This window comes from Jeotgalicoccus psychrophilus DSM 19085 (assembly GCF_000425845.1).
GTDB classification, from domain to species: Bacteria; Bacillota; Bacilli; order Staphylococcales; family Salinicoccaceae; genus Jeotgalicoccus; species Jeotgalicoccus psychrophilus.
In genome coordinates, this window is record NZ_AUEF01000001.1 from 346,029 (window position 1) to 403,699 (window position 57,671).

Annotated in this window: 44 protein-coding genes and 1 riboswitch (1 of these 45 only partly in view); of the genes, 3 read left to right on the forward strand and 41 right to left on the reverse strand. The window is 36.9% G+C overall.

Annotated features, from left to right (window positions below):
- Positions 1 to 17: 17 nt before the first annotated feature.
- From H625_RS0101700 to H625_RS0101715, 4 genes are all read right to left on the reverse strand, one after another.
- The gene (locus H625_RS0101700) at positions 18 to 2,000 is read right to left on the reverse strand and encodes a hypothetical protein (RefSeq protein WP_026858340.1); all 1,983 of its coding nucleotides are present in this window, start codon (positions 1,998 to 2,000) and stop codon (positions 18 to 20) included.
- Between the two features lie 168 nt (positions 2,001 to 2,168).
- The gene (locus tag H625_RS0101705) at positions 2,169 to 3,836 is read right to left on the reverse strand and encodes a heparinase II/III family protein (protein WP_026858341.1); all 1,668 of its coding nucleotides are present in this window, start codon (positions 3,834 to 3,836) and stop codon (positions 2,169 to 2,171) included.
- Between the two features lie 21 nt (positions 3,837 to 3,857).
- Positions 3,858 to 5,456: a heparinase II/III domain-containing protein gene (locus tag H625_RS0101710; protein ID WP_026858342.1), complete on the reverse strand. Its 1,599-nt coding sequence runs from the start codon at positions 5,454 to 5,456 to the stop codon at positions 3,858 to 3,860.
- Between the two features lie 45 nt (positions 5,457 to 5,501).
- A complete protein-coding gene (locus H625_RS0101715) occupies positions 5,502 to 7,727 on the reverse strand; it encodes a hypothetical protein (protein WP_026858343.1) in 2,226 nt (741 codons plus the stop codon).
- Between the two features lie 184 nt (positions 7,728 to 7,911).
- Here H625_RS0101715 and H625_RS0101720 point away from each other — a divergent pair, with 184 nt between their 5' ends.
- A complete protein-coding gene (locus tag H625_RS0101720) occupies positions 7,912 to 8,883 on the forward strand; it encodes an accessory Sec system protein Asp2 (RefSeq protein WP_026858344.1) in 972 nt (323 codons plus the stop codon).
- A 163-nt stretch (positions 8,884 to 9,046) separates the two neighbouring features.
- Here the strand turns inward: H625_RS0101720 and H625_RS13175 are convergent, their stop codons facing one another.
- From H625_RS13175 to H625_RS0101770, 10 genes are all read right to left on the reverse strand, one after another.
- Entirely contained in the window at positions 9,047 to 11,239 is a 2,193-nt protein-coding gene (locus tag H625_RS13175) for a glycosyltransferase family 2 protein (protein ID WP_026858345.1), read from the reverse strand.
- The gene (locus H625_RS0101730) at positions 11,229 to 12,110 is read right to left on the reverse strand and encodes a hypothetical protein (protein WP_026858346.1); all 882 of its coding nucleotides are present in this window, start codon (positions 12,108 to 12,110) and stop codon (positions 11,229 to 11,231) included. The genes H625_RS13175 and H625_RS0101730 overlap by 11 nt, the downstream gene beginning before the upstream one ends.
- Positions 12,111 to 12,117: 7 nt before the next feature.
- Positions 12,118 to 12,591 carry a hypothetical protein gene (locus H625_RS0101735; protein ID WP_156897168.1) on the reverse strand — a complete coding sequence of 158 codons (474 nt, stop codon included), beginning with the start codon at positions 12,589 to 12,591 and terminating at the stop codon, positions 12,118 to 12,120.
- Positions 12,592 to 12,634: 43 nt separating this feature from the next.
- Complete coding sequence (locus H625_RS0101740; protein ID WP_026858348.1) at positions 12,635 to 13,441, reverse strand: hypothetical protein; 807 nt, start codon at positions 13,439 to 13,441, stop codon at positions 12,635 to 12,637.
- 109 nt (positions 13,442 to 13,550) lie between these two features.
- Positions 13,551 to 15,374 carry a hypothetical protein gene (locus H625_RS0101745; protein WP_026858349.1) on the reverse strand — a complete coding sequence of 608 codons (1,824 nt, stop codon included), beginning with the start codon at positions 15,372 to 15,374 and terminating at the stop codon, positions 13,551 to 13,553.
- A 53-nt stretch (positions 15,375 to 15,427) separates the two neighbouring features.
- Complete coding sequence (locus tag H625_RS12400; protein WP_156897169.1) at positions 15,428 to 17,971, reverse strand: glycosyltransferase; 2,544 nt, start codon at positions 17,969 to 17,971, stop codon at positions 15,428 to 15,430.
- 85 nt (positions 17,972 to 18,056) lie between these two features.
- Complete coding sequence (locus H625_RS0101755; protein ID WP_026858350.1) at positions 18,057 to 19,061, reverse strand: SH3-like domain-containing protein; 1,005 nt, start codon at positions 19,059 to 19,061, stop codon at positions 18,057 to 18,059.
- Positions 19,062 to 19,160: 99 nt separating this feature from the next.
- Positions 19,161 to 20,414, reverse strand: coding sequence for a nucleotide sugar dehydrogenase (locus tag H625_RS0101760; protein ID WP_026858351.1), 1,254 nt, complete (start codon positions 20,412 to 20,414; stop codon positions 19,161 to 19,163).
- A gap of 31 nt (positions 20,415 to 20,445) precedes the next feature.
- Entirely contained in the window at positions 20,446 to 21,075 is a 630-nt protein-coding gene (locus tag H625_RS0101765; RefSeq protein ID WP_035784928.1) for a ParA family protein, read from the reverse strand.
- Positions 21,076 to 21,085: 10 nt separating this feature from the next.
- A complete protein-coding gene (locus H625_RS0101770) occupies positions 21,086 to 21,607 on the reverse strand; it encodes a YveK family protein (protein WP_026858353.1) in 522 nt (173 codons plus the stop codon).
- Between the two features lie 93 nt (positions 21,608 to 21,700).
- Here H625_RS0101770 and H625_RS0101775 point away from each other — a divergent pair, with 93 nt between their 5' ends.
- Positions 21,701 to 22,900, forward strand: coding sequence for a hypothetical protein (locus H625_RS0101775; protein ID WP_026858354.1), 1,200 nt, complete (start codon positions 21,701 to 21,703; stop codon positions 22,898 to 22,900).
- Between the two features lie 31 nt (positions 22,901 to 22,931).
- Here the strand turns inward: H625_RS0101775 and H625_RS0101780 are convergent, their stop codons facing one another.
- The 5 genes from H625_RS0101780 to hflX form a co-directional block, all read right to left on the reverse strand.
- Positions 22,932 to 25,751, reverse strand: a complete 2,820-nt coding sequence (locus tag H625_RS0101780) for a glycosyltransferase family 4 protein (protein ID WP_026858355.1) — start codon at positions 25,749 to 25,751, stop codon at positions 22,932 to 22,934.
- 77 nt (positions 25,752 to 25,828) lie between these two features.
- Positions 25,829 to 26,737 carry an ABC transporter ATP-binding protein gene (locus H625_RS0101785; protein ID WP_026858356.1) on the reverse strand — a complete coding sequence of 303 codons (909 nt, stop codon included), beginning with the start codon at positions 26,735 to 26,737 and terminating at the stop codon, positions 25,829 to 25,831.
- A 9-nt stretch (positions 26,738 to 26,746) separates the two neighbouring features.
- Positions 26,747 to 27,556 (reverse strand): ABC transporter permease, encoded by an 810-nt coding sequence (locus tag H625_RS0101790; RefSeq protein WP_026858357.1) that lies wholly within the window; start codon positions 27,554 to 27,556, stop codon positions 26,747 to 26,749.
- 94 nt (positions 27,557 to 27,650) lie between these two features.
- Positions 27,651 to 28,913, reverse strand: a complete 1,263-nt coding sequence (locus H625_RS0101795) for a methionine gamma-lyase family protein (protein ID WP_051238928.1) — start codon at positions 28,911 to 28,913, stop codon at positions 27,651 to 27,653.
- Positions 28,897 to 30,126 (reverse strand): GTPase HflX, encoded by a 1,230-nt coding sequence (gene hflX, locus H625_RS12405; RefSeq protein ID WP_035784931.1) that lies wholly within the window; start codon positions 30,124 to 30,126, stop codon positions 28,897 to 28,899. Before hflX ends, H625_RS0101795 begins: the two co-directional genes overlap by 17 nt.
- A gap of 116 nt (positions 30,127 to 30,242) precedes the next feature.
- Between hflX and H625_RS0101805 the strand changes: the two genes are divergently transcribed.
- Entirely contained in the window at positions 30,243 to 30,728 is a 486-nt protein-coding gene (locus H625_RS0101805) for a glutathione peroxidase (protein ID WP_026858359.1), read from the forward strand.
- A gap of 37 nt (positions 30,729 to 30,765) precedes the next feature.
- Here H625_RS0101805 and hfq read toward each other — a convergent pair whose 3' ends face one another.
- The 22 genes from hfq to pnp all read right to left on the reverse strand — a co-directional run.
- Positions 30,766 to 30,954 carry an RNA chaperone Hfq gene (hfq, locus tag H625_RS0101810; RefSeq protein WP_026858360.1) on the reverse strand — a complete coding sequence of 63 codons (189 nt, stop codon included), beginning with the start codon at positions 30,952 to 30,954 and terminating at the stop codon, positions 30,766 to 30,768.
- Complete coding sequence (gene miaA / locus H625_RS0101815) at positions 30,955 to 31,863, reverse strand: tRNA (adenosine(37)-N6)-dimethylallyltransferase MiaA (RefSeq protein ID WP_026858361.1); 909 nt, start codon at positions 31,861 to 31,863, stop codon at positions 30,955 to 30,957. It lies immediately after the preceding gene.
- Positions 31,850 to 32,734 (reverse strand): alpha/beta fold hydrolase, encoded by an 885-nt coding sequence (locus tag H625_RS0101820; RefSeq protein WP_026858362.1) that lies wholly within the window; start codon positions 32,732 to 32,734, stop codon positions 31,850 to 31,852. Before H625_RS0101820 ends, miaA begins: the two co-directional genes overlap by 14 nt.
- Positions 32,735 to 32,745: 11 nt before the next feature.
- The gene (mutL, locus tag H625_RS0101825) at positions 32,746 to 34,590 is read right to left on the reverse strand and encodes a DNA mismatch repair endonuclease MutL (RefSeq protein WP_026858363.1); all 1,845 of its coding nucleotides are present in this window, start codon (positions 34,588 to 34,590) and stop codon (positions 32,746 to 32,748) included.
- A 3-nt stretch (positions 34,591 to 34,593) separates the two neighbouring features.
- Positions 34,594 to 37,134, reverse strand: coding sequence for a DNA mismatch repair protein MutS (gene mutS, locus H625_RS0101830; RefSeq protein WP_026858364.1), 2,541 nt, complete (start codon positions 37,132 to 37,134; stop codon positions 34,594 to 34,596).
- Positions 37,135 to 37,186: 52 nt separating this feature from the next.
- A complete protein-coding gene (gene thiW, locus H625_RS0101835; RefSeq protein ID WP_035784934.1) occupies positions 37,187 to 37,654 on the reverse strand; it encodes an energy coupling factor transporter S component ThiW in 468 nt (155 codons plus the stop codon).
- A gap of 329 nt (positions 37,655 to 37,983) precedes the next feature.
- The gene (locus H625_RS0101840; RefSeq protein ID WP_026858366.1) at positions 37,984 to 38,418 is read right to left on the reverse strand and encodes a YlbF/YmcA family competence regulator; all 435 of its coding nucleotides are present in this window, start codon (positions 38,416 to 38,418) and stop codon (positions 37,984 to 37,986) included.
- A gap of 128 nt (positions 38,419 to 38,546) precedes the next feature.
- A riboswitch (TPP riboswitch) is annotated at positions 38,547 to 38,638 on the reverse strand.
- A gap of 52 nt (positions 38,639 to 38,690) precedes the next feature.
- Positions 38,691 to 40,508: an ABC transporter ATP-binding protein gene (locus tag H625_RS0101845; RefSeq protein WP_026858367.1), complete on the reverse strand. Its 1,818-nt coding sequence runs from the start codon at positions 40,506 to 40,508 to the stop codon at positions 38,691 to 38,693.
- Positions 40,501 to 42,222 carry an ABC transporter ATP-binding protein gene (locus H625_RS0101850; protein WP_026858368.1) on the reverse strand — a complete coding sequence of 574 codons (1,722 nt, stop codon included), beginning with the start codon at positions 42,220 to 42,222 and terminating at the stop codon, positions 40,501 to 40,503. The genes H625_RS0101845 and H625_RS0101850 overlap by 8 nt, the downstream gene beginning before the upstream one ends.
- A 176-nt stretch (positions 42,223 to 42,398) precedes the next feature.
- Positions 42,399 to 43,157, reverse strand: a complete 759-nt coding sequence (locus H625_RS0101855; RefSeq protein WP_026858369.1) for a TIGR00282 family metallophosphoesterase — start codon at positions 43,155 to 43,157, stop codon at positions 42,399 to 42,401.
- Positions 43,158 to 43,439: 282 nt separating this feature from the next.
- Entirely contained in the window at positions 43,440 to 44,420 is a 981-nt protein-coding gene (locus H625_RS0101860) for a nuclease-related domain-containing protein (RefSeq protein WP_026858370.1), read from the reverse strand.
- 449 nt (positions 44,421 to 44,869) lie between these two features.
- The gene (gene rny / locus H625_RS0101865) at positions 44,870 to 46,429 is read right to left on the reverse strand and encodes a ribonuclease Y (RefSeq protein ID WP_026858371.1); all 1,560 of its coding nucleotides are present in this window, start codon (positions 46,427 to 46,429) and stop codon (positions 44,870 to 44,872) included.
- 166 nt (positions 46,430 to 46,595) lie between these two features.
- On the reverse strand, positions 46,596 to 47,651 hold the full coding sequence (gene recA, locus H625_RS0101870) for a recombinase RecA (protein WP_026858372.1): 1,056 nt from the start codon (positions 47,649 to 47,651) through the stop codon (positions 46,596 to 46,598).
- Between the two features lie 170 nt (positions 47,652 to 47,821).
- The gene (gene pgsA, locus H625_RS0101875) at positions 47,822 to 48,406 is read right to left on the reverse strand and encodes a CDP-diacylglycerol--glycerol-3-phosphate 3-phosphatidyltransferase (protein WP_026858373.1); all 585 of its coding nucleotides are present in this window, start codon (positions 48,404 to 48,406) and stop codon (positions 47,822 to 47,824) included.
- Between the two features lie 6 nt (positions 48,407 to 48,412).
- Entirely contained in the window at positions 48,413 to 49,255 is an 843-nt protein-coding gene (locus H625_RS0101880; protein WP_026858374.1) for a helix-turn-helix domain-containing protein, read from the reverse strand.
- A gap of 16 nt (positions 49,256 to 49,271) precedes the next feature.
- Positions 49,272 to 50,102, reverse strand: coding sequence for a DUF3388 domain-containing protein (locus tag H625_RS0101885; protein ID WP_051238929.1), 831 nt, complete (start codon positions 50,100 to 50,102; stop codon positions 49,272 to 49,274).
- Positions 50,090 to 50,776 (reverse strand): SDR family oxidoreductase, encoded by a 687-nt coding sequence (locus H625_RS0101890; RefSeq protein WP_026858376.1) that lies wholly within the window; start codon positions 50,774 to 50,776, stop codon positions 50,090 to 50,092. The genes H625_RS0101885 and H625_RS0101890 overlap by 13 nt, the downstream gene beginning before the upstream one ends.
- The gene (gene yfmH, locus H625_RS0101895) at positions 50,769 to 52,064 is read right to left on the reverse strand and encodes an EF-P 5-aminopentanol modification-associated protein YfmH (protein WP_026858377.1); all 1,296 of its coding nucleotides are present in this window, start codon (positions 52,062 to 52,064) and stop codon (positions 50,769 to 50,771) included. The genes H625_RS0101890 and yfmH overlap by 8 nt, the downstream gene beginning before the upstream one ends.
- Positions 52,054 to 53,328, reverse strand: a complete 1,275-nt coding sequence (gene yfmF, locus H625_RS0101900; protein WP_026858378.1) for an EF-P 5-aminopentanol modification-associated protein YfmF — start codon at positions 53,326 to 53,328, stop codon at positions 52,054 to 52,056. The genes yfmH and yfmF overlap by 11 nt, the downstream gene beginning before the upstream one ends.
- Before the next feature lie 16 nt (positions 53,329 to 53,344).
- Positions 53,345 to 55,792 carry an FtsK/SpoIIIE family DNA translocase gene (locus H625_RS0101905; protein ID WP_026858379.1) on the reverse strand — a complete coding sequence of 816 codons (2,448 nt, stop codon included), beginning with the start codon at positions 55,790 to 55,792 and terminating at the stop codon, positions 53,345 to 53,347.
- A gap of 82 nt (positions 55,793 to 55,874) precedes the next feature.
- Positions 55,875 to 57,554: a ribonuclease J gene (locus H625_RS0101910; RefSeq protein WP_026858380.1), complete on the reverse strand. Its 1,680-nt coding sequence runs from the start codon at positions 57,552 to 57,554 to the stop codon at positions 55,875 to 55,877.
- Between the two features lie 30 nt (positions 57,555 to 57,584).
- Positions 57,585 to 57,671 carry the final stretch of a polyribonucleotide nucleotidyltransferase gene (gene pnp, locus H625_RS0101915; RefSeq protein WP_026858381.1) on the reverse strand. 2,034 nt of this gene lie beyond the right edge of the window, so the window shows 87 of its 2,121 coding nt (coding positions 2,035-2,121); the start codon falls outside the window, past its right edge; its stop codon occupies positions 57,585 to 57,587.

Sequence of the window (57,671 nt, forward strand, 5' to 3'; positions counted from 1 at the left end):
ATTCGTTTAAGAAAAATTTAATTATTATATATATTCCTTTGATTAAATTTTTCTATAATTTTTTTCATTTCATAAATAATTGTAAATGGATTAGTTGATACTGCTGTTATTGGAGATATTTTATTTGTTGAGATTTCTTCTACATTAGTAATGAATAAAGTTGAAGCACTCTCCCAAGATTTTTTTGTAATGTCTTTTAATGGCTTAAGTGCAAATGTTACTATATCATCCTTATTTAAATTGAATAACTTTATATTCGATTCTAAATTCCATTGAGTTATATCATCACTAATAATTAAATTATTATTTATATATATTTCAAAATTAATATAACCTTTAGCTTTGCTATTAAAATATTTATTAAGATAATAGATATCTAATATTCCTCTTTGATTTGTGAATACTATACTAGTTTGTACACTATAATTTTTTTTCAAATATTTCAATGGAATAAATAGTTTGTTCTCACTCGTTTGAATTTCTTTAACAAATTTATCTTTTTTATAAATAGAGAATCTACTAAAAAAAACATAATTCGCTCTATCTTTATGCTTTTCATATAAATTTTCCTTCTCATTTTTTCCGTAAAAATTTAAGATAGGAAAGTTTCTATTAATTAATTCTTCAAACATATAACCCGACCTGCGTTGGCGTCGAGAGTATGACAAAGATATATCAATCATTGCTCTCATATTAAATGGCATTACTGTTTCAAAACAAACATCATTTTCATTTAATATTTCAGAATGCCATCTCCCCATTCTATTTTCCCAATAATATAAATCTAATACGTGATAGTCAAATAGATTTTTATCATATCCAAAGTTTTTTATTCCATTTTCAAAAATTGAATCGATGTCTTTCTCAGTAATTTCTTTTTCATATTTTTTCATATTATGTTTGAAAGTTGATTTAATTTCATCTATTGTATTCTCTCTATCTCTTGCTAAAAAATATGCTTGTCCTATTTCCAGTGGGGTCCCTCTCATATGCATTACTTTAAACTGTGGGAATGACTCTAAATAGAAATTTATTAGGAATCTACCATGTGGTTTAAATGCATTTTTATTAAGTATTTCTTTTTGTTCTGATGTTAACAAAAATTTATTTTTATCAAAATAAAAGAATTCATGGTTCAATCTCACGTCTTTCAAAATTTGCTTAACAATATATTGATCATTACTTAATACAGAAGTATATTTACTACTATGAGACTCTCCTTCTGTAGTTGAATAGGTGAAAAACTTCATTTTATCTAAATGTTCTCTCGCCATAGCTAAACTCACTCTACTGTCAGCGCCACCGGTGATAGAAAAGATTATATTTTCATACTTTTCACAATAGTATTCGACTTGTTTCTTCCACAATTTTTCCATTAATTCTAATTTTGATTTATGTGAAAAACTATTATATTTATTTATTGCTCTAGGGAAAAACCTTTCTCTTTTCTTAGAAATTAAATCGATTTTAAAATTTGGACTAATACTTTTAATACCTTCATAAGGAGTCGTATTCCAATGATAAGTTAACAAAGAGGCTTGTTCTCCAAATTTATACAATTCATGCTCTTCAATATCGTTTAATAAGTTAGCATGTGACGAAGCTAATATACTCTCCTCAGAGTAGTATGTCGTTCGAGAACTGGTTGCATCAGGATAAACTTCAACTTTTAATTCATTACCGATTACAACAACATATCGTCCTCCAATATAATCAAGTGTATCTAAAAAAGAATCATAGTTATTTTGAAACTGTTTTAGTAATGTCTCTAACAGATTATTTTCTTTATCTTGATAATGATTAATATACGTATAATGACCATGAATAATAATAAAATGATTATTTTCTTCAAAATATGATACTTCTGCATTTTGATCGTAGGAAAAATTAAATCGATCTAGTATATTTTTACTAATATAATATGAAGGTACATTTTTTATTAATCGATCAGAAAATACAAAACCGTTCGGATATAAACGAAATTTATTAATATTAATCACCCCTACTCTAAATTTATAGTATATAATGCTTGAAAATAATATGTTAAATTTTCACTTAATGAAATAAAAGAATGTCTAACTTACTAGTATAAGTTAAACGCTCCGAATTAAAACTCATCAACACTAATTGTATTGTATAGTTTAAGTAATAATCCCTAAAGGATAACTTTATATTCTTTGCAGATTTATTATCGTTAGATTATTATTTATAATGAATTCTAAAGTATTTTTATCAACTTTTACATCTTTTAACTCTACTTTACTGTCATCAAATAACGACGTTATAAACGATGTTTCTACACTATTTTTTCTAAATTCAATTTGGTGAGTACTCAGTAAGACATTAAACTTTTCGGAGTAAAAACCTCTATTTTCATCTTCTTTTGAGTAATACTTACTTAACGTGCGTTCAGTATGTTCTTGTAATCTTAAGAATTTACCTTCATTAGTTTTTATTAAAAACTCATTATTACCTTCCTGGTTTATTTCGACATCAGGATGCAAATTGAAGTTTTGACCCATAAATTGTCTTTCACTTGATTTATATCTATCTATAACTATAAATCCGTATTGCTCAAAATATATAATATCTCTAAAGATTTCAATATTAACAAATAAATGATTTATACCAGCAAGGTGCACATACGTATCATTTTCATAAACAAAATTAATCCTCATTTTTTCTATGTCATAAACTACATCGCCCAAGTTATATTTACTATTCATTTTATAAATAGTAGAATGCCCCTGAGGTGAGCTTATAAATGTTCTTTTAGGATTCCTTCTATCATAAGTATACTTCCCGGAATCTATTAATATATCTTCACCTTCATAGAAGTAATTAATTGATAAATCATCATGATGTTTATGAGACGTGAGTAAGTAGCCTGATTTAAAAGAAAACCAATTTGATTTACTTAAATCTTTCGGATTTTTAGTATTAATAATTGCTAATCCTGCTTGATAATCTACAAAGTTTTCATAGTTCTTTTCAAAACTAGCTACATTCAAACCTGTGTCACCTATTAAAGGATATGTTAAATCAGGCTTAACTATTTTACGGTTATTTAAAAAACTTTTTTCAATAATCTTTCTGCATGTAGAATCGAATTTCAGGTCCATCATATCGACTAATCTTATAAATCTACTAGATAGATTTTGTGTTAATCTATGATACTCTGGTGAGTTTTCTAAGTTATAACTTCTACTCGAAAATAATTTATATATTATTCTTTCCATACGTAGAATTGCTTTTTCCTGAAATAACTCTGCTGTATCTTTATCAGTAATAAAATTACTTAAAAATAATAGTGCTTCATCACTCATCATGCCGTGGTTATTTTCAGAATAATGTTCTTTCATCGCTAAAAATTTACAGTGTTTTTTGGTTATATCTTCAAAAACACTTTTTTCTAATTTAAACTGTTCAGGTACGTTTGTTTGAAAATAAACGATGTTTTTCATTCTACTCGCAGCGCTGTGATCTTTCCAGGCTGAGTTTTTAGTTTCAAAGGATTTATTTTCTTTGCTGTTTAACCATTCTTCAATAACTTCTTTAGCCTTAACTAAATATTTCTCTTCATTTTTTGCTAAATAACTATTGGTCAAATATCTAACCATATGTAAGCAATGTAAATAGACTTGGTAAGTAGCTCTTGCATGGTCGTGCTTATAATTCCAATTAATTTTATTATCAAATTTTACTGCATCAAACTTACCAAAAAATACATACTCATTTTCTAGAGCTTTCTCTGATTTTTTACTATGAGTTATCTTTTTATTGAACCCATTATGTTGATTTAATTTATTTAACTGCTTTTCAGTTAACGAAAACATCTAATCACCTAATTATTTATTTTATAAATCTATACTGTATCTTTGTCCATTGCATGTGAAATTTAATAATTTGTTTTCAAATTTCATATTTTCTACTTTTATATTTTCTTCTGTAACGTAAGTTAGAAAAGTCGTGGATTTACCTGACTGTTCAAATACGATTCGTTTATTCTCTTGATATTTAGCAAATTTATAAGAAACAAAACCTTTCTCTACATTACTCGATAATTCTTTGTTATGAAGTTTTAAAGATTCTATATTATAAATTCTCTCATTCAGTTTAACTTTATATCTTTCCTCAGAGATCTTTTCAATCTCTGCCTCAGGATTTAAATTGAAATTTTGGTGAATTGTTTCCATATCTTTCGAAATCACTCGATCAATGATTATAAGCGCTGGATCATTAGTAATAATCACCGTTCTATTTATATTTAGATTCTCATATAATTTGTTTACTCCTGTGATTATCCTATAATCCTTAGTTGAATAATACTTGGTAATTTTTAAATCATTCGAGTCTGCAAATGGATTACTTAATTTGTATGTTTTATTTTTAATAGAAACAGTAGTATGAGCTTTCGGCGAAAGTAAGTATTTTCTAATAGGTTCATTGGCATCATATGAATATTTACCTGGATCTATAAATAAATCATGTCCGTTTAAATAATAAGTTAATGAGAGATCATCTAAGTGTTTGTGTGTTTTACTTTGATAACCACATCTAAAGGTTAAATAAGTGCTGTTTTTTAATTCCACTTTCGATTTTCTTTGTAATACAGCTAAACCTGCATCATAATCAACTAAATTAGAAAATCTTTTTACTATGTTTTTTTCCATAATTTGTCCTGTGTCCCCAAGCATTGGGTATTCCAGGTTTGGTTTTATCATATAAGATTTAAAATCCTCAGCTAATGTATATAAATTTTTAAACTGAGCATCTAACTTTATACCTTTTTCTTTTAAAGTATTCATTATTTTTCTGTAAATAATAATTACCATTCGATGATATTCTGGTGAGTTTTCAAGATGTAATCCTTTTCTTGAGAAATCCCTATACAAGGATAATCGTATTCGATATAAAGCTTTTTCTTCATATACTTTTCTTAGTTGTGCATCTCCAATATAATCCGATGCTCTCAATAAGGCATTATCCATCATTAACCCATGATTATTCATTTTGTAATTTTTTTCATTATTTAAAAATTCGCAATGGTCGATTATTATTTGATTAAATATTTTCTTATTCAATTTATAAGAGCGAGTATGTTCCTGGAAATATATTATATTAATTATTCTGCTTGCCACTGGGTGCTCTGCCCAAGCGTAATTCTTCTCATCATTTGATCTATTTTTTTTATTCCAATCCAATATTATATTTCTTATTTCCTTCATTAAATTTTCATCTTCATTGTGAACTGCTAATTCTGTGAATACAGTTATAAAATTTAATGAATGTAAATATGTTTGATAAGTATTCTGATTATCTGGATGTTTATAGTTCCAATCAATTCCATTAATAACATCAATAGGCTTAAAACTGCTTTTAATTATTAAAGAACCTTTCCTATAACTATCCACTTGCCTTGTTAATACTTTTAGTTTCGCTTCATTTATTTTCATTAATTAACCCTCATAATATACTATAATTTTTAACAACTGGTTATATTATTCAGTTTTTGCAAAAAAGTATTTAATTTCAAAAGCTTCATCTATTTCATTGGGTACTTTAATTGCTACTTTGTAATTATTAGCGTCCAATGGTACTGATACAGTGCCTTTAAGATTAGACTTAACATCGTTTATAGCAGACTTAAACCATTTAGTTTCGATTTTATTATTATCTTTAAAGAAAATTACACAATATCTGAAATTGATAGTTTTTCTACTTTCAATAAACATATTAAAAGAGATTTTCTTTCTATCTTTAATATTTGCTTTTTCATTTTCAGTACCTTTACTTATATTTTTACTAAATGTAGTTAAGTATCTGTTTTTATTTACTTCATTATTAACTGACACGGTGTATTTATTATTATAGTTTGATAATGTTAAACCATTATTAATAGTATTAATTTCTGGCATTAAATCTGAAGTTGTTGGTACAATGTTTACTTCATTAATCACTGTTTGAGGTATTTTAATATTTATATTTTCCGCTGATATTTTTTGACCTTCTATGTAATTAATATATGAAAATAGTGATAAAGCAGCCCACATAAATTTTAGATACTTATTCGAAAGCCCTTTTTCAAATGTGTTTTTAAGCTCTTCATAATTGATAACTTGATAAATTACGTGGTTAGGATCTGACAGCAATATCTCTTTAAATTTATTACGAACAATATCATTTTCTTTAAGTGTTAAGTTTCTCCAATTGTAATTAGCCATTTTGGTCATCGGGTATAATGGAGCTCTGCTTAACCAGCTGGAATAATTTTCAGGTCTCATCGGCTGTTCTTTCTCGAATCCCCATCTGCTGCCAACAATTGGTAATTTAGAAATCTCCTCGTTAAGTTTATTAGTTAATGTATATTGAGTGAATCCATTATCTAAATAATCTTTTTTCACCTTCATAATACTTTTTGAGAAGTGATTATCATAATATGGTGAATAAATATCACTTGAATAAGCCTTTGCTAATCTAGTGCCGCTGGTCCATCTCCCATTTCGGTAAAACAAAGCATGTTTATACTGTGCATTTTGGAAGTCGCTCGTCACTAAGCTTTCTAAAAAATGCTTATATTCTTTAGATACACCTTCTACTAATAAGTTATCGAGAGGTAAGAACCTTTTAACCATTTCTGCTTTGGGATTATCCGGTTTGAGATTATTTAAATTACTGTAACCACCCTTCATGGATAATGCAGCAACTCCGGTCACACCTATATTCCCTTTAAAGGATGGCTGATAGCTTATATTTTCATAACCATATACTTGTCCGGAAGTAGCTACCATAGCACCTAAGGCTTTCTTTTCTAAATTCACTGTTAATCCTTTAGCATCCATGATTTTTGGTTCTGTAATTTTGTGTTTTAATCTCAGTTTACTTGCTATCATTTCTGCAACTTTCACATCAGGATTATCAAGAAAACCTCTTGTATTTGTATTGACTTTGTAACCTGCTTCTAAAAGACCAAGTAAAGCAAGGCGGCTGTCTTTACCTCCAGTAATTCCAATATTTATTTTATTATTTTTGGGGACTGCTTTAAAAGCATCTATATAGTTTTGTTTTAATAAATTATTAAATTCACTACTTGGTTTAATAGTAGAAATCTCTTCTATAGAATTATCTACGTTATGTAGTGCTACACCATTGTTATTTATGGTCATTTCACTATTCGGTGGAACAACTTTTATTCCTTTAAATAATGTGTTTTCATCTGCAAAGTAACCATTCATTAGAAATGAAACACTATTTTTAATTTCTATTTCGGGCTCGTACCTTTCAGCATTTGAAAGGGCACTGACAATGAGAGGATCAGTACCTATTACGATTTGATCTGGAGTCTCTCTATAAAAAATATTATCAATTCTAAAGATATGAGTGAAAAACTTCATCTCATTCTTTGAAAAATCTGCAAGTGCTAGTGCAAATGCACCTTTTAATTCGCTTACATATTTTCTTAACTTTTCTTCTTCAAGGTTAAATAATTTATTAGTTATTTTATCGATATCATCTACAAATTGCCCAATGAGAGAGATATTCTTCGAACTTTTGGTACTCTCTTTTGACAACTCACTTTCATTAGTATATAAATAACATTTTAGTTTTGCATTCTCATTATAATTGAAATGATGTTCTGTTTGTTTAAGATTATTAATATATTTTATTATATTTTTAGAATCATGATTAATATTTTTTTTTTGAAATATATACAGGAATCCTTTCATAAGTACAATACCTCACATTTTTTTATTACTTATATTTTACCACAACTTGATTACATAATTAACGCTTCTATAAATAGAACGAATAATTATGATTTTCAATTTTATTATTTATAATTAAAAGATGACATAGTTTTAATTTTTATATATAGTTATATAATATACGAATAAAGGATGAAATATATTGATGAAAGTTTTATTTAACCCATTTGATGAATACATTATTGATGAAAAATCTAGATTGATAATTAGAGATAAAATAAATAATATATACGTATTAAAAAAAGTGATAGATAAAAGAGAAAAATACAATCTTGATATATCTAAATACAAGCCTTATTGGAATTTCAAATATAAATATCAAGTCCGTGGTCTCGATAAGAGAACTGGAGAAGAAAGATGGATTGATAAAACTAATTACAAAGTTCTTTATCCTGAAAAAGTAAATGAAGACGGAATGAAATATCTACTGTTTGAAGAGCAGAGAAGTGACAAATTATTAGTTGTTTTTCAAGCAATAAATAAAAACCCTTCTTATAACTACGTAAGAACATTATCAGAATTTTCAGTTAATAAATTATTTATTAAAGATGATTATGGTAAAGATAAAGCAACAAGAAGCTCATATTATATAGGTAGTAATAAGAATACTTCCATTTCTCAGGCAACTCAAAAATTAATAGAAGAAATAACTGATGATTTATCAATAGATAAAACTAATACTATTTTCGTTGGATCTAGTAAAGGTGGCTTCGGAGCGTTATACCATGGTTTCCTTTTTGGTGCTGGACATATAATTGTTGGCGGCCCTACAGTCTTGTTAGGACAACAGCTGAGTCGATTCAAAGAAAGGAACTCAATCCCTACAAGTATTTTCAAAAGTCTTATAGGTGAAATAACAAGTGAAAACATAGCTTGGGCAGATAACTTAATGAAAAATGCCATCATAAATTCTGAATCTCCTCATCCTTCTGTAAAAATACATGTTGGCCTTTGGGACACATTCTATCAGAATCATGTTATCCCTTTCATGGAGTTAACGAATAAATGTGATATTAAAGATGTCGAATTAAATATTAAACCTTATAGTAATCACTCAGAATTAGCTACACATTTCCCTCCCTTTTTAAAAAACAATATATATAATATTATAAATTAAAGTTTCTCTTTACTTATATTTAAATTAGTTCCACAATTCTAATCTTATCAGTTTAATATATAATTTTTTATATTATAAAAACTCCCTCTAAATGTAGCTTATTTTTGTAAGCATATATTCTAGAGGGAGTCTATTATACAGTTAATTTATAAAAATTTTATTATCATTTTGACATTTTATTCTTTATATAATTAGTTTCATCATTAAAATAACTATTATATTCAATGTATATGCTAAATATTTTCAAAATAATTTCTTCAGCTAATTTTTTTTCTTCATTCGAGTTGATTTGATTTAATTTATTAAAATACCAATTCTTAATATAACTATTAAATCTATTCTCCATATAAAAATCGATTAAATTCTCTTTCTCTAAGAATCTTTTGCGTTCCATTTCAACCATGTAAAATTTTTCGAAGAATTTATGAGTAACAGTATTAGTAACAGATCCTTCAACATACGCATAATAAGAATGAACATTTTTATCAATTACTTTTAACATATTGCATTTTAGGAGCAATTCTTGAAAAAATAGAGTGTCCTGCCCTGCTGCCCCTTCAATCATTGATATTTTATTAGTAGTTATAATATCTTTTTTTACAATCAATGCCTGAATACTTTGCACTGATAGATTTGTGTCTAATAATAATTTTTTCATATTCTTAATATAAGGGTTTTCTCTGACTTTCATAATCTTATTGTAATAACTAATATCATTTCTTTTCACATTATCTTCTCTAACAATATTACCTACCACTATATCAAGCTCTTCATCTGCTTTAAGTTCATTTAAAAGAACTGTGTATCCGTCTTCAATCGCCTCATTATCTGGATCCAGAAAGCTAATATACTTACCTCTAGCCATTTCCATACCAACATTCCTAGGTCTAGAAGCACTACCTGATCCATTTTCAAATCTTTTATATACTATACCAGGGTAGTCATTACGTAAATCTTTTATAATACGAATTGTATCATTATCCGTACTACCGTCATCAATGAATATTATTTCTATCTCTTCTAAACAAGTCAACTTTAATATACTATTAAAACACTTATATTTTAAATATCGGCCATTATTATGTATAGGAACAATCAGACTTAGTATTTGTTTATTATTTGATTCTAAATTTTTATTTTCAATATAAAAGGGAATTTTTATATTTTTTAAATTATCATTATAAAATACAGAGTTATTCCCATACTCTACGGAACTATTACCTAAAAATATTATTGGTAATATCATAGTTTTTTCTAAATCATATTTAAACGTTTCAATATTGATGTCAATCTTGTTTAATGTACTATCGACCTTCATATACATATCTTCATTAAACCCTGGCAAAGTATTCGAAAGTGAGTAAGGCTCGATGTATTGCTTGCTTAAAAATATATTACTTAGATCATTTAATATATTTATAGATGTATTATTAAATAACACGGTATTTCTATTCTCATTTATAATATCCCATGCTTCTTTTTCAGGTAATAATTCTATATTATACCCACTTTTGCTTACATTCATAATAACTGATGGTAAAAGATTATTTATATAATAATTATAATTTGTATATAGAACTTTAGAGTTCAGGGCATAAAATAATACATTTTTAACATCTTGCATACTGTAAGGATTGTTTGAGTGATAATAGATATATGTAATATTTTTAAAATTATTCCAGTTGTATTCCCTCTCTTTATATATATTAATTTTCTCATCGATAATTTCAGGTATAAAAGATTTATTATTAATTAAAATATCTATAGAAGAAAATTTACTGACTTTCTTTAGTAATTCTTTTAAATTTAATTTATAATGATAATCCTTTTCGTGAGCCATAGTAAGATCAAGAAGTATTTTTTCATTAATATCATTCGAATAGTTGATTAAAGAATTCAAATCAATAAATTCCTTAATACTTATAAAAGAAGATTTAGGCAACATTAATTTTTCTTGAATTGACTCAGATACATATAATTTAATATTATTGTTTTTTATAATTTCTTCAAAATATGCATACCATTTTATATTTGAAATTATGTGAACGATAGGTATATTTCTTTTTATTGATTCTTCCATACAAATTTCATATTCATTCTTGAATTTAATAATATCTGTATAGTCCTGCTCGTCATTCATAGGTTCCGAAAGTATAATTAATTCACAATTTTCTAAAGAGTTTTGACCTGATACTTTCTGTAAACTACATATTTCTTGTGCAAACAAAGTATTTGCTAGTGCATATATATTTGTATTAAGCGTTATATTCTTATTATTAAATAACGTATCGAGCTCAGAAATTTTAGAAATCACATTAGAACTTCTATCAAAATTTGTAAGATAATTAATCGTCATAACTATCACCTAAATATTTTTTAATATAGAGTTTTTCATTTTCATTTTCATAAGTTATACTCTCACTAATTTTACGCATTTTATTTTCTAGTATTTTGATTCGATTTTCATTAGATTTATTACTTTCAAAAAGTTGCGTAATAAAGTCAACTATTTCTAAAGTTTTTATATCATAATTATCACTCTGGGGATCATAAATTAAATCCTTAGTTTTTACCCAGTATTTTTTTTCATCTATTTCAATTCTAATAATATTTGTGGCATTAATATATGAATTTATTTTGTATTCACGGCTTTTTTTAATTTCAGAGACTTTAGTATTAAAGGTACTAGTGGCAAATAAAGGAGTGCCCTTATGAAGATGAATTTCAGATTCTTCATCTTTTTCAATTAGCTTATTAATCATATCGTCTCTTACTGGAATTAAGTTTTTCCCATCTATTCTTGATATAAATAAGTGTTTTTTATCATTATAATAAAATAAATAATGTATTTTCACTAATTTATCTGAAAGTTGTAATATATCATTCGAATAGTCCCTATCATTGAAACTATAATTCTTATTAATACTTTCTTTCAATTTCCCTTTTACTTTAGGGATTCTATATAATCTTATTAATGTAGTATTTGAAATTTCCGTCCATCCTATATTCTCATTATCGACTTTAAGTTGTGCGATTTTCTTATCATTTTTAACAGTTTCATTTGAAATTTTAACTATTTTATTCTCTAATAGATTATTCATTCCTATAATTTTATCTAATGATGAGTTATTGAATATAAATTTAGTGTTCTTATCAATAAAAATGTAAAAATTATTTATACTAGTTTCTTTTAAATTATTTTTAATCTGCAGTAATGAATCAATCATTCATATCTCATCCTTTAGGTGTGATTCTTATACTTTCAATTTCAAAATTACCATGTCCAATAATTTTAAAAGTTAATCGACATTTATCGTCACCTGTAAAATCGATTATTTTATTATCATTTTCTATACGTGTTAATTTACTTTTAGTTTTTTCTTTATAATGTATTATATAAGGTATCAATTTTAAATTGTCATTATTAACCACAATATTAAATTCATATTTATTAAACTCTTCTAAATCAATCAGAGAATGTAAGGGTTCATTTTCAAAATTATTATTTAATGTTTTGTATGACAAATAAAGATTTTGTAAATCATTTTCTTCTACTATACCTACTAAGTTATTATTAACATTTTTTAAAGAAATTACATCTTTAGAAAAGTAAAATTGGTCTTTATTCAAAGAGTAATCTTTAGTTTTAAATTTTGCTAAATTAATTTTTTTTTCAAGATTATCCAGTTCGCCAATGATATCCTTCATATATATACTCTCAAATAAATTTTCATACTCTTTAATATTAATTCTAATCACCCTTTGATTCTTTGTTTATAATTTTCAAATAATATTGGTGTGATTTATTTAATTTATTTTTATATTGAAAAATTATACTTTGTAGTAAAGCCTCTGATGGATTATTCAGTTTAAATTTCGAATTAATTTGTTGAAGATCAGTTGAAAATATATCCACCCATCCAGTTTTATTCTCATATTTAAAGCGTACAACATTTTTTGATGGTATTACAAAATCGGTGCAAAATTCGATAGAGTCTTTTTCAAGATAAGATAACTGCTTGCTTAAAGAACTATCTTTATAAATTATAGAATTCTTCCTTATACGGAAATTTGTAGTTTGTTTAATTAAATGATCTAATTCAGAGCTAAGAAAGAATCCTACTACTTCATCTTTAAAAACTATCATTTCGTAAAGACTATCATTGAATATAACAATTGAAGATGAGTAAGCTATTTTAGTACAAACTTCATCATATAAACTTTTATCTAAATTCAAATATTCATTTAATTCATTGTAAAATTTTAACGTAGAGTTTAGCTTTACCTGTTCTTTCTTTTTAGGAATAATAAAAACGCTATTTAATGGTTTGAAGTACCCTTCAATATTATTAAAATTAACTTTACAGTAATATTCACTGCCTATTAATACAAATTTTTCTACTGTTACTACTTTATAATTAATATCATTTTTTTTCCCTACTATTAAGTTCTTTCTGATATCTCCATATATATTAAATTCTTCTTTTTCTATGACAATTAAACTACAATAAACATCAGATTCATTAAATAAGTTTCGTGATATATCATTGAATTCCATATTTTCAGTCCTTTGTAAACTTGGAGTAATTACAACTTTCTTTCTTTTTTTTCGGCATATTTAGAAAAAATATTATAATGAAGATATCTGATATATTATATAAAATATATCAGATATCACTAATTTTAATACGCCCAGCCTGTTGCCAAGATGACTTTTCGAAAACATGATTGTAATCTATTCTAATCATCAGTTCCTGGAATGGTTCAAGAGTCACTACATAACCTTCATACAAATCCACAACATCAATACTTTTATACGTTTTATTATCAAGTTTCATAATTTTAACATTAATGTATTTTCTGCCATTTTCTTTATTAAACGTACTCTTTAGATTCAATATTTTTGGTTCATGAGTATTGTTCTTCGCTTTAAACACATACTGATTCTGCGGACCTACAAGTTCAGATTCAGGTTTAATTATAAAACTGCCGTCTTCATTTTTTGTTAGAGCAAGCTGATTTAATTCATAAATCTTCAGACCATTAATATACTCATTGTTCAATCCGATTTTTTGATAATCTACATTAATAGTTTTCTCATTTACCCCTATAAACAATAGTGACGGCCAATATTTATTAATTAAAGTTTTATATAATACTTTATCTTTACGCTCCTGAATCGACGGCGACTGCAGGAGATCTATAATTCTCCGTGTATTTACAAAGATGAAGTCGAGCAGCTCAGGGTCTGTTTCCTGAGTTACGTTACTGTGCCAGTTCCCCATTCTGCTCTCCAGATGGAAAATTTCAAAGTAATGCCTGCCTTTCCCTACCCCTTCATTATGGAGGTTACGTTTATAGTATTCATTAACTAAAGCTTCGTAATTCGGCAGTTTAACCGCTTCTTTTGAGACGCCGTGTATAAATTCCGACATCTCTTCAAAAGTGTCCGGCTTATGGTTTTTCTTTAAAGGAAAGTCTGATTTCCCCATGCCGTATACTGTCGACTTAATATGAAGCGCCTTATTAAACTTTCTTTCATTGCGGAAGTAATCAATTAACGAGAATGAATGTGCCGTCTGCAATGTTTTCAGGGCATTTTTTCTTTCTTCCCCTTGTAAATTATAGTCTGCCAGATCCACCATTGTGTGATTTACATTTAAGTTGGTACCGATAGTTTTAGTTACATACATATCAATATCGTAAACCTCCTGTGCCCGCTCGCTGAGACGCGCAAGATTCGGGTGAAGGTATGTAATATATTCTACCTTTTCACTGAAAGAGTTGGTTAGTGCCATTGAGACCCGGGAATCATAGCCTCCTGTTAAAGTCAGTATGATTTCTTTCTGAGAATTTTTTAGCCACTTAATCATTTCAATAAAATATACTTCCAGTTCTTTAATAACTAAATCAATGCTTTTAGGAACAATCTCTTGATCCGGATAATATCTCTTAAATTTCCATGTACTTAGATTAAGTTTTAAACTGGGATTAAATTTAAATATACTTTCATATCTTGTAAAATCAAATGAGCCTTTCAGTTCATCTCTGAGTGGTTTCACTTCGATATTATTCTGTTTCATTACTTCTTCTATCAGAATATCATGTGATGAAATCACCTTGTGCTCTTCAGCATAATTAATTGGCAGCAGTGCGCTCGCATCTGTATATACTTCTGCACTGCCTTCTTTGTTAACAATCAGCACGTAGCGGCCGTTGATATAATCAAGCGCTCTGTCAATATCATCTGATACTGACAGGCTCTTAAGAATTTCTGTATCTGTTAAATCGCCATTACGGATATCCAGCATATACCCGAATAAGATAAGCTGAGTGTTATTTTCCTCATACTTTATTACGTCCATATCCTGGCTGTGATATAAGGTGTATTCTCCGATATTTATTCTAGAACTCTGTGTGATATTGTCCCCCTGCAAGGATTGATGCAGTAATACATATGAATACGATGTTTCGATATTATTTACTAACACGGTGTTCCCCCCACAAAACGTTGTTTCTCTTAGAAGATGTTATCTGAGCAACATTATTTTTTGTATTCTAAAATCTTCTCTTCGACAAGTGCATAGTCATCACCGATATATTCTTTGTAAAGACTGAATATCTCATGCAGTTTCTCTGCAGCAATGCTCTGATTATTTTCTTCTACTCTTTCAAGTCTCGGCAAATACCAGTTCATTAAGTAATATTCAAAACGATCTTCCAGATATTCGTTAATTAAATCATTTTCTCTCAGGAAGTTAATACGGTATTTTTCCAGCTTTAAGTACTTTTCAAAGAATGAGAGTCCGACTGTATTTGTAACAGAATCAGCAACAGCACCGTAATACATATGAATCACTTCATCGATTGCCTTCACTTTATTAGAATGAAGCAGCAGTTCCTGATAGTAAATCGTATCCTGTCCTATTGCACCTTCAACCATTTTTATATTATTATCATCAATAATATTTTTACGCACTATCATAGCCTGAATACTCTGGGCTTTTAGGAACGAACGTTTCAGGAAAGCTTTGGTATCATCAATCAGGTTGCTCTTGTAGTTATAATGCTGCACTGTTTTATAATAATTGAATATACTCTTTTCATTCTGGTCTTCTTTAACCATATTACCGACTACCATATCGAGACTGGGATCCGCTTCAATCTCCTTGAGAAGTCTGCTGAAGCCGTCTCCTGTCGCTTCATTATCAGGATCAAGGAACGTTACAAGCTCTGTTGAAGCAAGCTCCACACCTTTATTACGCGGTGCTGATGCACTGCCCGATGCTTCATCGAATTCATAATACACAATATCCGGATTACGTCTGATTAAACGCTTCACTATATTGACTGTTTCTTCATCTGTTGAGCCGTCGTTTACGAAAATAATTTCCATATCGTTATATACAGACTGGCGCTTCAGACTGCGTAGACATTTATTCTCAAGATACTTTCCATTATTATGAATTGGTATAACAACACTCAGTTTGTGCGGTCTGCTGCTCTTCACCGGCAGCTCCGTATGAAGGACGACTTCAGTATCATCTATATTCAGTCCTGATAATTCTTTTTCTTTGATTGTTTCAATTCTCGCATCTGGAAGAATATTTAAATCAAACATTGTCAGTCCAATATCTGAGAAATTATCTGTAAAGTTATATTTTTCCTTAGTCCTATCTTTCGTAACAAAGTCCACATCCGCATATTTGAATCCGCTGACCAGTTCTTCAATATAGTTCTCTTCATAGTAATATTTTTCATTATCAAAATAAGTAATGAAACGGTATGGAGATAATCCAATATCATCGAGTTCTTCTATATTAATAAAGTCAATATTTTTATATGACTGTGCTTTAACCATCTGATCGGCGTCTTTATCTTCTGATTTTAAAACTACAAGTACTTTGGCGCTATCAACATCAAGTTCGTGGCCAAGTATTTCATACATATATTTAATTCTGTGGTATGTCGTTTCATAATTCATTGTCTGACGTATACCTGCAGATGAAATTTCTCGAATTGCTCTGTCTGATGTATTAGTTAAAAACTGTGGTACGTCCGTCTTATAATTATATATAAATACATGAGGGAATTTACTGTTCACTCCAACTGAGAAATTAGACAGCAGAATATTACCAAATGCCTGCAGTTCATATACTCTGTTTGCAAACATCGTATTTGAATACTTAACTGAGTTAACGTTAATCGCGTTTCTGTATATTTTATGAGTCTTCATAAGCAAGTCATGCGGCAATGGGTATGATAAGTATTCCATATATTTCGGCGGGAAATGATATCTCTTATTTTCCTGCTTCAAGTTACGGTCTATAATTGTTAAATCTTTTTGTGCTTTAACTACCCCATCAAATGCCATTGCTGATTCCTGGTTTCTGATTGGATATTTCACCATCCAGCTGCCCGCAAAAATAACGTCATATTTGTACTCTTTAAATTCAGGTGCATTAATCCCAATTGGATTGTGTTTATGCGGATTGATTCCAAACTCCAGTTTATACACCCTGTCATGACCGACTGCTTCGATATAACGCGGAATTATTTCTTCTGCTGATGTAAAGACATAATCACATTTTTTGGCAATCTCAATAAACTGATCATAGTTAACAGGGTCTTCTTTTGAGTAGAACAATGTCGGTATATTTCTATCCTGCAGTTCTTTAATCAGTTCATACAGATGATGACGTTCTTCTGACTTGTCTTTCGATACATTCTGCCAGCTGCCGTCGATGCCTTTCCAGGTTGTTGCTACGATAACAAAGTCAAAATCAATATCTATATTGTCTTTGTCGTAGTTAATGTAATGAAGGTTCACAACATCTTTATAAGCTTCATATAAAAACTCATCACAAATAATGCCGACATTTAAATCTATTTTTTTGAACAATCTGGAACCGTTAGATTCTATTACATGTTCAGCCAATCTCTCGACTTCATCGATTAAACCTGGTTTGCCTTGCTCATTGAATAACTTGTAGTACTCTTCCAGAGACAAATCATGATACTGAGTTGATGTCGATACATCTTTATTAAAGAGATCCCCATATGTATCGACATCATGGAATTTAGCCAACTGATATAACCCCAGCAAGTAGTTATCTGAAATACTTACATGAGGTAATACTGATTCATTATTATTAGTCGTCAATACAATACACCTACTTTCTCATTTGCCAGTATTTCGTCTGGAGCTTACCGAAGAACGATTGTTTAAGATTTTTATATTTCTGTTCAACATTTTTACGTTTTTCTTTCTCAAATGCCAATTCTTCTTTTAACAATTCGATATCTTTGTCGACAATTAAATCGTTTACTTCTTCAGTATTTGAAGGTTCTATTTCAATATCAGTATCTCTGTACTGACTTTTCAAGCGTTCAACCAGAGCTTTTGTCATTTTACGTTCTTCTGATACATTCTGAATCAAATCGTAAACGACTGTTTCATCAAACGTGTATTGAGGTTCATATTCAGGAAGGTTTGCTTTGTCATATTCCAGTTCACTCATATCTGTCCAGTAATTTCCCATGCCTGTTTTAACTTTTGCCAGGTTTATATCTCTGAACATATGCACAATAGTAATCGGATATACTTTAGCTTCATCAACCCGCACTTCAGATGTCAGGTTATTAAATTCATATAATTTAAAGTCGTCGGTATATCCAGTTACATTAATTTTTGCTCTTTCAGAACGCACCAGCGTATCTGAAGAGAACCAGCCTTGCAGACGATGTTTTTTAAACAGCGCTTCATATTCAATCCCATCTTTAATCATAATAAATCTGGAATCGAGCATTTGATCTTTCAACAGACTTAAGTTATTTTTAGCTACAACGAAGATTTGTTTATCCTGTTCCTGCATGAACTTATCAAGATCAAGTCTTACATGTTCACGCGGCTTTGAATAAACAACAATAGATGTTTTTAATTCAGCCCAGCCCAGTTCATTGCCTTCATACTCCAAATAGTAGTAATCTTTCTTATCCGCTTTTCTGTGAGCCAAAACGCGCATTATCTGCTTTTGATAATCCTTTAGCTCTCCAAGTTTTTTCATTGACTGTACTGACTGCAGTAAAGGTTTGTTCCCTTTTTCATAAACCCACACATAATGACTGACATCAAATTCTTTAACATGTCTCAAAAATTTATCTAATTTATGTTCCATTTCTCTACCCCGCATTTATGTATTATTAAATTATAAAAAATAAAACTGCAGACAGGTCAGCTATTAACTTTGTCTACAGTTTTTATATTTATATTTATACTAGAATTTTTGAATATTACCGTAGTTGTAGTATTGAACTTCAGAGAAGTTATTAGGTACTACATTCTTAGTATCAAAGATTACTTTGTCTTTCATTGTTTCAAAATCGTTATCAGTTAAGATTTTGAACTCACTGTGGTCACTTAACACTAATACTAATGAAGAATCAGTCACTGCAGACTTCATATCCTTCTCAACAAAGTCCATTTTCACGTGCGGATCGTAAGTATTTACTTCCAGTCCTTCTTCTTTACGGAGCAGTTCGTAAATATCAAACGCTGGTGATTCACGGATATCATCCACATCACCTTTATATGTTAAACCGAAAACAGTTACTTTGTTGCCATTCAGCTTAGACAGCATTTTTTTAGTAATGCTTACTACATATTCAGGCATAGACACGTTGATTGATCTTGATAACTGAATTAACGGAGATTCTTCCGGTGCTTCAGCAATGATGAAGTAAGGGTCTACAGCCAGGCAGTGTCCGCCGACACCAGGTCCCGGTGTGTGCAGGTTAACACGCGGATGCTTGTTAGCCATTTCAATTACTTCGTGAACGTTAATATCCAGACGGTTACAAATCATTGCAAGCTCGTTAGCTAAAGCAATGTTCACGTCGCGATATGTGTTTTCCATCAGTTTAGACATCTCTGCTGTTTTAGCATTTGTCTCGATCATTTCACCTTGTACAAATGTGCCGTACACTTTTTTGCCTGCTTCAACACACTGAGGCGTCATTCCGCCGACAATACGGTTGTTATAAACAAGTTCGTGCATAATCTGACCCGGCAGCACGCGCTCAGGACAGTGTACTAAGTAAATGTCTTCCCCGATTTTAAATCCTTGCTCTTCAAGATAAGGTGCAACGTGATCATCCATCGTACGCGGTGCAATTGTCGATTCCACAATTACAGTATCACCTTTTTTAAGGATAGGCACAATCGACTCAACACCTGACATTACGATTGAAATATCTGCTGATTTGTACTCATCATTGTTGTTTGGTGTAGGCACAGCAATAATATACGCATCTGCTTCTTCAGCAATCGTTGATGCTCTGAATTTACCAGTTTCAAGCACTTCTTCCAGTGCATCTTGTAAACCAGGCTCTTCGATGTGAATTTGCCCTCCATTTAGCATATCTACTGCTTCTTGTTTAATATCGACCCCAACTACGTCAACACCATGTTTTGCAAACATGATTGAAGTCGGCAGCCCGATATATCCTAATCCGATTGTTGTAAGTTTCACTCTGAAACACCCTACCTTTTCTTAATTAAATTCAATCTGCTTTTCTTAGTATACCAAAACTTTTTACATTAAAAAGGTTAATTTTTTGTAAATAGTGATTTAATTCATACCTGTCGTTCTTTTTAGCACTTACTAAAGTCACAGCAGTATCCGCAAGTTCTAAAATCGCACCATAATTTTCCAGCTCTTGAAACTCAGGACCAATAATAAAGATATGATCATAATAATTTTTAAGCGGGCTTAATTTCGACAGTACGTTGTACTGGCCGAACTTATCCATCAGTTCAGTTTCAGGCATTTCTTCCACATGAATAATATCCAATTTTTCATACTTGGTCTGGTTAATCGCTTCACTTAAAAACATGGATATTCTCAGCGTAGAAAACAGATTCGGTTTTGATTTTGAATGAATATATTCTTCAATGCTGCCGGTGCTGCTGCTGTCTAGATTCACTACCAGTACTTTGTCTTTAAGTTCTGTTAGTATATATGCAATATGCATCGCTGCATCCACAGTTGCCATTCTCTGGTCTACAGATGAAAATAGAGTCTTGTTATTTGGATTATCATGATTTTCATTTCTGATGGCAATTGCCGTGTCGTACAATTTATTAATTATATCTTCGTCAAAATCGATTAATCTTTCTTCACTTTCACTCATCGTATCACTCCTAGAAAGTACCCAGTGTTCTTTCGCCAAGATAGTGCTGAATATCTTCTTCAGTACTTATATTTCTGTTGTTCAGTGCCATTATAATTCCAATAGCAGCTCCAATTAATAATGACATTAAAATAATTAATGATTTAAGCGCAGTGTTTGGTGTTTCATACATGTTCATTCCAGCATTATCTGCAGTGACTATACCTTCATCTGCAATTATATCCATTGCCTGAGCATGGATTGAATTGTAGTTAATTCCCGCTTCGGTATTAATAATCAGACTCAGTATATCGGAGCCTGACTGTCCTTCAACACTTGCAACCTTAATATTCTCAGAAACATTATTGACCGTTTCATTTAACTGAATATTTAAATTTGCAATTGAATTTGGTTCCAGACCGTTTTCTAATGTATAATATTCTTCGTACGTTGTACTGGACGGTGGTATGAAAAAATTCACCACGGTACCAATGACGCCAAATGCTAACACACAGATGATAATATTAAGTAAATTTTTCTTTATAAAGTACATCACGCCGACTCCTTATAATTGATTCACTCTATATTATACTATTAAGGCATTGAAATAGAAAACATTCTAAGAATAAACTTGAGGTGCAAATTAATGAAAATTGATATTATAGGCAGTACTTTCACCAGCCGCTTAACAGAATTCAGAAACTTCCCGTATGATGTAAATATTTTTGTGTCAGGACAGAGCTTCCTTTCTCTTCTTTCCAAACCTTATCCGGTGTCAATGAAAGATATTAACACGTCAGATATCGTTGAAATTTCAACAGCTCACAGAGATTTGAACAAAGCGAACCTGACGAAACTCCAGGAGTCACGTTCAGAAGTTCTTATGATAGATCTCTTAAGTGAATTGAATCCGCTTGTAAAATATAATGGTTCATACTTTAACAAAGAATCATTTGAACTAATCGATGAGAAAATAGAATATGAAGACCTGCGTAAAATCGATCAGTTCAAAGCATTAAAAAAACATTTGGACAAAATCATTGAACTGACAAACTTTTATGATCAGGTGATTCTCTTAAATGTAACACCCGGCAATGAACATGATGATTTTATAAACGGGATGTATGAGCTGCTCTATAACAGTATCGATAATAAACTTGTCATAAGTGCTGATAGTTCAAGTGTAAAAGATATTTTTAATGCGCCTATCGAAGCATACGACAGTATCGTTCAGCAGCTGAGAAAATTCAATTCAGACAACTATGAAAACCAGCTGCTCTTCGATGAGAAACTGGAAAACGATATTCTCTCTGTTTACATGAACTATATTGAACCGAGACATTATGTCTACGAACTATATAAAGACGGCCATCGGTATAAAAAGTCTCATAATACGGACTCGAGATACTGTCAGTTTAAACTTGATGAAGGCGGCAAATACCGAATCAGAGTCGCGCCTGATACTGATAGTGTTAAACCAAGATTTTCACAGACATATATTTACAAGGAGTCCAAACTTTCTAACAAAGATACTATGCCTGAGTACGCAGAAATTCCAGGTAAGAAAGATGAATGGATGCTGCTTCTTTTAATTAACCGGATGAATATCAAAGGTCTTATCGGCAATCCGTATAAGTACACGGAAGGCTACATGGGAATTGATGTATATCAGCCAGAAGAAATTACAGTACCATTTATTAAGCATCAGGATTTAATGGAAACTTCACTGGCACTTCTTGAAGAAATGTCCCAAGAAGAGTTAACTGACTTCATTAATGAGCACGGACAGGTTATCAGTCAGTCTTCTCCTGCAATGCAAAAATATATAAATTTCCTTCAACAGTAAAAACGAGCTGCACATTGAGTGCGGCTCGTTTTTAACTTGCTTTGATATCCAGTTTTTCATACACTTTTATAAGTTTTTTCAGGAGTACAGACCAGTCCCGGTTATCCACTACCCATTCCCTTGCAGATTCTCCTATAGAATCATTATTAAGCACACTGATTACGGCTTCTGTAAATGCTTCTTTATTATCTGCTTTAAAGTAAACACCGTTAATCTGGTCTATTACCATCTCTTTCAGGGCATTAACATCACTTACGATGACGCGTTTACCCATGGCCATTGCCTCATAAGTTTTAATTGGCGTAACCAGCTGGCAAACCAGCTTATCCTGTCTCGGAAACGGCGCAATATCAATTACAGAATAGTAATCTTTAACTGTTTCAAAAGGCACCTTGCCTGTAAAGATAATATCTTCGCTTAAATTCTGATTCAGAACTTTTCTCTGCAGCGTGGCACGGTACTGTCCGTCACCAACCAGCAACAGTTTAAAACGCTTCTTATAGTCGCCGCTGTTATTCAGTGTTTCAACAGTATCGATAATTAAATCAATACCTTCGTAATTTGTAATAGAACCCACAAATCCGAGAACAATACTATTATCCAGCTGATAGCGCTCGATAATATCATCAGATTTTTCTATAGGCGAGAGTACTTCACTGTCCACACCGTTAGGCAGTACTGTAATTTTTTCTGCAGCAATCCCTTTTAAGATTAAATATTCTCTTAAGCTTTCACTGATAACGATGACTTCATCCGCATGCTGGCAGCATAATATTTCATAGTGCTCCTGCATATTAAAACGGTCGGAGTTAAAGAATTCTGGCACTTTTGATGTCTGCGTATGGTGCCACAGGCCGCGGACTTCGTAAATTGTTTTAATTTTAAGCTGATTCCCGAGTCTGATTGCCGGCAGCGCATTTTGGAAATTGGACGCCGCGTGTATGATTGCAGGTTTTTCTTCCAGCACAATTTTTAATAGTTCATCTTTATAAACATTGAAGTATTTTCTCATAGGTGTGCGGTTTGTTAAATACTTATCCGACTTGTCTATATAATAAGTCCTGTAGTCACCTTCATCTAGACCAGGTTTTGTATAATTCTCGTGTTCCGGAGACCAGCCGAGTCTCGATGTTGCGACCGGACGGTAGCCGAAATCCCGCACTCTTGAAACAATCTCATTCGTGCGGATTGTATAGCCGTTAATGGCAGGCATCGCTTTATTCAGTACGAAAAGCACTGTTTTCCCATCATCTTTGTAGACGATATCTTCAGCCAGCGGTTTAGGCTGCCATTCACTGCGGAAAAGCTCATACTCCTGTTCAGCCATTAAAAATTCTCCGGGATAGACTCTGGATGCAAACTGCTTTCTCATTTCCTGAAGCATTTTATATCTCTCGTCAATATTCCCCATCACATGATGAGAGCGTATTAAAGAACGCAATACATCCGCATTATTCGGTTTAAGTTTATATGCTTCTCTCGCATGGTGAAGCGAACATACATACATATTTAAATTAAACAGATACATCGATAAGTTTATATGTATCTTTAACTGCTTATCCAGTGTGTTGGATGAAATCAGTAAATTAAGTTTCTCTTTTTCAGCAGCAGTCGCATAAAATCTAGCCAGTATATAAGTATGACTCTGCTTTTTTCTTGAATTTTTTTCTAAAAAAGAAAAAATATAGAATGGTAAATCATAACGTTTATTGACACGCTGCAGCTGATTAATCACTGTGCTGTAGATCCTTGTTTTTTCTCTAGTGCTGAAATTATGATGGACAAATTTATCTGTCATCGTGCGTGTATCTTCATCTATAAAAAGTGTGGCACTGTGAAAAACATTTTCCAGACGCTTGTCGGAATTAAACATCTTCTTAATCAGTGAATCATTAAAGTTTAAATGTCCGTCAAGCACCAGTCTTCTAATACTCATAATGTGCTGTGCATTCAAAGTCACTTCCGGAAGAAGCTTCATAATTTTATTCATCAGCATTTTAGTACCTTTGCCGAAATGATAGTAATTCAACAAGTTCTGCAGCCGGTCCGACTTCTTATCGTTGGCACTTAAGTTAAAGTCTAGCGTATCTACTGCTATCGGGTCTATGTATTTAAACAGCTTTTCATTTTTATTAATATAGTCTACAAAAAATTTGTTTAGATCATCTAGATTCTGCTCTTTAACAGAATAATTATTGATAACCAGTACATAGCCCAGATCCCGCATGTTCTCATCGGTATGGTCCACCGCTTCTTTGATATCCGTGAATGGTGCATTCGGGTCGACATCATCAAGAATCATTGTCCGATACTGAGACCAGGAATATTTATAATATAAATCATCTTTTTCCTGATGATACAGCTCTTCAAGTTGCACTTTGTTCTTACTGGTCCGATCGATCATTTTTTCAATTGATTCATATTGATTATCTTTCATTAAATTGCGCACAATTACCATCTGTTGTTCTTCTGACAGTTCACCGAGCACATCGTGACCTGAGTCTGCAATATTTATTACATCATCATAACGTTTCAAATTATAGTATAACTTAGTCTTAAAAGGCACAAGAGCGTTATTACGGTCATTCGCGACCATTTCAAGAGAACCTTTGTAGTTCTTTTCATGACGTAAAATGAGCGCCTTTAAATACGCCTCATAATCATTCTGGAGACGCATGTTGTCTATTAAGTCCATCAATGTTAAATGCTCAGACTTCCGCAGAAAGAAACTTAGACCGGGCTCCTGTTTGCCAATTTTTTTCGTCAGACTCAGTTTCAGAATATGTCGTGAGACGACTGGCATATTATATTTTAAAGTTACGTATGAAATGATTCCCTGAAGGTATCTCATGTGTATTCTCCTAATGTCTAATCTAAAATGAACTAAATCACAATATTACATATGTTTATATTAGTTTACCAGACTATTTACAAACTAAAAATCTGAAAAACAATTCCAAACATCATAAACAGAAACAGCAGTGTACCGATGGCGACACTGTTCATATTTATTTTTTCTTTTGGCAGTTCCAAATGCTGACTTTCTTCCATTTGAATACCAACCATTTTATCTTTATATTCTATTTGTTCGTCTTTAGTCAGATTCTTATACTGGTTTACAAACTCAGCGTAACTTTTAACAACATCTTTCATCTCACCGAATTGTTTCATCTCACCGTACTGAACCCAGACCGCTTTATTACAGAACTGTCTAATTTGACCTGTAGCATGAGATACAAAGAAAATAGTTTTACCCTGCTCCTGAAAATCGCGCATACGGTCAATACACTTATTGGCGAACGTCTCATCCCCAACAGACAGCGCTTCATCTACAACTAAGATATCCGGGTCTGTGTGAATGGCGATTGCGAATCCAAGTCTCGATTTCATACCACTTGAATAATTTTTAATCGGCTGCTTTATAAATTCACCCAGTTCGCTGAATTGCAAAATGTCGTCGTAGCGTTCATCAATCTGCTTTTCTGTTAAGCCATGCATCAGACACTTAATCCGTATATTCTCTTCACCAGTCAATTCGGCATTGAGTCCGGCGCTAATCGCTATTAGAGATACTCTCCCATTAATGTTAATCTTCCCTTTTGAAGGTACTGTGGCCTCAGCAATTAAATCAGATAGCGTTGTCTTACCAGATCCGTTTAACCCTAATATACCCACTGTGTCCCCTGCATTAACTTCAAAATCAATATCTCTTAATGCATAGAACGGTTTTGCCTTATATAATTTACCGAAAGTCAGCAGCGATAATATTTTTGCGACCTTATTGCGGTTAATATCATAAATTTTAGAAACTTTATCAACTTTTACTTTATACATAATAATCCACCTCTATAGGTAATCAACCAGCCTGTCTTTATATCTGTAATGAACCTGTACACCAACGAAGAATAAGAACAGCGTAATTGACCAGAAGAAAATATGGTCAGATGCGGTGCCGTAAAATGCCGGACCGTCAAATATCAATGCATACCTGAATGTCATTAACAGATAAGCAAGCGGGTTAAACGCCATAATAGTTTCCATTAACGGCGGTCGTCCTGCCGGCTCCCAAAATATCGGTGTGATGAAGAAGAACATTCTCATTACGTTGGCCTGAATATTTTTAAAATCTCTTATGAGTATATTCACAGATGACATAATTAAAGCAATACTGTATGTAAAAACAATAGTAGCAAACATAAAGTAAAACCAGACTAAATAATGTAATGGTTCTGAATAACCGTTAACGATACTGATAACGAGTACTATAAACGTCATAATCATAAACGTTACTACGTTGTTTGCCATCGACATTGAAAGCAGTACACTCGATGGGAATTTCATTTTAGTAACGAGACCTATTTGACTGCTGATAGCATTCGATGCTGCGTTAATACAACCAGAAATGAAGCCAAAGGCAAAAATACCCGTAATCAGGTAGACGAGGAATGGTACGTTCTGTACGTCTCCTCTGTCTCCTCTTAAACCGAGACCGAATATCACATAGAATACTCCCACTTGCGCTGCTGGCATTAATATTGCCCACAGTATACCCAGATAGTGGTTTGCATACTGCGCTTTTATATTGTAGAGACTTAACTTCCATATTAAATGAAGGTTCTCAAAGTTTTCTTTTAACAAAGCAAAGACATTTTTCATTAGGTAAGCTCCAATTTATAATTTCGAAGTTAATTATACGCTTAATTTAAATAAGTGTCACTATCGAATAGCGACACTTATGGTTCACAATTTATTATAGCTCTATCATATTCTTCTCAGAGAGTTCCGTCAAAGACATTTCCAGCGCATATTTAACATGTTCAATATGCAGTCCGCCCTGAGCGTATACTGTATACGGTGGCCTAATTGGACCATCCGCTGATAATTCCAGCGACGCGCCCTGGACAAACGTTCCTGCCGCCATAATCACAGGATTCTGATAGCCTGGAATTAAATCAGGAATCGGCATAAATCTTGCATTGACCGGACTCGCTTTTTGGATCATCTGAGTAAATGTAATCATTTCCTCTTCATTATTGAACGACACACTCTGGATTAAATCAGTACGAGGTTCTGTGTACTTCGGTGATGGTTTCATATTCAGCTGTTCAAAGACATAGCTCATTAACAGTGCACCGTTAATAGATTCCATTACAGTATGTGGCGCCATAAAGAAGCCCTGGTACATATCAGTCAGCGTATTCAGGCTCGCACCCATCTCTTTGCCGACGCCCGGTACTGTTAAACGGTAGCTGACGCGTTTTATGAGTTCTTCTCTACCTGCAACATAGCCGCCCATCTTAGCCAGGCCGCCGCCCGGGTTTTTGATTAACGAGCCTGCCATAATATCCGCACCCGCTTCAAGCGGTTCTCTAGTCTCAGCAAATTCACCGTAGCAGTTATCCACGAATATTATAATATTCGGGTGTTTTTCTTTGATTGTTTTTATAATTGCTTCTATCTCATCAATATTCATCGATTTACGCGATGAGTATCCTCTGGAACGCTGAATGCCGATAATTTTAGTGTTCTCATTGATACTGTTTAATATTGCTTCTGTATCAAACTGATCATCTTTTAAATCAACTGTCTTAAACGTGACGCCCATTTCTTTCAGACTGCCAATATCATCTTCAGTATTGCCGATTACTTTCTCAAGCGTATCGTAAGGCTGCCCTGTAATATACACAAGCTCATCACCGTGTTTTAACAGGCTTAACAGCACCAGACTGATTGCATGTGTGCCTGAAATAATCTGCGTGCGTACAAGTGCGTCTTGTGCTTTAAACACATCCCTGTATATCTCTTCAAGCTTATCGCGGCCGACGTCATCATAGCCGTAGCCCGTCGTACCGCTGAAGTCGCTCTCTGTTACAGAATGCTCTGTAAAGGCGGCCATCACCTTTTTAAAGTTTATATAAGCAATGTCTTTATTCTTTTTAAAATACGGCTGCAGTGTTTCTTCAGCCTCGTTCATGATGTTTAAAATCTTGTCCTCATTAGTCACGCTCGTCATCCTTATCTACTATACGTTTTACAAAATTACCTGCAGGTTCAAACCCGCTGATTTTAACTTTCTCATCATCTATATCAACAGTCTTAACGATTGTCTGTCTCTTCAAACTGTAAAGCTTATCCTGTCTTCTCAATGGTATCGACGTATTATATGCATCAAAAGACTTTACCATAAAGTTTTCTATCTCCATTAATATATCCTGTGCCGGCATGTTCATATTTACAAACTTATGCGGCTTCATCGGCAAGAGTCGTTTCTTATTATTTAAATCTGTTTTATTAAACAGTATCAGCTGCGGTATTTCCTTCATACTGAGTGAATCGATTAAATCCAGCACCGTATCGTACTGACTCACAATATCTGGTGCATTATTATCAATGACGTGAATGATAAAATCACTGTCCGCCGCTTCTTCCAGCGTTGATTTAAAACTCTCTATTAATGTTGTCGGCAGTTTTTGAATAAAACCAACGGTATCCGATATTATACACTGAAATCCTGACGGTAAAACCATTTCTCTTGTTAAGGGATCCAGTGTCGCAAACAGTTTGTCCTCCTGCAGCGTGCCTGCATTCGTCAGTTTGTTAAACAGCGTTGACTTGCCTGCGTTCGTATAGCCGATTATCGACACTTTCGTCACTTGGTTCGAACGTCGTTTATCACGGTATCTTAAACGGTGGTCTTCAATGACATGCAGCTGCTTTTTTATATCACTGATCCGCGAGTTAATATGACGACGGTCCGTTTCCAGCTTCGTCTCACCTGGACCTCTCGTACCAATACCTGCTCCCAGTCTCGAAAGATTAATACCCTGACCTTTTAAGCGGGGCACTAAATACTCAAGCTGAGCCAGCTCCACTTGCAGCTGACCTGCTTTAGATTGTGCTCTCAGACTGAATATATCAAGAATGACCTGTGTACGGTCAATAACATTCGTATCCATAATTTCTTCTATTCTGCGGTTCTGGCTTGCCAGTATTTCATCATTGATTATGCAATAGTCAATATCCTCATACTGCATCTTTACTTCTTCTAAAAAGCCGCTTCCCACATAACTCTTTCTGTCTATCGATGTACGGTTTTGAATATGCGTGCCGATAATCTCTATTCCTATCGATTCGCTGAGCTCTTTAAGCTCTCTGACTTCCGACTCCACATCTTTATTTTGTTTCGTGTTCGTCGCAAGAATTACTCCGGTATGTGTCAAATCCATGACAAACACCTCCAGTTTCTTTGTTTAATATTACAATATCATGTTTCAACTATATTAATAAGGCTATATTATAATAACCAATATTATGCAAAGTGACCAGGAAAGGAGGATCATAGATGAAAACAACATTTTATGATCTCTCTGCACAGGATGCAGACGGCGACCATATACAGATGCAGGATTTAAAAGGAAAAGTAATACTGATCGTTAATACAGCAAGTGAGTGCGGTTTTAACAACCAGCTCCATGAGCTTGAAAAACTATATAAAAAATACCATGATATCGGTCTTGAAATTCTGGCTTTCCCGTCCAATAACTTTATGAATCAGGAACCCTGTTCAGCGACTGAAGCACGTGACTTATACAGCGAGCAGCACGGCGTGTCATATACCGTGATGGAGAAGATAGATGTTAAAGGCGAGAATATTCATCCGCTATTTAAATACTTAACTGAAGGTAAATCCGGCTTAATTACTAATTCGATTAAGTGGAACTTCACTAAGTTTCTAGTTACCCGTGAAGGTAAAGTAGCTAAACGTTATGCACCGCAAAAATCACCGCTTGATGTTGAAGATGATATCAAAAAATATTTAGCAGGTTAAATTCAAAACAGCCGGACATAATGTCCGGCTGTTTTTCTTATGCACGTATAAAAGTACTGATTGCATGCTTATATATAATTTGAACTTTACCTTCTGAATCAAGTTCAACGACGTACTTATCATAGTCGCTGATTTTCCCCTGTAATTGGAAACCGTTCATTAAAAACACTGTGATTTCCTTCCCTGATTCTTTGTACTCCCCTAAAAACGAATCTTGCAAATTCATTTAATTCTCCCCTTTTGTTTGTAAGAATTGATATATATCCGAAAAGATTATATCTGAGTTTGACTGTGCGATATCATACCAGTGTATATCCAGCTGATTACGGAAAAAAGTCAGCTGCCGTTTTGCATACTGCCGTGAATGTGCCTGAATGCGCTCCATCACGTCCGGTAATGCAGCTTCCCCTTTGAAGTACGGCAGAAATTCTTTATACCCGATTGCCTGTCCGGCTGTCTTTGACAGTCCGGTATTTTGAAGTTCGGTTACTTCTTCTAGGAGTCCCGCTTCAAACATTTCGACCACCCGTTTATTAATCCGGTCGTATATCACACTTCTGTCAGCTGTTAAGCCTATTAAGAATGTATCATATTTCGCCTTTTGTGTATACGCTTTCTTTTCTGTTATATCAAGCTTTGCCTTTACAATCTGACGAATAATTTTCTTATGATTATTCGGATGAATATCACTGTCCGGCATAATTTTAAGGAGTTCAGCGAACAGTTCTTCATCATTCAGCTGCTCGTACTCTTTCGTTAAACGGTCGATATCCGCCTGATTTTCTTCATTGAATTCGTATCCTTCAATCAGCGCTTTAATATAATGTCCGGTACCGCCGGCAATCATCGGCAGTTTGCCCCGTGATTCTATATCTTTCACGAGGTATTCAACCTGTGCTTGAAAGTCTGATACTGAAAAAGTTTCATCAGGATTTAGAATATCAATCATATGATGCGGAACATTCTCCATTTCAGCTGCAGTGATTTTACCTGTGCCGATATCCATGCTTCTATACACCTGCATCGAATCACCGCTGATAATCTCAGCATTAAATTTTTTGGCAATATCGATCGATAACGATGTTTTGCCGATTGCTGTCGGACCGACTAAAATAAGTAATTTACTTTTCAACATATTTCTCCACCCATCTCACGATGTTTGAATATACTGCGCCTCTGTTTTCTTCAAACAGTACTTCATGACGGGCATTCGGTACAAGTTCCACTTCTACATTTGTAAACTGCCGCCCGAGCCGCCAGTTCAAAATTTCATAATCCCTGCCGAAATGCGAAAATGGATCATCCGCACCGCCGATTAATAAGTAAGGGATATCTTTGTAATTTTTAAGACACTTTGAAGAATCAACGTAGCGGACGTTTTTCAGTATTTCAGCAAATGCTTTGACGCTCATGCGCTGACCGGCATGCGGGTCTGTATTATACGCCAGAATGTGCTGATCATCCGCAGACAGCCAGCGGTTTTTAATCGTGCCTTTAAAGTTTCCGTCGTAGCCGAGAAATGACATTTTGTTAATAAGACGCGACTTCGTTCCCGGAATCAGTTTTGACAGCGCCTGGATAAAAGCATTTGCCACTGTATCCGAGAACCTGACCTTGCTGCCCGTACCGACAATAATTCCTGCATCATATATATTCTCTTCCAGCAGTCTTCTTAAGAGGATTGAACCCATTGAATGGCCAAGCCCGATATGCGGAATATCCTCGGGCATTGCCGTGCTGACAATCTTTGCATCTTCAAGCAGTTCATCGAACGAATTAAAATGCCCGAGATTACTCAGCTTTTCTTCAGCACCATGTCCTCTGTGATTATGAATCACGCAGTGAATATCATTTAAGGCAAGGTACATACAAAACTCTTTGTACCTCGCTTTATGATCAGCCATACCATGCAGAATCTGGATACTCGCCTTCGGACGTTCTGGCATGTAATGCGTTACTGAAATATTCCTTTCCTTATTTCTCATCGTACGGTTTAAAATCTTCAATTCAAGACCCCCTACTTCATTATTCGGTTGAACAATCGTTCGATTTCATAAGTCGTCATATGAATAATTACCGGCCGCCCGTGTGGACACGTGTACGGCGAATGACATTTTCCGAGCTCTGTCAGCAGCGCGTCCATCTGGTTTTTATCGAGATAATGATTTGCTTTGATCGACTGCTTGCAGCTCATCATAATAGACATTTCCTCACGATACTTATTTACATCGAAGTGATCTGTCTGTGAGATAAACTCGATTAAATCATTGATATCCTCTTCCGGATTATTTGCTTTAATCCATGATGGATAACGGGATACCGTGTATTGCTTAATGCCGCTTTTTTCGATATCAAAACCGATTTCCTGCAGTTCAGTGAGTTTTTCATCGATTGTAATGACATCATCAAAGCTGAACTCAAACGTATACGGAATTAACAGCGGAATGCCGTCATCTTCTTTAATAATGTTCCGATAAATATATTCGTACTTGATGCGCTCCTGTGCTGCATGCTGGTCCATTAAATACATGCCGGTTTCATTCTGCATAATAATATATGTGCCGTGCAGCTGGCCGATAATTTCCAAATACGGCAGCTTTTCTTTTTCCGGCAGCGGTTCGTGTTCTACGAAGGCCGGTATATCTTTTGGTTTAGCCTGCTGCTGAACCGGTGCGTCCTGTTTAAACGGATTGGTATATTGTTGTTGCGGTTGACTAGATTTCTCTGTTTCTTTAAACGGCGTGCGCTGCTGTCGTGCCGGCGGTTCATACGTATTAATATGCTCTCTGATCTGTTCATGGCGCTCCGAAAAATCCATTGCCGGCTGTTCAACTTTTTCAGCTTTTGGTTTTTTATGCTCTACTTCAGGAATCAGTTCTGTTTCCATCAGTGCTTCTTTAACCGCTGCTTCAGCGAGCTTTAATAATTCCGTCTCTTTTGACAACTTTACTTCCACTTTTGACGGATGCACGTTTACATCGATCAGTTTCGGATCCATCGTAATATTTAAAAATGCCAGCGGATATTTATCTCTCGGCTGCAGCGTATGATAAGCGTTAATAATACTCTGAGACAGTTTAAAGTGGCGAACATGCCGGTTGTTAATACTCAGGTTAATATAGTTACGGTTGCTGCGTGTGACTTCAGGTCTCACGATATAACCGCTGATTTTATAGTCCGGGCTTTCGGCACTCACTGGAAGTGTGTTAGCAGACACCTGAATGCCGTAAAGAATATTAATTACTTCTTTTAAATTGCCGTTGCCTGTCGTTTTAAAACGGTCTTTACCGTCAAACGCGAGACGGAAACTGACTTCAGGATAATTCAGCGCCATCCGCTGCATAATATCGATAATCTTTCCCGCTTCCGTACGCAGGTTTTTAATATATTTTAAGCGGGCAGGTGTATTAAAGAATAAATCTTCAATTTCAATGATTGTCCCGCGGCGTTCATGCCAGACGGTATCCTCATCGTATTTCCCGCCGCTGTATACAATTTTGAACGGGGTCGAATTATTTCGCATACTTTCCAAGGTCACTTTCGATACTGCACCGATACTGGCAAGTGCTTCCCCGCGGAAACCGAGTGAGCGTATTTCGAACAGTTCGTAGGCCGTATCGATTTTACTCGTCGCATGACGTTCAAATAAGAGCGTGCGGTCTTCATAATCAATGCCGTGGCCGTTGTCGACCACTTTAATCGATTCCATACCGCTGTTTACGATAAATACTTCGATGACCGTTGAGTGAGCGTCTAGCGAGTTTTCAACAATCTCCTTGACGATTGAACTTGGACGCTCGACGACCTCGCCTGCCGCTATTTTATTTTGTATATGAGCGGGCAATACGTGAATCTGTCCCATGTTCTATCCCTCCCCGCGTGCTTTATTCACTAATTCATGCAATGTGTTCAGCGCCTCCATCGGCGTCATATTATTTAAATCAAGCGATGTTAATTCGGTTAATAGTTTTTTATCGTCTTTAGATACTGCTTCACTGTCACCGAGCGGCAGTTCCAGCTGGAAGATATCGTCCCGCTTACTCAGTTTCGGCTCATGGTTCTGATTTTCAAATGAGCTTAAATATTCAGCTGCCAGTTCCGTCACCCGGTCCGGCAGTTCTGCGAGTTTCGCGACATGAATGCCGTAGCTCTTCTCGACCGCTCCCGGTTTCACTTTATGCAGGAAGACCAGCTTGCCGTCGTATTCCGTCGCTTTAACGTGGACGTTCTGCAGCCCTGGCAGTGTGTCTTCCAGGTTCGTCAGTTCATGGTAGTGGGTTGAAAAGAGTGTCTTCGCACCGATTTCCTCATGAATATAGACGAGCATCGCCTGGGCGAGTGCCATACCGTCGTATGTGCTGGTCCCGCGGCCGATCTCATCAAAAATCAGAAGCGAGTCTTTTGTTGCGTGCTGGAGTGCTGTATTAGCTTCCATCATTTCGATCATAAATGTCGATTTACCGCTCGATAAGTCATCGCTTGCACCGATGCGTGTATAGATGGCATCGAATATCGGCAGTTTCGCGCTCTCTGCCGGCACTCTCATGCCGATCTGGGCCATAATAATGATTAAGGCCACCTGGCGCATGTACGTCGATTTACCGGACATATTGGGACCGGTAATTAAATAAATAAAGTTATCTTTCGTCATCGTGAGGTCGTTCGGTACATATGTGTTTTCGTTCAGCATGCGTTCAACGATTGGGTGACGCGCATCAATCAGGTCGATTGACTTGTCCGTTTTGAATTCCGGCGTCGTCAGATGATAGTCGTTTGAAACTAAGGCGAAGGATATCAGTGTATCGAGTGTCGAGATTTGCTCTGCTGTACGCTGCAGTCTCGTAATATAGTCCATCATAGCTGTCCGGAGTTCAGTGAACATATTGAATTCGAGTTTAATGCTGTCGTCTTCTGCTGTTAAGATCTGACTTTCCATTTCTTTTAAGTCCGGTGTAATAAACCGTTCAGCATTTGTGAGTGTCTGTTTACGGTTATATTCAAACTTTTCGGCATCGAAGTTCATCGCCTGAACTTTGGAAATTTCCAGGTAATAGCCGAACACTTTGTTAAAGCCGATTTTTAAGTTTTTAATGCCAGTGCGTTCTTTTTCTGACTCGAGATAATTGTTCAGCCATGTACGTGCATTTGTGCTGATGTCTCTTAAATTATCGAGTTCATCGCTGACACCGTCTTTAAAGATTTTCCCTTCGCGGATTGTTTTCGGCGGTGTATCTGTTAGAACTACCAGGCGTTCATACGCATCTTCCAGGCTGTCGAAATTCTGGAATGTTTTGTTGTCTGTCAGTTTTAGTGATTCAAGTACTGCCTTTAATTCCGGCAGTCCGTGAAGCGAGTCGCGCAGCTGGACTAAGTCTTTTACGTCCACGTTGTTAAAGGCAAGGCGGCCGACGAGCCGTTCGATATCGTAAACGTGATTTAAAATGCCTGACAGCTGCTGGCGCTCGGTGAAGTTCTCGATTAGCGTCGTTACGATACTTTGCCGATTTTCAATTTCTTTTTTTGACACGAGCGGACGCTCGATCAATTTTCTGAGCTGGCGTTTGCCCATCGGTGTTTCCGTACGGTTTAAATACCAGAACAGAGAGCCTTTTACTTTTTTCGTCTGAATGTTTTCTAAGAGCTCAAGGTTTGAAATGGCTGCATAATTTAATTTCATAAATGTATTGATACGGTGTTTTTCCACCGTCTTTAAATGTTTCAGTTCCTGCATATTTTGTGCACGAATGTAGTTTAACAGCAGATTAATCGCGTGATGTTCATCGACATCATCTTCATAGTCATAATCTGAAGGAGTGTCTGCTTCAAACACCGTATAGAGCGGCGGATCATTATAAATACTATGAATGATATGTTCACTTTTAGCATTCGTGACCAGTTCCCGGGCGCCCAGTGTTTCTATTTCACTTTTCAGTTCTGTCTGGTCGCTTGTATTGAAGGCGAAAATTTCACCTGTTGAAATATCCGCATAGCTGACTTCTGTTCTGCCATCAGTTTCATGCAGCGCCAGAATGAAATTGCTCGCACCGTCGTCCATACCGAAGTCATCGATTAAAGTACCCGGCGTAATTACACGGACCACTTCTCTTTTGACCATGCCTTTCGCCTGCGTTGGATCTTCCATCTGTTCACAGATCGCCACTTTAAAGCCATTCTCGATTAGTTTTGCTATATAGTTGCGCGCAGAATGATATGGCACGCCGCACATCGGTATCGGATCTTTACTTTTATCGCGTGAAGTTAATGTAATTTCGAGCACTTTGGCAGCCGTGACTGCATCGTCGTAAAACAGCTCGTAAAAATCTCCCAGTCTGAATAAAAGTAAGCTGTCCGGATGATTATCTTTAATTGAAAAATACTGTTTCATCATCGGTGTTGGTTCCCGCATTTTAACACTTCCTAAATTAATCTTGTCGTATTATTATAACACGCACCGACGCTTATATCCGCAGTAAGACTCCGTGTTTTTCCAATTGTTTTAAGATGATAAACGATGTAAGAGCGCCGATAAAACTGGATACGAGAAAGGCTGCAGCGACGATGGTGAAAATTTGTTGATCGAGCTCCAGCACGATGATTAAGGGGTAGAGACTGAGTGCCCCGAGTATGCCGGTGCCGAGAACTTCACCAGCTGCAGCGAGCGATAACTTTTTAGTGTATTTGTAGAGGAGCCAGGCAGCGAGCGCGCCGATCATACTGCCGGGATAGGCGAAGACGGTCCCCGTACCGAATAATATTCTGATTGTAGACGAGATAAACGACTGCACGATCACCCAGGGACCTGTGATGACTGCACCAAGCACATTGATTAAATGCTGCATCGGTGCCGCGCGTATGATTCCGATTGGAATTGTGATAAGCGAACTCAAGATAACGTTTAAGGCGACGAAAGCTGCGGTGAAAGTCATGTTTCTAGTAAGTTTGTTGATGGTGGTGCCTCCTTTTGATTACATTTTATAATTGTTCGAGTTATGTTTGCTGATGCGGTCGGGAATTCGTCATTGACCGTATGTGATTCTCTCATACCGTCGAAGATTCTTTATTAACCCGATGTAAGTCGTTCATGCGGTTGGAGATTTGTTATTAACCGGATGTGAGTCGTTCATACGGTCGCAAAGTATTCTTTAACCGCATGTGGCCTGTTCATGCGGTCGGTGTATTGTAAAAACATACAAAAATGGCGCTGAAACACTCTATAATTCAGAGATTTCAACGCCATTCAATATGTAGCTGATTCTTATTTAAACTGGTCCGGATCGCGGTTTGGTTTGTTGCGGACTGCAGCGCCTGTTTCACCCTGCATCAGGTCTCCGCCTGTTTGTTCGATGATTTCGCTTGTAACTGTTGAGCTGATTGCATGCGAAACCATTTGCAGTAATTCGTTAACGCCTGCCTGTGATTCTTTAAACTGATCTACAAGCGGCATTTCGTCTAATTCCGCTTCGATTTTAGCCAATTTTTCTTCCGTCATCTGGTAAGCGCGTTCTTTACCGTAGTTTTGGAAGTTTACTGCCTGCTGCTGCAAGCTTTTAAGACTAGCCATTTTTTCGCGGATATCATTATTCTCGTGAATTTTAGCTTCCGCTTTCTGGAAGAATTCAACCTGTTCTGTTTCCGCCATCATTTTACCGAGCTTTTTTGCTTCTTCTATTATTTCCTTCTTAGTATACATTCGAAGTTCCACCTTTTAGTTGATATATACCATTCATTATATATGAAAGCATTCATTTATTAAATGTAAATCTCCTGATTCGTTTGTCAAAGTACAAAAATGCACATCCCGAATATAAGGATGTGCATAACGAATCTATGCCACTTCCCTACGCTGGCATAATCCAGATCAGGTATTAAGAGTATTTCTCAGCCTCAAAAAGGCACCTCCAGTGGTTGTGCAATATTTAATTAAGTCCATCTTAACTTACTAGGAATTACTTGTAAAATATCTTACTGATTCAACATATCATGATATTTACCTTCAAGCTTCAGCAATTCTTCTTCCGTTCCCGCTTCAAGCATTTCTCCCTGATCCAGAACAAATATACGGTCGACGGCTTTTATCGTGTTGAGACGGTGGGCGATAATAATACTCGTCCGCCCTTTCATCAGCCGTTCGAGCGATTCCTGAATTTTTAACTCTGTAATTGTGTCGATGCTGGATGTGGCTTCATCGAGGAGCAGTATTGCCGGGTCGGTAATGAGTGCCCGCGCAATTGATATCAGCTGTTTCTGTCCTTGCGAGATAAAGCCTTCGTCTAAGTCGAGCACTGTATCGTAGCCCCGCTCAAGCGTCATAATAAAGTCATGGGCATTGGCAACTTTCGCCGCTTCTGTCACCTCATCGTCTGTTGCATCCATTCTGCCGTAGCGGATATTTTCACGGATGGTCGCTTCAAACAGATACGGATCTTGCAGCACAAACGCAGTCTGCGAACGGATATTGCTCCGCGAATAGTCTGTAATATCCACACCGTCTACAAGGATGTGCCCTTTATCGGTTTCATAGAACCGCGCGAGCAGCTGCATCACCGTCGTCTTGCCGGCACCTGTGGCACCAATTAATGCGACCGATTCTCCGGAATTGACTTCAAATGACAGGTCCTTAATCGTTGGATGGTGCTGTTCCTTGCTGTATGAGAATGTGACATCTTTAAATTCAATGTGTCCTTCGATTGTCTTATCCGTAATTTTTCCGTCGTTTGATTCTGCCGGCGTATCGAGTATTTGGAATACGCGTTCCGCACCGGCAATCGCTGACAGTACCTGGTTTAACTGATTCGATAAATCCGCGAGCGGACGTGTAAACTGGCGGGCATATTCCGCGAACACAACAATCGTTCCGACTGTAACGACACCGTTTGTCGTCAGTGCCAGAATACCGCCAGCGCCGGCAACAATCGTAAATGAAATATTGTTCAGCATGTTCATTATTTTCGGAATGAAGCCGGAGTACAGGTTCGCCCAGAATGTAACTTCTCTTAAGTTTTTAGCACGGACTTCAAAGTTCTGTACCGCACGTTCTTCCTGTGAGAATACTTTAACGATTTCCTGGCCGGATACGATTTCTTCAATGTAGCCGTTCATTTCACCTGTACGGCGCTGACGCATTTTAAAAAGCGGGCCCGTACGTTTCGTAATAAATCTGACACTGACAATTAATATCGGGATAATCAGTGCCGTCAGGAATGTTAAGAGCGGACTTAAGTAAAGCATGACTGAAAACGTCCCGAGCAGTGTCACAATACTCGTTGTAAACTGGATGAACGATGAGTTCATCGTCTGCGACAGCGTTTCAATATCGTTGGTCATCCGGCTCATTAATTCGCCGTGCTGGCGTTTATCGTAAAATGTCACCGGCAGTTCCTGCATATGTTCAAACAAATGGTGACGCAGATTGTAAATCGTGCGCTGCGACAGCCCGACCATCAAATACGCCTGAATAAATGTCGTTAACGACAGCAGCAAATACGTTGCCAGAAGAATCATCAGAATTCTGAACAAACCGTCAAATTCCCGCGGGATAAAGTAAAAGTCGACGATGCGTCCGACGAGGAACGGTCCAACGATGCTTAAGAGACTTGTTACGACGACGAGCGAAATTATCAAGTAAAGACGTTTTCGTTCACCGCGCATAAATTGCCAGATACGCTTTAAAGTTCCTCCCATATTATCCGCACGCTTTTTATTCGCCTGCTTATTGCGCTCCATATCTTCTTTCGTTATGAGAGGTTCATGCCCAAAGGGTCGTGCAAAAAAGTTAGTCATCGAGATGCCCCCCTTGTTTCTGCGATTCGTAAATGTCTCTGTACAGTTCTGACGTTGCTAAAAGTTCTTCGTGAGTGCCGAGTGCAGAAATTTCACCGTCATCTAAAAGAAGTACACGGTCCGCCTGTTCGGCAGTAGAGATTTTCTGAGTAATGACGATACGCGTTACGTTTTCGCCTTCCAGTGCATCCCATAAATTATTCTCAGTTCTGACATCCAGCGCTGAAGTCGAATCATCGAGAATAAGAATGGACGGTTTTCTGACGAGCGCGCGTGCAATCGACAGGCGCTGCTTCTGCCCGCCGGACAATGTTACACCCATTTGCCCGACCGGTGTTTCGTACGTCTCATCGAAATTCATTATATTGTCGTGAATCTGTGCTTTTTCAGATGACATAAATACATCATCTTCTTCAGCGTGTAAATTCCCCCAGAGCAGATTTTCATATATGCTGCCGGTGAATAATATGGCACGCTGCGGCACGTAACCGATTGTCTGTCTGAGTTCCGTCGTACTCCAGTCGAGCACATTTTTATCATTAACGATCACTTTTCCGTCAGTCGCATCGTACATATTCGGAATCAGACTAATCAGCGAACTTTTGCCGGAGCCGGTGCCGCCCATAATAACAAAGTTTTCATTGTCGTAAATTTCAAATGAAATATTTTTCAGTACATAACGGCCTGTGTTTGGATATTTGAACGACACATTATCGAATTTAACTGTGCCTGCACCATCAGCCGCTTCAAACGTGTCTTTATCCTCTGCAGCGATTGGTGCATGAAGTATTTCACTAATACGGTCACTCGAAGCTTTGGCGCGGGACGAGGCGATAATCAGAAACGCGAACATCGAGAATCCGCCCTGCATGCGGAGTGCATAGTTAATAACTGCAACAATTTCCCCGACGGCAACTTCATTCGTCTGAAGTAAATCAGATGCCACCCACAGTACCAGGAGCAGACTGCCGTTCATAATTAATAAAAGGACAGGCAGAATCGATTCCATCAGTCTTAAGGCAAAAATTGTATCGTCGCGGAGTTTCGCTGCGACTTTTGCAAATTTCCCGGTTTCGTATTCACCTGAGTCATTGGCTTTTATCAATCTGACAGCTTCTAAATTCTGCTGAATAAAACGGTTAATTCTGTCCAGCCAGTGTTGCACCCGGAGAAATATTGCCGCCCCTTTTCGCGCTGCGAAAAATAAGAAAACAGCGAGGACCGGTGTCAGTATTGATAAATACAACCCGAGAGTCGGATTGACGATAAATGACATAATCAGGGAACCGACGACTAAGAGCGGCGCCCGGAACAGTATCCTGAGACTCATAAAGAGCAGCATTTCCGTCTGCAGCACATCCTGTGTCATTCTCGTAATAAGACTCGATGTTGAAAAACGCGATAAAGTCCCGAGCGTAAAGTTCTGAACCCGCGTAAAGATTGCCATCCTGAGATCATAGCCGAACATGTTCGTCAGATGACTCGTAAAATATGTATTCAACAGACCAGCAATGAGTGCAATAATCGATATTGCGAACATAATAACCAGGTAGAATATAACATTGTCAATACTGTTAATCATAATTCCGTTGTCGATGACCTGCTGAATAAACAGCGGCTGAACAAGTTCGACAATCAGTTCCACAAACATAAAAATTAAAGCAATAAAAATCATCCATTTGTACTTCATAGCGTAGCGGTAAACTGTAATCATTGTATAACCATCCTTTGTTTCTGTGACGTAAATGTCTTCGATGACAATCTTTCGAAAACCGAATTAATTATATTATGCCATAAAAGTGACATAATTTTCATTAAACTTACACTGAATTGAATAATTTTATTTTTTAATGCAAAAACGGACGCATTTTTATAGATGCGCCCGTTTTCTTACTCTTCGATTTTAAAGTTTTTAATTGTTTTGCTGTCAGTGTCGATAATTACACCGCTGATTATCCCTTTGCCTTCATCCGGCACAACGTGACGTTCAGGCAGATTCGTAATAAATCTGCGGATCACTTCATCTTTACGGATACCTAGTATGCCATCTTTAAAACCGGTCATGCCGACGTCAGTTATGTAAACTGTACCATTCGGCAGACGCGTCGCATCATTCGTCTGAACATGCGTATGTGTACCTACTACCGCATTCACCCGGCCGTCTAAATGATAGCCCATCGCGATTGACTCGCTCGTCGTTTCACTGTGGAAATCGACGAAAGCTGCATCGTATTCATGCTCTTCTAGAATTTTATCGATTACTGTGAACGGATTTTCAATCGGCTCGAGGAAACTGCGCGCCTGCAGATTAACGATTAATAATTTTTTACCGTTAATGTTAACGACGCGGCTGCCGTCACCCGGCGTACCTTCCGGGAAATTCGCCGGACGCACCATTTTGACATCCGTATCAAATAAATCATAGACGTCGCGTTTCGCGAACGCATGGTTACCCAGTGTGATAAAATCCGCGCCGCCATTTAAAATTTCTTTATAAGTACTTTCTGTAATACCCTTGCCGTGTGCCGCATTTTCACCATTCACAATCGTAAAATGTGCACCGTGCTCTCTTTTAAGCCCCGGCAAATAATTTTTAATCATGCGTCGGCCAATTTTTCCGACAACATCTCCAATGAATAAAATCCTCATCAAATCACCCTATCTATTTGCTTAATTATACATTAATTTTGCGTGGATAATAGAGAGAGTTTGGCGGGTGGGGGTGATTTTATGTCATTTGTGCTTCTCATGTCGCTCGTTGGGGAAATTAGGTCTAATTACCCCAACACGACGAGTTCATTAGGACGTTTAACGCTATTCGTCCCATTGTGATGGGCTCGTTAGGGCGATTATGATTAATAGTCCCAATGAGATGCGTTCATTAGGGTGATTACGTCTATTCGTCCCCACGTGGCCGGCCATACCCTTTGACTATTCAAATTTTACAATTGTGTTCTTGTATCTTCGACCAGCGGTTGTCTTCAAAGCATCATTAAAATCATAATACTTAAAAGTATGTGTTGAGCTCCTTCCTCTCTTCTCAATATTACAATGTGCATTCATGAACCGTGCAAGTGTCGATTTTGTTAGCTGATTATTTATTAGATAAAGTATAGATTTTTTAGTGATTGGTTGATTATAAAATAGAAATTTATGATCGCTAAGTGCACGTAAAAAATGCGTTTCATTTGTTTCGGTTGTTCCGCAGTTACTGCAAGTAAAATGAAAACGTCTTTTTACCTGCTTAAAACTTTTGCATTCACCACAATAAATTCCTAAACGCAGCCTGTTTATATCTGCCTTTTCGTTGAAGTATATATTATTAACTTTGTTATTATTTATGATGTTAGCAATTTTCTTGGCTTTGTCTCCCTTCTGACTGTTATTTAAGCTATGAAGATAACTCCTTAAATGACTGCGAACAATAACTTTATCCCATATACCGTCATTTTCACTCGTCAACCGGAAATCATCGTTGATAAAAATTAATGCAGCATCCACTTCAAATTTTACTGATGAATTCTTACTTAATTTCATTAGTTTACCTTTTGCTCTTCTTAGCTGTGCAAAGGCATCATCCTCCAGTGAGGTTCCATTTCTATACCAATCATCTTTAGTGTAATGATAGTCACCATGAAAATTTTTAATTTCATTTACTGTTACTTTATTATCTGTTATTACAATACTGTCATATTGAGTCACGGTATTTCCTACTTTCAGATAAACATCTCTAAAAATATAAACATTAGAATGCCCAGTCTCCTCAAAAATTTTATCGTACAAACATTCACCTTCAAAACCTTTTTTCAAAATCTTCATTTGATATTTTTCATTACGAGATAATTCTGAACGTGCGGAAAGAGCGTTATAGTACAAAAGTTCAACTGGTATTTCTCGATAATTAATAAACAAACTATCTCCTCCTAAATATAAAAAAGTATCTCTTATACTATATATACGGAGAAATGATGATTTCCTTTTAAAAAAGTTACTTAAATACAAAAATAGCAAAACTGGTTTACTTATTACACAAGTTTATATATTTTTCCCATAAAATGTATGTGACACTTTCACGAATACTCTATAAATCTGTATAGCTTCATGGGTATAATTAAAGTTTAGGTATGTAGATAAACTGATGACTTTCAGATGATTATAATGTCGATCGATGGGAATGCTCACATTGGGACGATAAAACTTATTTGTCCCATCGTGGACCGCTCATTGGGACGATAAAACTTATTTGCCCCATCGTGGACCGCTCATTGGGACGATAAAACTTATTTGTCCCATCGTGGACCGCTCATTGGGACGATAAACAAGCAAACAAAAAAGACCAGAGACTCCCGTCTCTGATCTTTTTATTTTGCGTATTCTATGGCCCTCATCTCGCGGACAACTGTCACTTTTATGTGTCCTGGATATTGCAGTTCATCTTCTACACGTTTCTTAATGTCTCTTGCAAGACGATGTGCTTTTAAATCATCGATATCTTCAGGGCTTACCATTACGCGGATTTCGCGTCCAGCCTGAATTGCAAATGTTTTTTCTACGCCATCGTAGCTTTCTGCAATTTCTTCAAGTCTCTCTAAGCGTTTAACGTAGTTTTCCAACGTTTCACGACGCGCACCAGGGCGCGCTGCAGAGAGTGCATCTGCTGCTGCTACGAGAATTGAAATGACACTTGTCGGTTCAACATCACCGTGGTGTGACTGAATCGCATTGATTACCGTATCTTGTTCTTTGTAACGGGATGCGAGTTCGACTCCGATTTCTACGTGGGAGCCTTCAATTTCGTGGTCGATTGCTTTGCCGATGTCATGCAGTAATCCTGCACGGCGGGCTAAAGCGACATTTTCGCCAAGTTCGCTCGCAAGTATTCCTGCGAGGTAGCCGACTTCAATCGAGTGCTTAAGTACATTTTGTCCGTAACTTAAGCGGTATTTCATTTTACCTAAGTGTTTTGCAAGCTCAGGGTGAAGGTTGTGAATATCAAGTTCGAATGCTGCAGCTTCACCTGCGTCACGGATTTCAGTTTCCATATTCCGACGGGCTTTATCCACCATTTCTTCAATGCGTCCAGGGTGAATGCGGCCGTCCTGCACGAGTGCTTCGAGTGCACTTTTTGCAATTTGGCGTCTGATTGGATCAAATCCGGACAGAATTACTGCTTCAGGTGTGTCATCGATTATAAGATCGACACCTGTCAGCGTTTCAAGCGTTCTGATATTTCGTCCTTCACGGCCGATAATGCGGCCTTTCATTTCATCGTTCGGTAATGTGACTACTGATACCGTAGACTCACTAGTATATTCGGCTGCGTAACGCTGCGCTGTAAGTGCGAGCAGTTCACGCGCTTCTTTGTCTACTTCCCGAGTCGCTTTGTCTTTCTTTTCTTTAACCATTACAGCCATATCATGTGACAGTTCCTGTTCTACCTGCGAGAACATTTCTTGACGTGCTTCGTCGCGCGTCAATCCGGAGATGCGGGATAATTCTGTTTCTTGTTGACTTATCTTTTCATTAATCTTGTTATCCTTGGCATCAACCATTTGCTGTTTTTCTTCAATTTTAGCTTCTTTGTTTTCCAGCATGTCATCTTTCTTATCGAGTGATTCACTCTTACGGTCAAGCGATGTTTCACGCTGCAACAATCTGTTTTCAAACGCTTTCAAGTCGTTGCGCTGAGTATTCATTTCGCTGTCAAAAGCTTCTTTCAGATTTTGGTTTTCTTCTTTCGCTTCGAGCAGTTTTTCTTTCTTCAGGTTTTCGGATTCCTTGTTAGCTTCACTTATAATATGTTCAGCCGAAGTCCGTGCCTGACGCTGCTTGTTCGTCAATATATTATTGACAATAAAATATCCGATAACAACACCCAGAATAATACCAAGTAAGATTAAGAGAATGTCTATAAAGTCCACAATAAACACCTCCCTAACTAAGGTTCTAAAGTGTGTTAAATATAATATGAGATTTAATTAAAATATTATATAATTCAATTCTAAATATAATCATAAAGAAAATCAAGCACGAGTATTTATAATACTGGTGCTTGATCTGAATGGCCTGTCATTAATCAGGCTTTATTTATTTTTCAGACTCGTCTTCGTTCAATAAAGATTCATCTTCTTGTTTGTTTTCATCTTCGGGAATATCTTCACCGAATCCAAGTGCCGAACGTAATTTACGTTCGATTTCTTCAAATAATGCTGGATTTTCTTTTAATGTTTTTCTGGCATTTTCTTTACCCTGGCCGAGACGTTCACCATTGTAAGAATACCATGCGCCGGCTTTTTCAACGATTTCTTCTTCAACGCTCAGGTCGATTACTTCACCTGTACGTGAAATTCCTTCTCCGTACATAATATCAACTTCGGCAACTTTAAATGGCGGAGCCACTTTGTTTTTAACGACTTTAATTTTCGTACGGTTACCGACGATATCCTGACCAATTTTAAGGCTCTCTGCACGTCTTACTTCAAGGCGTACTGAACTGTAGAATTTAAGTGCGCGCCCGCCTGTTGTTGTTTCAGGGTTACCGAACATGACACCGATTTTTTCACGAACCTGGTTAATGAAGATTGCTGTTGTATTACTTTTCGAAATAGCGCCTGACAGTTTTCTTAATGCCTGTGACATTAAACGAGCCTGCAGACCCATGTGCGAGTCTCCCATTTCCCCTTCGATTTCAGCTCTTGGTGTGAGTGCTGCAACTGAATCGACAACGACCATATCTACGGCGCCGCTTCGTACGAATGCTTCTGTAATCTCAAGTCCCTGCTCACCTGTATCAGGCTGAGAAATATATAGGTTATCGATATCGACACCTAATTTAGTTGCATATTCCGGATCCAGTGCGTGCTCTGCGTCGATGAACGCACAAATACCGCCCTGGCGCTGCGCTTCTGCAATTGCGTGCAGTGCAACAGTTGTTTTACCTGATGATTCAGGTCCATAAATTTCTATAATACGGCCCTGCGGATATCCGCCTACGCCTAATGCTCTATCTAATGTAACTGAACCCGTTGAAGTTGTTTTAACTTTGCGTCCTGCGTCGTCCCCAAGCTTCATAACGGCACCTTTACCAAATGACTTTTCCATGTTTTTAATAACAGTATCTATCGCTTTATGTCTCTCGTCCATAATGTACCTCCAGTCGTAATCTCATAAATTATTATATCATGCACAAAATAAAAAAGCGAATATATGTTCGCTTATAAAAACAGAATTCGAATAATTGCGGACAGTATTACAATAACCGTTTATATTAGTCCTGAAACAGCAAAACTGCAGTGAAATCACCGCAGTTTTGTTTATTTCTTATCAGCTTTAAACACTTCGCGCCCTTTGTAGAAGTATTCTACTGCCGACAGAATCGTAAAGAACACTGCGATATACATAAACCACTGGCCGAGCGATATCGGTAAATATGTCGTGAAAATATCGCCGAACAGCAGAAATACAAGCGCCAGCATCTGGAAAACTGTTTTAATTTTCCCGAGCTGTCCCGCTGCCGAGACGAACCCCTGCTCTATTTGTAAGAGACGCAGGCCGGTTACTGCGAATTCCCTCGCAATAATAACCACTGCAATCCAGCTGGAGATCGTATGCCATTCTACTAATACGATTAAGCCTGCGGCTACGAGCAGTTTATCAGCTAACGGATCGAGGAATTTACCCATATTGGTAATCATATTCCACTTGCGTGCAAGATAGCCGTCCAAAAAATCCGTCAGTGCTGCAATAACAAATATCACTGCGGCGATAAACTGCTCAACTAAAATAACTTCGCCGCCTAAAAATGTCATTGTGCCGAAGCCGAAGTCAAGGAGTGCAAAGACTAAAAAGACTGGAATTAATACGACTCTAAAGACGGTTAGCCAGTTAGGTATGTTCATTTGTTGTCACTCCCTTGTGATGTTAAATTGATAATATACTGTGACTGTATCACCGCGCTGGGAATTATCTATCCCAGTGCCGTTTAATGAAATATCAAATGATGTTGAGTTGCCGAGCGCAAGATTGACAACCGTCGCTTTTGGGTCGATGTCAAAGGCTCCGCCGTCCGATTCTTCATACAGATAACTATTTTCAAGGTCATCCGTTAAACTGACCCAGGAAGATTCATCACCTGTCAGTTCAAGTGTCAGTTCTTCAGGTGCTGTGACATTATAAATCAGCGTGTTCCCTTCACGGTTAACGAAGCTCACCTCAGCCGTTGGTTCCGGCTCTTTCTCTGCAGCAGCTTCTTCTGTTGTTTCTGCGGGTTCTGCAGTTTCAGTTTCACCTTCTGCCGCTTCTTCCTCTTCATCTTCTTCGACCGTATCAGTCACTTCCTCAGCTGACTCATACACTCTTTTCGTTTCAAAAATATCACCTTGGGAGCCGATTTGCAGCAGCACCAGCCAGACGGCAAAGAGCACAACAATCATCGTAATAAAACCAAGCAGTACTTTTTTTAAGTACTGGAAGTCCTGATTAGATTTTTGAATGCGCTTTTGACTGCCGGATGCAGCGGCCGGGATTTCATCTTCGAAACGCTCCAGTGTCTGCTCGGCATCCATATTTAAGAAATCTGCATATTTTCTAATTAGAAAGCGTGCGTGTTTAGGTTCAGGCAGCTGTGTCAGGTCGCCCGCTTCAATAATTTGAATAACGCTCCGTTTAATACCGGAACCGCGCTCCATTTCTTTTAAAGTGATGCCTGATTTTTCACGTTTATTTTGTAAATATGTCCCAAGTTTCATAGTTTGTTAGCTCCAATTAGAAAAAGTCCATATTGTCACTTTCGAACCAGTGACGTTTCTTATGTTTTTCATAAGTGATTTCCTGCTCTTCATGTTCGCGGATTTCAATAATATAATCAAAGTCATCCTGTGTTAATTTAAAGAAGGGATCATCGATTAATAAATCCGGATGCTCGACAACTGTCGTTCCATCATATTTAATGACCTGATTGACCAGACGCTTATGATCAATACTTTTTGATTTTGATGTTACCGCACCGTCTATTATATAAACGTTGCCCTTATCGTATTCCTGCTTGTGGAGACTCGTGCGTTCCGTCTGCTTCAGCATGGTCGAGGACAGAAACAGCCATTTATCTCCTGCCGATACACTGCCGGCGACAACCGACTCAGTTTTCCCGACACGCGGCATGCCGCGGACGCCGATTAAGAACGTTTCATCGATATCGAATAAAATTGCTAAGAAGTCTACGACGACACTGATTTCTGCACGGGTGAATCTGAAAATATTTTTATTTTCTTCTGCCCGTTTAATAAATCTGCCGTGGCGGAGCGTTAATCTGTCAGTAATTGTAGGTGTCCGCATTTTGCCGACTTCAATTTCATCGACATGATCGCAAATCCATTTAAAGCGTTCCAGCTTCCACAAATTATCGGTACGGAGCAGTAATGCGCGCTGTGATACTTCCACACCGTTAATCGTTTTAATGCTGAGTCCGATATTTCCCATTAAACTTAAAATATCACCGAGCAGTCCCGGACGGTCGTCCAGGTTTTTATATTCTAAATATACTTCTTCGTCGCGTTCCGGATAAAAATTAGGTTTTTCAGTATTCACGTATACCATCCCCCGTTAATTTTTAAAACTTCTCCAGTAATGCTCCGCGCATTGTCAGATATTAAATATTCTACCGCTGATGCCACTTCCCGGGGTTCGATTAAACGGCCCTGCGGGAGGTCTTCCAGCATCATCTCAATGTCTTCTTCGTTCAGCTTTAAGGTCATTTTACCACGGACGACACCGGGAGCTACAGCATTAACTGTAATATTTGACGGTGCCAGCTCCTTCGCGAGGGATTTAACAAGCGTTTCCTGGGCCCCTTTAAACGTACTGTAGATGCTTTCCATACTTGCACCATAGGTGCCCCAGACACTTGAAATCACGATGATACTCGCAGAGCCGCTCTGCCTCAGTTTCGGCAGCAGTACTTTGATAAAAGTAATCAGCGCTCTGACACTGACGTTGTACTGCGCATCCACCTGTTTAAGCCTGGTGTCCTGGATCAGCTCGAACAATGCCTCACCCGGCGTAAAAATCAGCGTATCAACTGTTTTTAGCCCGTTAAAGCAATCCTTAATTTCACTTTCTTTAAAAGGCTCTGATAAGTCAAGATAGTGATGCGTACTTTTAAGTTCAGGGGTATTTCTGTGCGAGAAAGTAATCAGCTTATCGTCTTTTAAACATTCATGAATACTCTTTCCAATATCACCTGTCGCACCGACTAAGACGATATTATTCATAAGCCTTCACGATCACTTCGACCATGTTTTTCGTGTCGATTGAACTGTTGAAATAATTCTTAACATCTTCAAGCGTAATACTGTCGACAACTTTAGGTACATTATATAAATCATAGCCGTCGAAATAATATTTAGTATACTGGTTTGCAATATATTCAGGCGAGTTCAGACTCGTTAAATAATCGCCCATCAGTTCGCGTTTTTGACTCTTCAGACGTTTCTCCGTAAAGAAGTCCTTTTCTTTTACTTCGTCAATAATACGCACTATTTCTGCAGTAAATGTTTCATAATCGTCAGTTTCCACTGCCATCAGTGTATGTCTGACCATTTCTTCTTCCTGGTAAGCAAAGTTAAATGAATCATCGATAATACCGCGCTCAAGCAGCTCTTCATAATACGGTGACTGTTCGCCGAAGACCATGTCTAAAGCAAACAGCATCGCCGTATCACGGCGTTCACGCGTCTCGTTGTCACTGTCATCGGGCAGTGATTTAAATCCGAGCATCACCTTGGGTGTCGATACCGCAAGCTCCATTACTTTCTGCGGCGTTTTAACACCATACGGCTCTTCCGGCGTAAACCGTTCAATATCTGACGGCAGAAAATCCGGACGCGAACCCTGATGTTTTTCTATATAATTAAATGTTTCTTCTATATTAAAGTCGCCTGCTAAAATCATTACCATATTGCCCGGTGCATAAAACGTTTTATGGCATAAGTATAAATGCTCAGCCGTAATATCTGAAATCGATTCAAGCGTTCCCGCAATATCGATTGCCACCGGTGAGTTTTCATACATTGCATTCAGCGTTTCATGGTAGAGACGGTAGCCGGGATTATCCTGGTACATTTTAATTTCTTCATTGATAATACCGATTTCTTTGTCCACTTTTTTTGGAGTGAAATATGGAATCTCAACCATGTCCATTAACAGCTGCAGATTTTCAAAGAAATTCTCTGTCGTGCTGAATAAATAACTCGTTCTGTCAATCGATGTAAATGCATTCGCACTCGCACCCATTTCAGAAAATTTATTGAACACGTCGCCTGCTTCTTTATCGAACATTTTATGTTCTAAAAAGTGCGCAATACCATCCGGCACGTTGTGCACCTCGCCATGTGCTTTAAAGTGATTATCTACAGAACCGTATTTCGTCGTGTAGGTTGCAAACTTTTTGTTATAGCCTTTTTTATCGATGATAAAAACCTCAAGGCCATTATCCATTACTTGCTTATGAACGATTTCGTCCAGGTGGTCATAGCGGACAGTCGTAAATTTATTTGTCATTATCTATACCGCCTTTCAGCGTAAATACTGTATCAAGTTTAATTTTTTCAGCAATCTGAATAACATCGTCTTTCGTAATTGCATTGAGCTGTTCCGTCCAGCTTTTCACCGGTGTTTTTATCGATTGTTCTTTTAAGAGTGTATTGTAATTTAGTGATATTAAACCGCGCGGCTTGTCCATCGATTCTTTACGGTTCGAGAGCATATTGCGTTTAATTTCTTCGACGAATGTTTCTTCAAAGTCGCCGTCAATCACACGCTGCAGTTCTCTCTTCACCGCGTCTTCAAACACCTGGATATTATCGTTATCGACGCCTGCCAGTACAAACATATAGCCGTTTTTCACGTCGACCTGTGAATGAATTGAATATGCCAGACTCATTTTCTCGCGGATGTTCGTAAACAGGAGCGATGCTGCACTGCCGCCGAACAGCTGATTGAAGACGTTCAGCGCCATGACGTCGCCTGACTCCGAATACTGCACGCGGAAGCCGAGATTCACTTTAGCCTGCTCGATACGCTCGTAAGCGGTCTCGTATTTCACTTCGCCAACAGGACGCACCGGGTAGCCTTTATACGGATACATTTTTACTTCGTCATGCTCATGAAGACGGGCTAAATGATCGAACACATTATCTTCGACTTTACCCGCAACGATCACAGACATATCATCATCTGTCATCATGCGCCTATGCGCATCTTTAACATCTTCCAATGTTAAAGATGCGAGGCTGTCTAAATCACCGAATGATAAATACTTGTAGTCTTCTGTTTCAAACATCGTTTCCAGCAGCATCTCGAATGCACGCTGTGCGTGATTATCCTTCATGCTCTTCAGACGATTTGCCATCAGACGTTTTTCACGCTGGAAAAACGCTTCATCCGATTCATCATAATTAAACGGCGTGCTGAATACATCTTTTAACAGCGCTGTAATATCACCAAGCATATCAATATCTTCCATAATGAATTTATCATTGACGAATTCAATTGAGAATTTAACGATATGGTCGCTGCCTTTTTTAACGACATTCGATGTTAGATGCGCACCGTAATGTTCTGCTAAATATTCAAGCAGCACTGCGTTTGAAGTGAGTCTGTCCGTCTGTTTAATCATCATTCGGCTCAAGAGACTGCGCGTTGTGACATCAGTACCTGTGAGCGGTGCTCTAAAGTACACGCTCACAACAACTGTTTTAAATTTTTCTGTATATATTTTTACGATTGGCACATTATTAATGACTCTTTTGTCTACACCTGTCATTTAAAAAAACTCCTAACTAATCTTCGTGGTTTTCAATTAAGACACTGCGAGGTTTAGAACCGCTTGCAGGTCCAATGACACCATTCGCTTCTAAATCATCAACGAGACGCGCTGCACGGTTGTAGCCGACTCTGAACTGACGCTGCAGCAGACTTGCTGACGCACGCTGTTCTTCGATTACAAACCATTTCGCATCGGGATATAATTCATCTTCCGATTCTACAGGCGCACTTACTGTCTCTTTCTGATTCATTATAACTGATTTCTCATAATTTGCTTTCATTTGGTCTGTAATGAATTTCACGATATCCGTTACTTCATCATCATCTAAAAATGCGCCCTGAACACGAATCGGTTTCGAACGTCCTGACGGCAGGAACAGCATGTCCCCGCGTCCGAGCAGTTTCTCTGCTCCCATTGAATCAATAATCGTTCTGGAGTCAGTCTGAGAACTTACACTGAAGGCAATTCTGGACGGAATATTCGCTTTAATAATACCAGTAATAACATCAACAGATGGACGCTGTGTTGCGATAATTAAATGAATTCCCGCTGCACGTGCCATCTGGGCAATACGCGTAATCGATGCTTCAACATCTTTTGACGCGACCATCATTAAATCTGCCAGTTCATCAACGATAACGACGATGTAAGGCAGCTTCTGAACTTTCTCAGGATCTTCCGCCTGACGGACCAGGTACTGGTTGTATGCTTCGATATTTCTCGTATGCGATGCACTGAACAGATCGTATCGGCGCTCCATTTCGCTGACGACGCGGTTTAAAGCATCGCTCGCTTTTTGCGGATTCGTCACGACCGGCATCAGCAGATGCGGAATGCCGTTATAGACATTCAGCTCAACCATTTTAGGGTCAATCATTACCATTTTAACTTCATGCGGTTTCGCATTTAAAAGAATGCTGACGATAATGCCGTTTATACAAACGGACTTACCGCTTCCTGTTGAACCTGCAACAAGCAGGTGAGGCATCTTGTTAAGCTCAGCCATAATCGGTGCACCGGAAATATCTTTACCCAGTGCAACTTCCAGCGGATTGTCAGATGATTTACGTTTAATCACTTCACGCAGAGTGACCATACTGACTACTGAGTTCGGCACTTCAATACCAACGGCAGATTTACCTGGAATCGGTGCTTCAATACGAATATCTTTGGCTGCAAGACTAAGTGCAATATCATTTTGAAGATTAATAATTTTAGAGACTTTCACTCCGACATCCGGCTGAATCTCAAATTGTGTTACTGCCGGACCGATACGAATTTTAGATACTTTGGCGTTTACATTGAAGTTTTTAAGTGTTTCTTCAAGGATGCGTCCCTGTTGAATGACTTCTTTGTTACTGACTTTTTCTGTCGGTTCAGCATCATTCAGCAAGTCAATTGACGGCAGCTTATACTCGATGAGCTGCTTGAGTTCTTTATCGTCAAACTCATCAAATTCACTGTCGCCAGCCTCGCCTTCAGGAATATCAATCGCCCCGTCGTCATCCGGCGTATCATATTCAAGTTCTTTCTTCTCCGCAACCTCTTCTTCAATTTTAAGGGCGTGTTCTTCTGCAGTCATATCGTCAGGCACCGGTGCGTCTTTATATTCTTCCATCAGAATTTCCGAATCGTACACTTCCGGTTCTACGTATTCGTCAGCTTCTGCTAAGAGCGGATCCGTTTCACTTAGCTCTTCTTTTTTACTGAAGCGTGCTTTACGTTTCTTGTCCGCGCGTTTTTCTACAGGCTCGTCTGCAGCCGGCGATTCGATTATCGGCTCTGCTTTAGGTTTTGGTGCAGGCTTTTTAGCCTTCTTCTCTTTTTCTTTCTTCGGACGGTTTTTAAACCACTCTGCAAGTTTTTCAAACAGACTGACGATTCCTGCACCTATGGCAGTTAAACCTCTGATAACAAAGTTAAAGTCATTGCGGAGCGATTCTTCAATGCTCTTATGACGGACGATAATAATACTCAGGTAAATGAATATTAAGCCGATTAAGAGCGTACCGAAGAAACTGATGCTGGTTGCTGAAAAGTTAAACAGCGTCTGGCCAATAATTCCTCCGCCGGTAAAATCTAAGCCCGGTTCACGGGTCATAGCGAGCATATCGTTAAATGTAAAATAACTGTCTGTTCTCGACCGGTCGGATAAATACAATATCGAATGCAGCAGGAACAAGAGGCCGAACTGCATCATAAAATAACCGAGCATACGTTTTGTAAACGGGAATTTTAAATGTGTCGCCAAATAAAAACTCGCGAGCAATAACACGAGGTATGTAAAGTAGCGGCTCGTACCAAAAAGAAAATTAAACACAGCATCGGCATATTCACCAACGAGGCCCAGCTGGAATACTGTAATGATAAGTAAAATAATAATGATTAAAGCAAAACTCGCATAATACGTTTTCTTATCATTGTTCTTCTTTTTCGCAGTGCGCTTTCGTTTAGTCGCCATCTTTTACCACCTTCATTTTCACTTTTTAATTATAACAACGGAGATATAAGGTTATCCTAATATCTCCGTCGTTTTTACTCTATTATATTTCAGAAATGATTGGAATAATCATCGGACGACGCTTCGTTTCATCGTATAGGAATTTACCGAGGTCATCTCTGATATTTTGTTTTAAGACACTCCATTCAATTTTACCGGCACTGATATTGTCTTCGACAATACCTCTTACGTGTTCGGCAGCTTCTTTCATAAGTGCTTCCGATTCTTTCACGTAAACAAAACCGCGGGATTGAATTTCAGGTCCAGCCATAATTGCTCTCGATTCGCGGTCGATTGTCACGACTGCGATAAAGATTCCGTCTTCAGAGAGCAGTCTGCGGTCGCGCAGAACGATGTTACCCACATCGCCGACACCGCTGCCGTCAATTAATACATTGCCGGCTTCGACTTTTTCAGTGCTGTACATTTTCTCTCCGTCAAACTGAACAACGTCACCTTTTTCAAGGAGGAAAATATTTTCCGCTTTAACGCCTGTTTCAGTCGCCAGACGCGCGTGGGCAATCTGGTTTTTAAATTCACCCTGTACAGGAATGAAGTGTTCCGGATTAAAAATGTTCAGCATCATTTTAAGCTCTTCAGCAAGTCCGTGGCCTGAAGCATGAATATTTTTAGATGGCGTGTTGATTACAGCACCTGCTTTAACGAGTTCGTTAAGCGTCGTGTACAGTACAACTTCCATATTTGATGACGGCGTTGTTAAGATATAAACTTCGTCGCCTTCTTTAATATTCGTTACTTCGTGCTGGCCGCGTGACATTTTACCAAGTGCTTCAATTGGTTCACCCTGAGAGCCTGTTGCAATAATGACTACTTCATTATCAGGATAATCTTTAATTTCATGACTTGGTAAAAGAAGTCCGTCAGGAATATCAAAATAGCCGAGCTTTCTCGCTACTTTAAATGAAGATTCAAGCGTGCGTCCTAAGAACGACACTTTACGGTTCACTTTCGCAGCATTAGTCAGCACCTGCTGGATACGTACGAAGTTCGACGCATAGCATGATACAATAATACGTTTTTTGGATTTTTGGAAAGCGTCCAGAATTGCCCCTTCAACAAGGTTTTCTGCCACGTTATAGCCCGGTTTCTCAGCTTCTGTTGAGTCACTGATTAACGCGAGTGTTTTGTTTTTAGCAGCGAGTGCATACATCTTCGACATGTTGTAGTCGTAGTTGCCTTTTAAGCTCTGGTCGAATTTGAATTCGCCCGTATAAACGACTGCACCGTAAGGTGTATTCAAGCTGATTCCGTAAGAATCCGGAATACTGTGCGATGTTTCGAAAAATTCTACATCGGTATTGCCGAACTTCATTACTGATTCATTGTTAATTGCGTAAAACTTAACTTTCTTTTTAACGTTCTTCTCTTTCAGACGTTCTTTAATTAGAGCAAGTGTTAAACGCGAGCCGTAAACAGGCACGTTTAATTCTTGAATAATATAAGGAATTGCACCGATTGAGTCTTCATGTCCATGAGTAATAAAAATTGCTTTCAGGCGATCTTTATTTTCTAAAACATATGAAATGTCAGGTATGACAATGTCGATACCCAGCATTTCATCTTCAGGGAACATAAGACCCGCATCGAGAATAAACATATCGTCGTCAACTTCAACGACATACATGTTTTTTGCAATCTCACCAACGCCGCCGAGAGGAACGATTTTCACATGTGCTTTTTTAGTTTCTTTATTCACATTAATGTCCTCCTTGTTAATTTCCGGCAGTGCTATTTAGTCTTCTTTTTTCTCTTTATCTTCTTCAAGTAATACTTTACGGGAGCCATTAGCTCGTCCCTGTCTGTCGATTTCAGTAACTTT

Excerpts from the sequence above, each read along its gene's own strand:
- H625_RS0101705 (WP_026858341.1), bottom strand. The coding sequence starts at position 3,836 with ATGTTTTCGTTAACTGAAAAGCAGTTAAATAAATTAAATCAACATAAT.
- H625_RS0101710 (WP_026858342.1), bottom strand. The coding sequence starts at position 5,456 with ATGAAAATAAATGAAGCGAAACTAAAAGTATTAACAAGGCAAGTGGAT.
- H625_RS0101715 (WP_026858343.1), bottom strand. The coding sequence starts at position 7,727 with ATGAAAGGATTCCTGTATATATTTCAAAAAAAAAATATTAATCATGAT.
- H625_RS0101720 (WP_026858344.1), top strand. The coding sequence starts at position 7,912 with ATGAAAGTTTTATTTAACCCATTTGATGAATACATTATTGATGAAAAA.
- H625_RS13175 (WP_026858345.1), bottom strand. The coding sequence starts at position 11,239 with ATGACGATTAATTATCTTACAAATTTTGATAGAAGTTCTAATGTGATT.
- H625_RS0101730 (WP_026858346.1), bottom strand. The coding sequence starts at position 12,110 with ATGATTGATTCATTACTGCAGATTAAAAATAATTTAAAAGAAACTAGT.
- H625_RS0101735 (WP_156897168.1), bottom strand. The coding sequence starts at position 12,591 with ATGAAGGATATCATTGGCGAACTGGATAATCTTGAAAAAAAAATTAAT.
- H625_RS0101740 (WP_026858348.1), bottom strand. The coding sequence starts at position 13,441 with ATGGAATTCAATGATATATCACGAAACTTATTTAATGAATCTGATGTT.
- H625_RS0101755 (WP_026858350.1), bottom strand. The coding sequence starts at position 19,061 with ATGGAACATAAATTAGATAAATTTTTGAGACATGTTAAAGAATTTGAT.
- H625_RS0101765 (WP_035784928.1), bottom strand. The coding sequence starts at position 21,075 with ATGAGTGAAAGTGAAGAAAGATTAATCGATTTTGACGAAGATATAATT.
- H625_RS0101770 (WP_026858353.1), bottom strand. The coding sequence starts at position 21,607 with ATGTACTTTATAAAGAAAAATTTACTTAATATTATCATCTGTGTGTTA.
- H625_RS0101775 (WP_026858354.1), top strand. The coding sequence starts at position 21,701 with ATGAAAATTGATATTATAGGCAGTACTTTCACCAGCCGCTTAACAGAA.
- H625_RS0101780 (WP_026858355.1), bottom strand. The coding sequence starts at position 25,751 with ATGAGATACCTTCAGGGAATCATTTCATACGTAACTTTAAAATATAAT.
- H625_RS0101790 (WP_026858357.1), bottom strand. The coding sequence starts at position 27,556 with ATGAAAAATGTCTTTGCTTTGTTAAAAGAAAACTTTGAGAACCTTCAT.
- H625_RS0101795 (WP_051238928.1), bottom strand. The coding sequence starts at position 28,913 with ATGACGAGCGTGACTAATGAGGACAAGATTTTAAACATCATGAACGAG.
- hflX (WP_035784931.1), bottom strand. The coding sequence starts at position 30,126 with ATGGATTTGACACATACCGGAGTAATTCTTGCGACGAACACGAAACAA.
- H625_RS0101805 (WP_026858359.1), top strand. The coding sequence starts at position 30,243 with ATGAAAACAACATTTTATGATCTCTCTGCACAGGATGCAGACGGCGAC.
- hfq (WP_026858360.1), bottom strand. The coding sequence starts at position 30,954 with ATGAATTTGCAAGATTCGTTTTTAGGGGAGTACAAAGAATCAGGGAAG.
- miaA (WP_026858361.1), bottom strand. The coding sequence starts at position 31,863 with ATGTTGAAAAGTAAATTACTTATTTTAGTCGGTCCGACAGCAATCGGC.
- mutL (WP_026858363.1), bottom strand. The coding sequence starts at position 34,590 with ATGGGACAGATTCACGTATTGCCCGCTCATATACAAAATAAAATAGCG.
- mutS (WP_026858364.1), bottom strand. The coding sequence starts at position 37,134 with ATGCGGGAACCAACACCGATGATGAAACAGTATTTTTCAATTAAAGAT.
- thiW (WP_035784934.1), bottom strand. The coding sequence starts at position 37,654 with ATGACTTTCACCGCAGCTTTCGTCGCCTTAAACGTTATCTTGAGTTCG.
- H625_RS0101840 (WP_026858366.1), bottom strand. The coding sequence starts at position 38,418 with ATGTATACTAAGAAGGAAATAATAGAAGAAGCAAAAAAGCTCGGTAAA.
- H625_RS0101845 (WP_026858367.1), bottom strand. The coding sequence starts at position 40,508 with ATGACTAACTTTTTTGCACGACCCTTTGGGCATGAACCTCTCATAACG.
- H625_RS0101850 (WP_026858368.1), bottom strand. The coding sequence starts at position 42,222 with ATGATTACAGTTTACCGCTACGCTATGAAGTACAAATGGATGATTTTT.
- H625_RS0101855 (WP_026858369.1), bottom strand. The coding sequence starts at position 43,157 with ATGAGGATTTTATTCATTGGAGATGTTGTCGGAAAAATTGGCCGACGC.
- recA (WP_026858372.1), bottom strand. The coding sequence starts at position 47,651 with ATGGACGAGAGACATAAAGCGATAGATACTGTTATTAAAAACATGGAA.
- pgsA (WP_026858373.1), bottom strand. The coding sequence starts at position 48,406 with ATGAACATACCTAACTGGCTAACCGTCTTTAGAGTCGTATTAATTCCA.
- H625_RS0101880 (WP_026858374.1), bottom strand. The coding sequence starts at position 49,255 with ATGAAACTTGGGACATATTTACAAAATAAACGTGAAAAATCAGGCATC.
- H625_RS0101885 (WP_051238929.1), bottom strand. The coding sequence starts at position 50,102 with ATGGTATACGTGAATACTGAAAAACCTAATTTTTATCCGGAACGCGAC.
- H625_RS0101890 (WP_026858376.1), bottom strand. The coding sequence starts at position 50,776 with ATGAATAATATCGTCTTAGTCGGTGCGACAGGTGATATTGGAAAGAGT.
- yfmH (WP_026858377.1), bottom strand. The coding sequence starts at position 52,064 with ATGACAAATAAATTTACGACTGTCCGCTATGACCACCTGGACGAAATC.
- yfmF (WP_026858378.1), bottom strand. The coding sequence starts at position 53,328 with ATGACAGGTGTAGACAAAAGAGTCATTAATAATGTGCCAATCGTAAAA.
- H625_RS0101905 (WP_026858379.1), bottom strand. The coding sequence starts at position 55,792 with ATGGCGACTAAACGAAAGCGCACTGCGAAAAAGAAGAACAATGATAAG.